The sequence below is a fragment of the Psychrobacter sp. YP14 genome, from assembly GCF_003209315.1.
GTDB lineage: Bacteria > Pseudomonadota > Gammaproteobacteria > Pseudomonadales > Moraxellaceae > Psychrobacter > Psychrobacter raelei.
On the sequence record NZ_CP029789.1, the window covers coordinates 461,373 to 519,043 of the forward strand.

At 45.8% G+C, this 57,671-nt stretch carries 40 protein-coding genes, 1 tRNA gene and 2 pseudogenes (2 of these 43 cut by a window edge); 27 read left to right on the plus strand and 16 right to left on the minus strand.

All coding sequences use genetic code 11. The features are described 5' to 3' along the window. The 3 genes from rlmD to cysM form a co-directional block, all read right to left on the minus strand. Nucleotides 1-118, minus strand: partial view of a 23S rRNA (uracil(1939)-C(5))-methyltransferase RlmD gene (gene rlmD / locus DLE54_RS01960; protein ID WP_197708898.1) — the beginning only. 1,433 nt of this gene lie to the left of the window's left edge; the window shows 118 of its 1,551 coding nt (coding positions 1-118); it begins with the start codon at nucleotides 116-118; its stop codon lies beyond the left edge, outside the window. Between the two features lie 251 nt (nucleotides 119-369). Then, nucleotides 370-1,179 carry a 3'-5' exonuclease gene (locus tag DLE54_RS01965; protein ID WP_110816075.1) on the minus strand — a complete coding sequence of 270 codons (810 nt, stop codon included), beginning with the start codon at nucleotides 1,177-1,179 and terminating at the stop codon, nucleotides 370-372. Between the two features lie 136 nt (nucleotides 1,180-1,315). Continuing rightward, the gene (gene cysM, locus DLE54_RS01970) at nucleotides 1,316-2,263 is read right to left on the minus strand and encodes a cysteine synthase CysM (RefSeq protein ID WP_110816076.1); all 948 of its coding nucleotides are present in this window, start codon (nucleotides 2,261-2,263) and stop codon (nucleotides 1,316-1,318) included. A gap of 179 nt (nucleotides 2,264-2,442) precedes the next feature. Here cysM and DLE54_RS01975 point away from each other — a divergent pair, with 179 nt between their 5' ends. The 3 genes from DLE54_RS01975 to DLE54_RS01985 all read left to right on the plus strand — a co-directional run bounded on the left by DLE54_RS01975 (nucleotide 2,443) and on the right by DLE54_RS01985 (nucleotide 8,328). Beyond that, nucleotides 2,443-5,916 (plus strand): histidine kinase dimerization/phospho-acceptor domain-containing protein, encoded by a 3,474-nt coding sequence (locus tag DLE54_RS01975; RefSeq protein WP_110816077.1) that lies wholly within the window; start codon nucleotides 2,443-2,445, stop codon nucleotides 5,914-5,916. 52 nt (nucleotides 5,917-5,968) lie between these two features. After that, complete coding sequence (locus DLE54_RS01980; RefSeq protein WP_110816078.1) at nucleotides 5,969-6,796, plus strand: crotonase/enoyl-CoA hydratase family protein; 828 nt, start codon at nucleotides 5,969-5,971, stop codon at nucleotides 6,794-6,796. 317 nt (nucleotides 6,797-7,113) lie between these two features. Then, nucleotides 7,114-8,328, plus strand: a complete 1,215-nt coding sequence (locus tag DLE54_RS01985) for a multidrug effflux MFS transporter (protein ID WP_110816079.1) — start codon at nucleotides 7,114-7,116, stop codon at nucleotides 8,326-8,328. Between the two features lie 178 nt (nucleotides 8,329-8,506). On the opposite strand, the gene DLE54_RS01990 is transcribed toward DLE54_RS01985, so the two are convergent. After that, nucleotides 8,507-8,998 (minus strand): DUF2799 domain-containing protein, encoded by a 492-nt coding sequence (locus tag DLE54_RS01990; protein WP_110816080.1) that lies wholly within the window; start codon nucleotides 8,996-8,998, stop codon nucleotides 8,507-8,509. Nucleotides 8,999-9,102: 104 nt separating this feature from the next. After that, nucleotides 9,103-10,210 (minus strand): annotated as a pseudogene (locus DLE54_RS02000) (RNA-guided endonuclease InsQ/TnpB family protein). 491 nt (nucleotides 10,211-10,701) lie between these two features. Between DLE54_RS02000 and DLE54_RS02005 the strand changes: the two are divergent. The 3 genes and pseudogenes from DLE54_RS02005 to topA all read left to right on the plus strand — a co-directional run. Beyond that, nucleotides 10,702-11,343: pseudogene (locus tag DLE54_RS02005) on the plus strand (ParA family protein); the annotation flags it as partial. Between the two features lie 213 nt (nucleotides 11,344-11,556). Next, complete coding sequence (locus DLE54_RS02010; RefSeq protein ID WP_011959680.1) at nucleotides 11,557-12,120, plus strand: hypothetical protein; 564 nt, start codon at nucleotides 11,557-11,559, stop codon at nucleotides 12,118-12,120. Between the two features lie 200 nt (nucleotides 12,121-12,320). After that, nucleotides 12,321-14,975: a type I DNA topoisomerase gene (gene topA, locus DLE54_RS02015; protein WP_110816081.1), complete on the plus strand. Its 2,655-nt coding sequence runs from the start codon at nucleotides 12,321-12,323 to the stop codon at nucleotides 14,973-14,975. A gap of 94 nt (nucleotides 14,976-15,069) precedes the next feature. On the opposite strand, the gene DLE54_RS02020 is transcribed toward topA, so the two are convergent. Together DLE54_RS02020 and DLE54_RS02025 are read right to left on the minus strand one after the other, a co-directional pair. Then, nucleotides 15,070-16,083 carry a rhodanese-related sulfurtransferase gene (locus DLE54_RS02020; RefSeq protein ID WP_110816082.1) on the minus strand — a complete coding sequence of 338 codons (1,014 nt, stop codon included), beginning with the start codon at nucleotides 16,081-16,083 and terminating at the stop codon, nucleotides 15,070-15,072. 299 nt (nucleotides 16,084-16,382) lie between these two features. Continuing rightward, a complete protein-coding gene (locus DLE54_RS02025) occupies nucleotides 16,383-19,220 on the minus strand; it encodes a penicillin-binding protein 1A (protein WP_110816083.1) in 2,838 nt (945 codons plus the stop codon). A gap of 561 nt (nucleotides 19,221-19,781) precedes the next feature. Between DLE54_RS02025 and pilM the strand changes: the two genes are divergently transcribed. The 12 genes from pilM (at nucleotide 19,782) to DLE54_RS02085 (ending at nucleotide 37,965) form a co-directional block, all read left to right on the plus strand. After that, complete coding sequence (gene pilM, locus DLE54_RS02030; protein ID WP_110816084.1) at nucleotides 19,782-20,969, plus strand: type IV pilus assembly protein PilM; 1,188 nt, start codon at nucleotides 19,782-19,784, stop codon at nucleotides 20,967-20,969. After that, on the plus strand, nucleotides 20,966-21,547 hold the full coding sequence (locus tag DLE54_RS02035) for a PilN domain-containing protein (RefSeq protein ID WP_110816085.1): 582 nt from the start codon (nucleotides 20,966-20,968) through the stop codon (nucleotides 21,545-21,547). Before pilM ends, DLE54_RS02035 begins: the two co-directional genes overlap by 4 nt. A gap of 9 nt (nucleotides 21,548-21,556) precedes the next feature. Further along, on the plus strand, nucleotides 21,557-22,966 hold the full coding sequence (locus tag DLE54_RS02040) for a pilus assembly protein PilP (protein WP_110816086.1): 1,410 nt from the start codon (nucleotides 21,557-21,559) through the stop codon (nucleotides 22,964-22,966). Nucleotides 22,967-23,033: 67 nt separating this feature from the next. After that, a complete protein-coding gene (locus DLE54_RS02045) occupies nucleotides 23,034-24,962 on the plus strand; it encodes a type IV pilus secretin PilQ (RefSeq protein ID WP_110816087.1) in 1,929 nt (642 codons plus the stop codon). Between the two features lie 271 nt (nucleotides 24,963-25,233). Further along, nucleotides 25,234-25,776, plus strand: a complete 543-nt coding sequence (locus tag DLE54_RS02050; protein WP_011959688.1) for a shikimate kinase — start codon at nucleotides 25,234-25,236, stop codon at nucleotides 25,774-25,776. A gap of 110 nt (nucleotides 25,777-25,886) precedes the next feature. Then, the gene (gene aroB / locus DLE54_RS02055; RefSeq protein WP_197708899.1) at nucleotides 25,887-26,969 is read left to right on the plus strand and encodes a 3-dehydroquinate synthase; all 1,083 of its coding nucleotides are present in this window, start codon (nucleotides 25,887-25,889) and stop codon (nucleotides 26,967-26,969) included. A 113-nt stretch (nucleotides 26,970-27,082) separates the two neighbouring features. Beyond that, nucleotides 27,083-28,132 carry a hypothetical protein gene (locus DLE54_RS02060; protein WP_110816088.1) on the plus strand — a complete coding sequence of 350 codons (1,050 nt, stop codon included), beginning with the start codon at nucleotides 27,083-27,085 and terminating at the stop codon, nucleotides 28,130-28,132. A gap of 818 nt (nucleotides 28,133-28,950) precedes the next feature. Then, on the plus strand, nucleotides 28,951-33,474 hold the full coding sequence (gene gltB, locus DLE54_RS02065; protein WP_227535421.1) for a glutamate synthase large subunit: 4,524 nt from the start codon (nucleotides 28,951-28,953) through the stop codon (nucleotides 33,472-33,474). 216 nt (nucleotides 33,475-33,690) lie between these two features. Next, nucleotides 33,691-35,109: a glutamate synthase subunit beta gene (locus tag DLE54_RS02070; protein WP_110816089.1), complete on the plus strand. Its 1,419-nt coding sequence runs from the start codon at nucleotides 33,691-33,693 to the stop codon at nucleotides 35,107-35,109. A 382-nt stretch (nucleotides 35,110-35,491) separates the two neighbouring features. Further along, nucleotides 35,492-36,139: a carbonic anhydrase gene (locus DLE54_RS02075; protein ID WP_011959693.1), complete on the plus strand. Its 648-nt coding sequence runs from the start codon at nucleotides 35,492-35,494 to the stop codon at nucleotides 36,137-36,139. Nucleotides 36,140-36,259: 120 nt separating this feature from the next. Then, a complete protein-coding gene (gloA, locus tag DLE54_RS02080; RefSeq protein ID WP_110816090.1) occupies nucleotides 36,260-36,805 on the plus strand; it encodes a lactoylglutathione lyase in 546 nt (181 codons plus the stop codon). 212 nt (nucleotides 36,806-37,017) lie between these two features. After that, entirely contained in the window at nucleotides 37,018-37,965 is a 948-nt protein-coding gene (locus DLE54_RS02085) for a mechanosensitive ion channel family protein (RefSeq protein WP_011959695.1), read from the plus strand. 103 nt (nucleotides 37,966-38,068) lie between these two features. Here the strand turns inward: DLE54_RS02085 and DLE54_RS02090 are convergent, their stop codons facing one another. The 3 genes from DLE54_RS02090 to ribA form a co-directional block, all read right to left on the minus strand. After that, complete coding sequence (locus DLE54_RS02090) at nucleotides 38,069-38,515, minus strand: c-type cytochrome (protein ID WP_110816091.1); 447 nt, start codon at nucleotides 38,513-38,515, stop codon at nucleotides 38,069-38,071. A gap of 250 nt (nucleotides 38,516-38,765) precedes the next feature. Next, nucleotides 38,766-39,764, minus strand: a complete 999-nt coding sequence (gene hemF, locus DLE54_RS02095; RefSeq protein WP_110816092.1) for an oxygen-dependent coproporphyrinogen oxidase — start codon at nucleotides 39,762-39,764, stop codon at nucleotides 38,766-38,768. Between the two features lie 60 nt (nucleotides 39,765-39,824). Next, complete coding sequence (ribA, locus tag DLE54_RS02100) at nucleotides 39,825-40,511, minus strand: GTP cyclohydrolase II (RefSeq protein ID WP_011959698.1); 687 nt, start codon at nucleotides 40,509-40,511, stop codon at nucleotides 39,825-39,827. A 636-nt stretch (nucleotides 40,512-41,147) separates the two neighbouring features. Here ribA and dxs point away from each other — a divergent pair. The 3 genes from dxs (at nucleotide 41,148) to DLE54_RS02115 (ending at nucleotide 45,040) form a co-directional block, all read left to right on the plus strand. Next, a complete protein-coding gene (gene dxs / locus DLE54_RS02105; RefSeq protein WP_197708900.1) occupies nucleotides 41,148-43,280 on the plus strand; it encodes a 1-deoxy-D-xylulose-5-phosphate synthase in 2,133 nt (710 codons plus the stop codon). A 154-nt stretch (nucleotides 43,281-43,434) separates the two neighbouring features. Beyond that, nucleotides 43,435-44,265 (plus strand): inositol monophosphatase family protein, encoded by an 831-nt coding sequence (locus tag DLE54_RS02110; protein ID WP_011959700.1) that lies wholly within the window; start codon nucleotides 43,435-43,437, stop codon nucleotides 44,263-44,265. Nucleotides 44,266-44,392: 127 nt separating this feature from the next. Continuing rightward, the gene (locus DLE54_RS02115; protein ID WP_110816093.1) at nucleotides 44,393-45,040 is read left to right on the plus strand and encodes a hypothetical protein; all 648 of its coding nucleotides are present in this window, start codon (nucleotides 44,393-44,395) and stop codon (nucleotides 45,038-45,040) included. 113 nt (nucleotides 45,041-45,153) lie between these two features. Here the strand turns inward: DLE54_RS02115 and purU are convergent, their stop codons facing one another. The 6 genes from purU to gatC form a co-directional block, all read right to left on the minus strand. Next, on the minus strand, nucleotides 45,154-46,050 hold the full coding sequence (purU, locus tag DLE54_RS02120) for a formyltetrahydrofolate deformylase (RefSeq protein WP_110816094.1): 897 nt from the start codon (nucleotides 46,048-46,050) through the stop codon (nucleotides 45,154-45,156). Nucleotides 46,051-46,314: 264 nt separating this feature from the next. Continuing rightward, nucleotides 46,315-47,031: a tetratricopeptide repeat protein gene (locus tag DLE54_RS02125; RefSeq protein WP_110816095.1), complete on the minus strand. Its 717-nt coding sequence runs from the start codon at nucleotides 47,029-47,031 to the stop codon at nucleotides 46,315-46,317. A gap of 157 nt (nucleotides 47,032-47,188) precedes the next feature. Continuing rightward, nucleotides 47,189-47,265, minus strand: a tRNA-Pro gene (locus tag DLE54_RS02130). Between the two features lie 160 nt (nucleotides 47,266-47,425). Continuing rightward, on the minus strand, nucleotides 47,426-48,946 hold the full coding sequence (gene gatB / locus DLE54_RS02135) for an Asp-tRNA(Asn)/Glu-tRNA(Gln) amidotransferase subunit GatB (RefSeq protein ID WP_011959705.1): 1,521 nt from the start codon (nucleotides 48,944-48,946) through the stop codon (nucleotides 47,426-47,428). Beyond that, entirely contained in the window at nucleotides 48,946-50,445 is a 1,500-nt protein-coding gene (gene gatA, locus DLE54_RS02140; RefSeq protein ID WP_110816096.1) for an Asp-tRNA(Asn)/Glu-tRNA(Gln) amidotransferase subunit GatA, read from the minus strand. Before gatA ends, gatB begins: the two co-directional genes overlap by 1 nt. Before the next feature lie 209 nt (nucleotides 50,446-50,654). After that, nucleotides 50,655-50,993 (minus strand): Asp-tRNA(Asn)/Glu-tRNA(Gln) amidotransferase subunit GatC, encoded by a 339-nt coding sequence (gene gatC, locus DLE54_RS02145; RefSeq protein ID WP_197708901.1) that lies wholly within the window; start codon nucleotides 50,991-50,993, stop codon nucleotides 50,655-50,657. A 663-nt stretch (nucleotides 50,994-51,656) separates the two neighbouring features. Here gatC and DLE54_RS02150 point away from each other — a divergent pair. From DLE54_RS02150 to rpsJ, 6 genes are all read left to right on the plus strand, one after another. Continuing rightward, nucleotides 51,657-52,685 carry a rod shape-determining protein gene (locus DLE54_RS02150; RefSeq protein WP_011959708.1) on the plus strand — a complete coding sequence of 343 codons (1,029 nt, stop codon included), beginning with the start codon at nucleotides 51,657-51,659 and terminating at the stop codon, nucleotides 52,683-52,685. A gap of 22 nt (nucleotides 52,686-52,707) precedes the next feature. Continuing rightward, entirely contained in the window at nucleotides 52,708-53,628 is a 921-nt protein-coding gene (gene mreC, locus DLE54_RS02155) for a rod shape-determining protein MreC (protein WP_011959709.1), read from the plus strand. A gap of 213 nt (nucleotides 53,629-53,841) precedes the next feature. Then, nucleotides 53,842-54,330 carry a rod shape-determining protein MreD gene (gene mreD, locus DLE54_RS02160; RefSeq protein WP_110816097.1) on the plus strand — a complete coding sequence of 163 codons (489 nt, stop codon included), beginning with the start codon at nucleotides 53,842-53,844 and terminating at the stop codon, nucleotides 54,328-54,330. 102 nt (nucleotides 54,331-54,432) lie between these two features. Continuing rightward, nucleotides 54,433-55,071 (plus strand): Maf family protein, encoded by a 639-nt coding sequence (locus tag DLE54_RS02165; RefSeq protein WP_110816098.1) that lies wholly within the window; start codon nucleotides 54,433-54,435, stop codon nucleotides 55,069-55,071. Nucleotides 55,072-55,240: 169 nt separating this feature from the next. Beyond that, nucleotides 55,241-57,082 carry an Rne/Rng family ribonuclease gene (locus DLE54_RS02170; RefSeq protein ID WP_110816099.1) on the plus strand — a complete coding sequence of 614 codons (1,842 nt, stop codon included), beginning with the start codon at nucleotides 55,241-55,243 and terminating at the stop codon, nucleotides 57,080-57,082. Between the two features lie 575 nt (nucleotides 57,083-57,657). Next, a protein-coding gene (rpsJ, locus tag DLE54_RS02175) for a 30S ribosomal protein S10 (protein ID WP_007394248.1) crosses the window boundary here: on the plus strand, nucleotides 57,658-57,671 show its beginning. It continues 298 nt past the right edge of the window; 14 of the gene's 312 nt are visible here — the first part of the coding sequence; its start codon is at nucleotides 57,658-57,660; the stop codon falls past the right edge of the window.

Below are 57,671 nucleotides of genomic sequence, written 5' to 3' on the forward strand. Positions count from 1 at the left end.
GACGACGCACACGCGAGCTGGGCTTAGAGAGCTTCTTGCTGGGTGCTGCGGCCAATGACGCATGGTCAGCGCTACTGTTGGCTTTAGAAGAAATGTTGTTGGTATCGGTGGGCTGCATAAACCTGCCTATCTGTTAAATGTGCTGAAAAATAAGGGGGTGAACTGTGGGGGTGATTTTAACACATAAACGCATAACCCGAGGCCGCAGTGTTATCAATAATGACAATTGTGTTTACCTCGCATAGAACGAAAAAGCGCTTAACAATGATTAAAAAGCCAGCACTCAGGGCATAAAACGTCATTTAGCCATGCGCTGTCAGTGTAGAAATGAGATTAGTTTTACGATAGATAATTAACAACTAAGAAGAGTTACCGTTGCCAGTGATCCAAAAAAAGCTGATGCTGAACCTGATTGTTATCATCGAGCTTTTTGGTCAGATAATCCCGAGTCTGTGCCTGCCACATATCAAAGTCGCTAGAGGATAAGACACCAGTTAAGCGCAGCCAGCGTAGATAAATAAGCCAAGTATTTAGCACATCAGACTCACAGTACAGATTCAGCTCACGCCACTGACTATCAGCGACCATTTGCGCCACTTGGCTGGCTTTTACGGCCATTTTTCCTGGTAGACCATATAGGCTAGCAACAATAGTCATGGACTCTCGGCGACTGCCACCATATTGACTAAAGCGGTCCATTAAATCCAAATGCCGAGTGTGAAAGCGATTGACGTAATTATCATAACGCATATTAGTGATGCGATGACCTTCTTCGAACAACAGCGGTACGCTTAAGTCATATTGCATGGCCCGATAAATGAGTACAGGAATATCAAAAGCTGAACCATTCCAGCTCACCAGTTGTGGCAAGCTATTTAGGTCTTTAAAAGCACGAAAGAAGGTAGATATAATCTCTTTTTCGCTTAAAGTATCTGCGGTCAATGAAAACAAAGAGAACTGGCCATCTTTGATATACAACACAGAGATACAGACAATTTTTTGAAGCGGCAGGCGCATAAAGTCATGTCCTGCTTCTTGGAGTCGTAGGCTGGTGAGCGCTGTTAAGGTATCGTCATCATTGAGTTTGGCCAGCTGCGGATACACCCGGCGTGCCCCTTCAATATCTGCCACAGTTTCAATATCAAACACCAAAGCGGGGGTTTTAGAAAAGTCGGGCATGGCAGTTCACCTATTTTTTTAAGAGAGCCGTTCAAGCTGTCTTTGATATACAAGGGCACATCGAGCAAAGATGATATAAAAGTGGCTAAAGCACAATAAGCTAAAGCAATATAAACCACAGCGATATAAACCAAAGCTATTGGGCGGTAAATAACCCAGTAGATAAGTATCGATCACCACGGTCACAGACGATGAAGGCAATCACAGCGTCTGGCTGAGTGTCTTTAATCTCTTTGGCCACTTGTAGCGCTGCCCAAGCGGCTGCACCTGAAGAAACCCCAGCTAGAATGCCTTCGGTGCGTGCTAATTTGCGCATGTACTCTTCTGCAGTATGTTGGCTGATGTCTATGGTGCGATCAATCACTGTGGGGTCATAGATGGCTGGTCTGTATTCCTCAGGCCAGCGGCGAATACCGGCAATGGCAGAGTCTGCATCGGGCTGTAAACCAATAACTTGGATATCTGGGTTTTGCTCTTTGAGATATTTACCGGTGCCTGATATGGTTCCTGTGGTACCCATTGAGCTGATAAAGTGGGTAATACGTCCGCCAGTTTGACGCCACAGCTCAGGTCCTGTGGTTTGGTAGTGAGCAGCGCTGTTATCTGGGTTGGCGAATTGGTTTAAGACGATGCCTTTGCCCTCAGCCTGTAGCTGCAAAGCTTGGTCACGAGCGGCTTCAATACCTTCGTCCACTTCAATTAAAGTGGCGCCATAAGCGGCCATGGCATCTTTGCGCTCTTGGGTGGAGTTGGTGGGCATCAACAAAATCATTTTATAGCCACGCATGGCAGCTACCATCGCCAAAGCAATACCAGTATTGCCACTGGTGGCCTCAATTAACGTATCACCTGGCTTAATTTCACCACGTTTTTCGGCCTGTAAAATCATATTAAAGGCAGGGCGGTCTTTTACTGAGCTGGCAGGGTTGTTGCCTTCAAGCTTGGCCAAAACTTGTACTGAAGTATCTATCCCTTCAAGCTTGGGTAGACGCTGTAGTGCAACTAAAGGCGTGTTGCCTAAGCAGTCTGATAAAGTGGTGACTTGTTGGATAAAGTTCACAGAATTTTGCGACGTATTTGACATAAAGGCCCTCAGTAGAAATTGGCGGTAGGTATTGTATGATGATAAGTGCAAAAGATTATAACATTTTGCGCCCTCTCAGGTTATCTGCAATACGTTGAAAACCTGTTACACTTAATCTAGCGGCGCTCTTGGCGCTTATTCTTTCTTGGTTTATTGCCCTCAAAATAGCCTTATTCTTTATGCGAAAAAAAATAATCGATTTTAGCAGTGCTTATGCTCAGCTTATTTTGCTGGTGTTTTTGCCGATAGTTATTCTTGCTGCGGTGGGGGCGTATTTAGTCCAAAAAGAGTCCAGCAAAGCCATTAAATCTGAGCAGCACACACTGGCGACTGCCGCTTTAATTCGCTATGAACCCATGGTAAAACAACTGCTGCCAGTTATTCTTAGCAATCAAAGCCTAACTGAGCAGCAAGTAGCCCCTCAACATTCAAGCCGTCAAGCCAATGAGGGGCCATCTACTTGGCAAGTGGATACGGAAGCTGCTTCTGACAAAGTGCTGCCAAAGCCGGCGGCGCAAATACAAAGCACAGGGGATAGGGCCGCGGATGCTGTCGTTAAGATGACTTTGCCCGATGAGCTGATTGATGCGAAAGCCATGGCCGATGAGCCTGAGGTTGAGCAAAGCCTAAAATCACTAGATGATGTAAAAAAGCGGATTGGCTTTATTTTATCTTCTATGAATAACAATCAGCACGTGCAGCGTGTGGCAATCATTGATTCTAATGGCAAGGTGTTGGCAGCGTCGGGCGATATCAGCACCACCTCTTGGGAGCAGATGAGTCAGCAATACAAGGCCGATCAGCAAGGCTTTATTTCAGGTATCCCGACTGAGATTGGTACAGCGTACGGCCGCTCACTGGGCAATTATGAAGGCATGCAGTATTGGCTATTTGTTGATATGGACAATGAGCCCTTGACCATTGCTCGGCTGAAGGTGTGGCTAGGGCTGGGTATTACCGGATTATTCACTTTATTAATGCTGCTGCTGAGCTTAAATATCTATGCCAAGCGCTGGATTGCCCCTATTTATGATTTAAGACTGCATTTGCAGCAAATCACTCCTGAGAACATGTATCTGCCAGTCAATACCCAGTCAAGTGGCGAGCTCAACCAGTTGCAACAAGATCTGCTCAAGACATTGCGCCGCTTATATGGCGACTTTCAAGAGCTCAAGGATCACTCAGATCAGACTGAAGATGACTTACGAGATGCCTTTGATGAGATGGAAATGCAAAACATCTTTATTCGTGAAGCACGCGATCAGGCCATCTCCAGTAGCCAAGCCAAATCGGCGTTTTTGGCCAATATTAGCCATGAGCTGCGCACGCCGCTCAACAGTATTGATGGCTTTATTAACCTATTGGCTCGACATGGCGATCTGACGGCTGAGCAGGATTTGTATGTGCAGACCATTCGTAAATCCTCTGCACACCTATTGGCACTCGTGAATGATGTCTTAGATTTCTCAAAGATTGAGGCCGGCAAGCTGGTGCTAGATAAACATGAGTTTAGCTTATATTCTGCCATTTATGATGTGATGGATATGCTCTCGCCGCTGGCTGCTGAAAAAGGCCTGCGCATGGCAGTGCTCTACTACAATGATGTACCCAATACCATCATTGGGGATGCACTACGGGTCAAGCAGGTACTAACCAACTTAGTGGGTAACGCTATTAAATTCACTGATGTGGGTGAAGTGGTGGTGCGAGTCGGCATCGATGAGATTGAAGATGCCAGCGTGATTGAAGCCAGTGGACAGGCAGAAGACGAGGCCAAGAGTCATCATGCCAAAGTGGCCACTGACAAAGACAACAGCGGTAGCATGATACATATTGCGATACAAGACACTGGACATGGATTATCTGAAAAAGCCAAAAGCCAGTTGTTCAAAAGCTTTAGCCAAGGCGACCCATCCATTACCCGTCAATATGGCGGCACGGGTCTAGGGCTGGTGATTTCCAAACAATTAACCAAGCTTATGGGCGGTAAAATTGGTTTTTATGACAATGATAACAATGCCGCCCAGTCGCAATTGGTGCTACCTGAGCCAGGTTTATCGGCAGGATCGGTGAATAAGAACCCGATGAGAACCGGCGCAACCTTCTGGTTTAGTATTCCCTCTTATGTCGATATAGATGAGTTATCTGACCAAGAGTTTGGCGTCGGCTATGAGCAAGAATTGACCGATGAGCAGCTCCAGCTCCCCATGTTACGCCCGTTCGCACAAACTCAAGGTGATGATGACAAACCCTTTGATATGCTGGTATGGATTAACCATCCTTCTAGTATTCAAGTGTTTATGGCGGCAGTGCGGCCGCTCAATATCAATGTGACCATGGCACGCTCTTTGGCCGGTGCTCTTGAGAAGTTAAAGGAGGAGGGCAACCGCTGGGATTGGGTGGTGATTGATGGCGGCGAGAGTGAAACTCGTGAAGATCGGGCCGCATTATTAAAGCAAATCCGTCTGCATTATCAAGGTAAGCTGGCCATTTATGGCTATCAAGTGGCGCTAGATGCCACGTTGCTTGAGCGTTACAAGGCGATGGGGCTGTATCAGCCGCTAGATAAGCGCCAGTTATATAGCATGTTAGACACCCGCACTACCAATGTCTCAACCTTGGTGGCCCCTCCAACTTGGCAAGGAGTGACCATCTTGGCTGTCGACGATCATCTGCCCAATTTACTGGTATTAGATGCCTTGTTAAGCGAGCTGGGTATTAAGGTGATTACCGCCAACAGTGGTTATGATGCCGTAGAGATTATTGGCAAGCAGCTCATGTATGACACTTACGACAGTGAGCAGGCAGCCGCCTTAGAGGATAAGGCGACAGGCGCAACCCCAAAAGACGCTCAAAGCTCAAGCTTGCCCGTACAGCCTACTACCATTGATTTGGTATTTATGGATGTACAAATGCCGCGCATGTCAGGCGATGAGGCAGCAAAAAAAATTCGTCAGTTGGAGGCCGATGCGCAAAAAGAGCATAAAAATTACCACAAACGCTTGCCTATTATTGCGCTAACGGCGCATGGCTTGGCCGATGGTAAAGACAAGTTTATTGCCGCTGGTATTGATGATTATGTGGGCAAGCCCATTAGTCGCCCGCAGCTATTACAAATTCTGCAGCGCTGGCTGGGGCGGGGTGCTGAGGCCGCAAATCCGGCCTTAAAGCCTGAGCCTAACTTGGCACAAAAACAAAAGCAAGATGAGCATGAGCAGGTGCAAGATGAGCTACTTATTGTGGACTGGAAGGATGCGCTCATGCGCTCGGCCAATAAGCCGGACTTGGCCAAGCAGCTGCTACATATGATGCAAGATTCCGTCGCCGATGAGCTACAAGCCTTGCAGCAAGCGTGGGAAGATAGAGACCGTGAGCAATTGGCACAGATTGCCCATCGTATCTTAGGCGCCAGTCGTTACTCTGGGGTACCGCAAATCCGTCAAGCTAGCCAAGATTTAGAAGACAAATGCCTGCTTAATGTGCAGCATACCATACCGTCGCAATTTGCAATGCTTGAGGAGTACTATACAGTCCTTATTTCTAGCCTAAAAATGTTGCAAGCTTTGGATTTAGATGCTTATATTACTCAGCAGATGCAAGAAAGTGATGAGAAAGCATTAAGTGAAAATGATATGACTTGGAAAATGATCTAACCCTATAAAGTTAACGGAACTGACCTTAACTAATCCTAAGCAGAGAGCTAATATGTCATCTTTATTCAGTCAAAAATTAAATGAAAAATACACCACATTGGCGTTAAGTGAGGCCGATGAGGTGTTGACCGTCTCGCTCAATCGCCCGGACAAAAAAAACGCCATGAGCCTGCGTATGATGCGTGAGCTTATCGATGTGGCTGAGCGCCTAAAAAAAGACCGTAGCATCCGTTCAGTGATTATAAACGGGGCAGGTGATAGCTTTTGTGCTGGTATTGATCTTAGTGACTTAAACAATCCCAAAAATGCCATGATGGGCTTGTATGAGCTGCTAAAGCCTACCCAAAGTATCTTTCAAAGAGTATGTTTAATATGGCGTGAAGTGCCAGTGCCGGTGATTGTGGTTACCCAAGGTTATTGTATTGGGGCAGGCATGCAACTGGCTTTAGCCTGTGATTTTCGTATCTCCACCCCCGATTGTCAGTTTGCAATTATGGAGGCCAAATGGGGCTTAGTGCCCGACATGGGATTGACTCAGTCAGCCCTTCATGTGTTGCCAGTAGATGTCCTAAAAGAGCTGACCATGACCGCGCGCTTAATTGATGCCAAGCAAGCTGAGCAGCTGCACTTAGTCACTCACATTGACGATACTCCTTATGAGCGTGCGCACGCTTTGGCCACAGAGATTGCCACCCGTTCACCTGATGCCGTATTGGCCAGTAAACGGGTCATTAATCAGATGACCAAACAAAGCTTTTGTGCTTTGTATCAAGAAAAAATGTGGCAACTTAAGCTGATGGGCGGGGGCAAAAATCGTAAATTAGCGATAAAAAAAGCCAAAGACAATAGTGTGCAGTTTTTAAAGCGTCAATTTAGTTAGGGGCGACATAGCCGGTAGTGAGCACTGCGTTATTTTTAAACTAAAAGCCCAGTCATGAGCCCAGTAAGCGATAAAACCTACTGGGCTTTTTGGTTTTTAAAGGTTAATTTTACAGCGGGGGTGAACATCACTTTGTAGTTCGGTAAGCATGCGTAAATTTCGTTGACTATATAAAGGATAAGAGTAGGCTACCTGTGTTAAATTGGGTATCATCATAAGGTTGCTTTTTGATATTGGTGATATCAAGTGTATTAATAACATCACAATAAAATAAATAGGTAATACCTATATTAAACCTTTAGCTCTGTGTGAGATTTATGTCAAATACTCAAAATTCTACGCCAAAACTGCCTGTAGCATGGATTATGATGCTGGGGCTTATCGTGGCCATCGGCCCATTATCTATCGACATGTACCTACCTGCGCTGCCAACAATGGCTGAGGATTTTGGGGTCAGTACCGCTCAGATTTCAAACTCAGTACCGGCATATTTTGCCGGCTTGGTCTTCGGCCAGCTGATATATGGGCCGTTAAGTGACCGCGTTGGCCGAGTCAAGCCGCTGTATTTTGGTATGACTTTGTATGTCATTGCTTCGCTGATTTGTGCCACCACCGACAGTCAATATGTGCTGTTTGCAGCGCGCACCTTGCAAGCTTTAGGGGCGTGTGTTGGGGCGGTGGTTACCCGAGCCGCCATTCGTGATACCTTGCCCCCCAAACAAATGGCCAAAGCCTTCTCTATTATGGTATTGGTGATGGGACTGGCGCCAATTTTAGCGCCTTCACTGGGTGCCGCATTTTTACGCTTTTTTGATTGGCATGTGATTTTTTGGTTCTTGGCAGGTTTTGGGGTACTAAACTTGCTGCTAACCAAGTTCTTTTTTAAAGAAACCTTGACTGAAGAAAACCGAAATTACAAACCTTTGAATACCATTTTAAGTCAATATCTAGACTTACTAAAAGATCCCTCTTTTGGGTTTCCGGCTATTGGTGCCGGTCTATTAATGGGCTCAATGTTTGTTTATATCAGTGCAGCGCCCGAGCTGTTAATGGATGGCTATGGGCTAACGGAGAGCCAGTTTAGTTTAATATTTGGTATGAATGCCGCAGGCTTTGTGGCACTCACTCAGGTGAACCAGTTTTTAACCAATAGGTTTCGTCTGATTAGCTTACTGCGTTTTGGGGCAGTTATGCAGGCAGTTGCTGCGATAGGGCTGTTGTTGTTAGGTGTGATTTATGGTGCAGAGGCTTGGTTACCATTGGTACTTATCTGTATTTTCTTCTGTATTGCCGGTTTGGGGTTAACTCAGCCGAATGCCTCAGCAATTGCCTTGGCGTTTCAAAAACACCGCGCCGGTATGGCCAGTGCCTTACAAGGCTCATTAATGTTTTGTGTGGGTATTTTTGGCGGCTTATTGCTCAACTTATTTCCGGTAAACCCTGTGTTTAAGCTTGGGGCCACCATGTCAATTTTAATGTGTTTGGGCACCTTTTTGATTTATCGCATGGATAAGAATTTAAACCTAGAGTAGAGGTAAGACACGGGGTCACGCCAGCAACATGCAGCCATAAGCAGCTGCTTTGACGCAAAAAATACGTTTTGTAGATAGCGCCTAAATTGGCGGTACTATGGGCCACAAAGACTACCCACCATCACCGTTTGGCTTGGTGGGAGTTGCCCAGAGTACGCATCAACAGTGCGTTGACGTATCACCAGCCTGGACGCCAAAAAGGACTGCGCCAGCTATAAGGTGAAGCGTAGCCATAACGCCCGTAGCCCCAAGGGTAAGGCGCACTCAAGTACTCCATATCTCGTTGACGCAGATAATAGTAGCGACCCTGATTATAAGCCTCTTCTAGTTTTTCTATGTTCTCAAGCGGACAAACAGGCTGCCAAGCATAACCCTCACGGCCAAGCTTATAAGCATTAAGCTCGGTACAAAACTGCTTTAAGCCTTGCTGACGACCTTGCTCCCACAACTCGCGGTTTGGTGCACTATTGGCCACCGGACTACAGTTTTCAATATGCCTACCGAAATAGGCGCCCGAGCGACCAGCCAGCCCGTCAGCATAGCCAATATCTTGCCAGTTGCCTGCCTGACACTGCTGCGGCGATAGTGCTTGAGTAGTTGCGCAACCAGACAGCACAATCATAGCCGTACCGAATACGGTGGTCAGTAATGTGGTTTGCAAAAAAGTCATCTTATTGCTCCTTAAAAAAAGCCATTACTTATAGTGCCACGTTATTCACTTATCGGCTATTGTGCTTCTGTTATTATGAAGATGATGTTGACTTCCTCCCCTCGCTAAACCGAGGGGATTCCTACAGCTAGACGGTCAAGCCCGACCGCAAGGATGTTCTTGGCGGCATTGATATCTCTATCATGCCATGTGCCACACTCAGTACACCTCCATCCTCTTATTCCAAGACCTGCTCTACCTTTTGGACTACTATCACTTATTTTAAGGCAGTGTGAACAGGTCTGGGTAGTGTAACTCTCATTTACCATCTCAAGCTGACAACCTGCATGCTTGCATTTATATTCCAGTTGTCTTTTGAGTTCAAACCATCCTGCATCGTATGTCAATTTAGCTAGGTTGGTCATCGAATTGGTGAATGAGCGTGATTTAACATCACCAACCACAATTAAGGCATTATCCTTAACTAATTGGGTGGTGAATTTGTGTATGGCATCTAATCTTGAGTTTTTGATCTTGGCATGGATTGCTTTGACACGTTTTTTATTATTAGCACGCTGGGCGACTGCTAATTTATTCGCCCACTTTTGCGTTTGTTTAGTTGTCAGCTTATCACCGTTTGATGTGGTAGCAGACTGCTTTAAGCCTAAGTCAATACCAACGCTGCCTTTGCCACTTGCTTGTCTAGGATAGTCTTTGACGGTAATACAGGCATACCAACGATGACGGCTGTCTTGCACTATCTCAAGCGTATTGATTTGATACAAAGACAAATTGTAGCTATCAAATACATCAATGATAAGCTTTTGACCTTTACAGAGCGATAGCTGTATGGTTGATTTCAGTGCTTTTTTACCTGTTTGTCTTGTATGTAGATACTTTATGGCAGACTTTTTAAAAGGTATCCAACCTAAGCTTTTTCGTTTGGCATCGGGTCGGTTGGTTCGCCAATTTAGTTTGGCTTTTTTTAAATTGTTTTCGGGCCTTCGCGTGAGTTTCATTGATAGCTTGCAAGGTTTGCGAGTGTAAGCCTAAATACTCACCACTGCCTTTGGTGTATTGGCTTAAATCATAGGCCGAAAAGTACTTACCTGTGCGTCTTAAATGCTCAAAGCTTAACGCATTAACATAGTTCCACGCATAGTTAACACTCCCAGCTAGTTTGTTTAGCTGGTTTGCATGTTTGTCTTTGATGCGTAGCTTGAGTGTTTTCATAGGGTTAGTATGGCGAGGTTAATTTTAACTTGCAATACTTTAAGTACTAATCACGACAGTGTGTGTCGCCTTATATCCACCCCCTGAAGTGGGTGGTTTTACGGCAACCGGTGATAAACCAAGCTGTCAACACAGCTCATGTATTGCGGCTGATGCCATAAAAGCGTTGTTGATATTTACTTGAGCTTTGAGCGAATACCGGTAGAATTGTGTAAGTGGCAAAAAATCTTAACACGCTATCAAGTTATACTCTAAAGTTGTGCTAGCAAGATGAGCGATAGAAATAAGGTACTATCAATGACTTAAGCGGCTATTAGGTCATGACATAATAAGGCGACAGGGCACGGGCGCGAAATTAAGAGATAACAAGTCGACACCCTTATAAAAAACAGATATAAATAGGGATAGGACAGTAGAGCAGTATGACTTTAACAAAAGCGCTGAGAACAGCAGATTAAAACGACAGATAAAAAATAAAATGAGCAACGATTATGAAAACTGTATTAATAGCAAATCAAAAAGGTGGCTGTGGTAAAACCTCTGTCGCCATTACGCTAGCCGCGGCATTGGCCAATCAAGGTCAGACCGTCGCCTTAGCTGATGCCGACCCCCAAAGATCAAGCCTACGTTGGCTAAAGCAGCGACCCGATACCGCCGCAAAAATTTATGCAGTAGATTGGTGCGATGAAGAAGATATTGGTGACTTGCCCAAAAAAGTGGCCAAAACCTTAGGTAAAAAAGACTGGCTGATTATCGATGCGCCAGGCTCTTTAAGTGGCGATCGCGCAGAGTCGCTAATCAGTGAAGCCCGTGCTATTTTGATTCCAGTGTTACCGTCTATCTTCGATGCTGACAGTACCAAGCAGTTTTTAAAATCCATTCAAGATATCAAGCGTATCCGTAAAGGTAAGGTCGATATTCATCTGCTAGCCAACCGAGTGCGGTCACAAAGTAGCACCAATTTAACGTTGCAGAGATTTTTTGAAAATATAGGCCAGCCGCCCTTAGCCTGGATTAGTGAAAGAAGCTTATATCCACAGTTGGCTGAGCAAGGATTGGCTATTTTTGATCATACTCAAAAACGCTACCGAGACATTCAAGCACAGTGGCAGCCGGTGATGGATGCGCTGATGCCCAAAGTGGCTACTAAGTACGAAGAGGTATTGGCAGGCAGTGAGATTCCCGCTAGTCTGGAAAAACTGCCCCAAGCAAAAAGCGCCACAGGTATGCACAAGGCCGGAAAATCGTCAAAAAAAACCAAGGATAACTCAACGTGGTATGAATAAAAGCAAAAACCTAATAAACTAGCGCGCTATTTGTTACTTCTTACAACTTACGGAAAAAATATGGGAACTTGGGTAGCGATTGCTATTGGATTATTTGTATTAGGCAGTATTATGGCCTTAAAACCTAGTGGCGTCGATGTGCGCTTGGATAAGCTGCGGATGACGGCGCGCCGCTTGGAATTAAACCCCAAACTCGTTGCCTGCCCTGATTGGATTCGGGGCCGCAATAATGAGTATGGCAAGGGGATGATGGGGCAGTATGCCTTAATTCTAGATGACATGAAATTCCCTGAAACCCGTTATCAAGTCATAGATGGTGAGCTGCGTCCGGACAGTACCAGTGGTACACAAATAGAGGTTAATGATGGCGCGCAGGGTAACGCTGGTACGCAGGATGTGACTTATCGCTTAGACCATGAACCGCTCAATTTGCCAGCCAGCATCACACCGCTTGTAAAAGCTGTTTATACCAAGGCCAATAGCTTGGTGGTATTTTGGGAGGACAGCGGTTATGTGAAGCCCAATACCAATCCCAATTATGATCCGCAGCACATTGAGCCAGATTTATTAGCGCTCAAAGCCGCCATGTATCAATGGGCGCAAAAGCTGGCTAATAAAGGCTGATATAAGCTCATAAATCCAGTCAATTGACACTTTAGTTACTGCTTGCTCTTGAAAAACCTTGTTGACAGCGCAACTGTTAGCAGTGTAACGTCAATGCAGATTTAGGCCAAAGCCAGACATTTAAAGCAGATCTTTGGCTGAGCTCACCAGACTATAAAAAATATAATTTATAAGAAAGTTTAATTAGGACTTTGATATCAATGGCTAAAACCACAGCTAAAAAAACAACCTCGACCCCCGCGGCCAGTGCAAAAGGCAAATCACTGGTCATTGTGGAGTCTCCTGCCAAAGCAAAAACCATCAACAAATATTTGGGTGATGACTTTATTGTACGCTCAAGTATTGGTCATGTGCGTGACTTGCCCACCAGCAGTGGCGTTAAGAAAAAAGCGACCAAGACGGATGAAAAGCTAAGCAAAGAAGACAAAGCGCAGCAGGCTTTGGTACGTAGAATGGGTATTGACCCTGAGCACGGCTGGAAAGCTGTGTATGAAGTGCTGCCTAATAAAACCAAAGTGATTAAAGAGCTTAAAGCCTTGGCCAAAGATGCCGATAAGATTTATCTGGCAACGGATTTGGATAGAGAAGGGGAAGCGATTGCTTGGCATTTGCGTGAGGTTATCGGCGGAGATGACAGCAAGTATCAGCGTGTGGTGTTTAACGAGATTACCAAATCGGCCATTCAAAATGCATTTAAAGAGCCCGGTAAGCTTGATATTGACCGGGTGAATGCGCAGCAAGCACGCCGCTTCTTAGACAGAGTGGTTGGGTTTATGGTCTCACCGCTACTGTGGCAAAAAATTGCCCGTGGCTTATCGGCTGGGCGAGTACAGTCAGTAGCCACTCGGCTTGTGGTCGAGCGTGAACGTGAAATCCGTGCCTTTATTCCAGAAGAGTATTGGCAAATTCACGCCGATACCACCATGAAAGGTAGCGATAATGCCAATGTGGCTGCAGATACTCCCATTCGCTTAGAGGCCGTCAAACAGGCAGGCAAAGTACTCAAGCTTGGCAACAAAGCGCAGACTGATGCCGTACTGGCCGTATTAAAACCGGCCACCTTCGTGGTCAAAGAGCGTGAAGAGAAGCCCACTCAATCTAAGCCGAGTGCGCCTTTTATTACCTCTACTTTACAGCAAGCGGCCAGCACACGTTTGGGCTTTCCTGTCAAAAAGACCATGATGCTAGCTCAGCGCTTGTACGAAGCTGGTCACATTACTTATATGCGTACCGATTCAACCTTTTTATCCAATGATGCCTTGGCCAGTGTGCGCGGCTTTATTGAAGAGAATTACGGCTCTAAATACTTGCCAGAAAAGCCTAATTTTTATGGCAGCAAACAAAACGCACAAGAGGCTCACGAAGCCATTCGTCCGACCAATGCCAATTTAAAATCCACCCAGCTCAAAGGGGTGGATCGTGATGCCATTCGCTTATATGAGCTGATTTGGCGTCAGTTTGTGGCCTGTCAGATGCTACCGGCAAAATATAAGTCGGTTAATCTATTGGTAGAGGCGGGCGATGTTGAGCTAAAAGCCCGCGGTCGCACCATGACCTTTGACGGCTTTACCAAGGTTATGCCACCTGCCAAAACCGATGACACCTTATTGCCTGATGTCAAACAAGGCGATGAGCTTAATTTAATAAAACTAGATCCCAGTCAGCACTTCACTAAGCCGCCAGCGCGTTATACGGAAGCAAGCTTAGTTAAAGAGCTTGAGAAAAAAGGCATCGGCCGTCCATCAACTTATGCCTCTATCATCTCAACCATTCAAGACAGAGGGTATGTTCGCTTAGAAAACAAGCGTCTGTATGCTGAGAAGATGGGTGATATTGTCACCGACCGTCTAACCGAAAGCTTCCCTGAGCTGATGGATTATACCTTTACTGCGGGGCTTGAAGATGAGCTTGATCATGTGGCACAAGGCGATCAAGATTGGAAAGCGGTGTTAGATGACTTTTATGGGGACTTTAAGACTAAGCTTGAGCATGCCAAAGATAAAGACGGTATGCGCCCGAATGACCCCACCGATGTACCCGACGTGCATTGCGATTTATGTGGCCGACCAATGCAGCTGCGTAATGGCTCAACCGGTGTATTCTTAGGCTGTACTGGCTACAACTTGCCACCCAAAGAGCGCTGTAAGGGTACCAAAAACTTAATGCCGGTAGAAGCCTTTGCCAACTTAGATGACAGCGAAATCGATGAAAGCGCTGAAGTCAAAGAGTTGATGGAGAAAAAACGTTGTCCTAAGTGTAGCACAGCGATGGATGGCTATATTGTGGATGGTGGCCTCAAGCTGCATATCTGTGGTAACAACCCAGACTGTGATGGCTATTTATTAGAAGAAGGTATGTTCGAGGTGCCAGGCTCTGATGCGCCGACCATTGACTGTAATAAATGTGATGGTCAGATGGAGCTTAAGACCGGCCGCTTTGGTCCTTATTTTGCTTGTAATAAGTGTGATAATACCCGCAAAGTGCTCAAAAATGGTGAGCCTGCACCGCCGCGCATGGATCCTATTGATATGCCAGAGCTTAAGTCGACCAAGCATGAGGATCACTTTATCTTACGAGAGGGGGCTGCCGGTCTATTCTTAGCGGCCTCTAAGTTCCCTAAAGTGCGCGAGACGCGTCCCCCTAAGCTGTCTGAGCTGCGCACCATTAAGGACAAGATGGATGATAAGTTCCAGTATTTGTTTGATGGTCCTGATCAAGATCCGGAGGGCAACCCTACCATTTTGCGCTGGTCACGTAAGCAAAAAGAGCAGTACATTGGCTCTGAGAGCTTAAAAACAGGCAAGGCCACGCGTTGGGGCGTTTACTGGCGTAAAGGCGAGTGGGTAGAGGAGTAGCCTTTAGCCACAGCCATAAAAAATCCCAGTCAATGACTGGGATTTTTTATGTCAAATGATAGCGCTGTTAGATAACAACAAGGGGTAGCACCGCTTATTTAAGCTCGTCTTCTTGCTGCTCAAGTCGGGCTTGCAGCTTTTGTTGTTTGCGTGCTTCAATCACGTCATTAACGTCTGTACCAATATGGACTTCGCCGCGCTGCTTGGCCAATTGGATCTGACGTTGACGCTCACGAAAGCGGGCACGCTGTTCTTCAGTCGCTTTATCGATGCAGTGCGGGCAAGACTCCCCTTTGACATAGGCAGGATGCTGCTTGTCTGCTTCGGTGATGGGCATGCGGCAGGCATAGCACTGATCGTATTCGCTTTTTTGTAGGCTGTGATTGACTGCCACGCGATTATCAAATACGAAGCAATCGCCTTCCCACATCGACTCCTCAGCCGGTACTTCTTCTAAATACTTTAAGATACCACCTTCTAAATGGTATACCTCATCAAAGCCTTGCTCACGCAAATAAGCAGTAGACTTTTCGCAGCGAATACCACCGGTACAAAACATCGCTACTTTTTTATGTTTGCTTGGGTCAAGCTCATTTTTTACGTATTCTGGGAACTCACGGAAGGTTTCAGTTTTTGGATTTACTGCATTTTTGAACGTACCGATTTGGACTTCATAATCATTACGAGTGTCGATTAATAATACATCTGGGTCGCTGATTAAGTCATTCCATTCGCTAGGTTTTACGTAGCGCCCAACCGATTGTAGCGGGTCAATGCCTTCTACACCCATGGTAACGATTTCTTTTTTGAGTTTTACTTTGGTGCGAAAAAATGGCTGTGTATCAGTGAATGACTCTTTATACTCTAAAGCGCCGATAGCAGGAATGTCTTGAATATAAGCAAGCACGGCATCAATACCAGCGCGGTCGCCAGAGATAGTGCCGTTAATGCCTTCAGAGGCCAATAATAAGGTGCCACGCACGCCTTTATCTAGCATGAGTTGGCGCAGAGGCTCACGGTAGTTTTCATAGTCATTAAAGCGGGTAAATTTATATAAAGCAGTGACAACGATGTTGTTGGTTTCTGTCAATGTGGCTGATGTGGTCATAATTTTCTCCTGCCGTCTAAGTCGTAAACCTAGTGCGTGATTAAGTCAATGCGCTGTGCAATGACGTGATAAGCTTAATTTATATACCATTAAGCAGTGTCATGGCCACATGCTTTAAAACATGTGACCTGATAAAAAAGGGTGAGTCATACCCAGTACTCTATAATTGAGGACAGTTTATAACAATAAAAGCGCTATTTTCATAGCGCTCTTGATGCTGACGAACTGATTTTTTTAGTCAGTGGTTTTAGGTCAATATTGGTAACATCTGTGGCCATTTAAGTGGCCAAGCTACAGAATTAGTCATTGGCCGGTGCGGCTTTGTTCTCTGTAGGCTTAGGTTCAGCTTTGGGCTTCTCAGCGGGTTTGGGAGCAGGTTTTGGCGCTGCTCTGGTACTGCTGGTATCGGCATTGGTACTGCTATTACTGTTGCTGTTATTGTTGCTATTGACCGGCTTAGGGGGTTCAACCGGTTTAGGCGGCTGCCTTTCAATCAAAGAGGCTCTTGGTGGTCTGACAACACCGTCTGTGACCTTTTGATTGGTGATGCGAGCATCGCTGCCGCTGCCAGTAGCACCGGCCGTGGTGTTGTCATTATCATCGGATAAATTAATCACCTCTTGTTTTGCGGTTTCTGATTTGGCTTTATTATTGACACTAACCCACTGATAAGGCACAGATTTTAACGCAGTGCGCATATAATCTACCCAAATAGGTAGGGCAGCCACACCACCATATTCGCCTCGACCTAGCGTTGAGGGTTGATCGAAGCCCACCCATACAATAGAGACTTGAGTGGGGTGGAAGCCGGCAAACCAAGCATCCTTCATCTCATTGGTCGTTCCTGTTTTACCACCGACATCTGTACGGCCTAAGGCTTTGGCTCGAGTGCCCGTTCCTCTTTGAATAACGTCACGCAGCATGCCCGCCATCTCATAAGCCACATTTGGCTTTAAGATACGTGGGGCTTGGTCGGCCACTTGATAGGTAATCGGCACAGGCTTCAAGCGATCAGATTGTGGGCCAGCATCGTAGCGGATGGCCTCAATGGCTGCTTGTAATGACGCTTTGCTATTTTTTGGTTTGGCCTTGGCGTTATCTGCCTCATCCTCTGCGCCGTCATCCTCTGCGCCGTCATCCGCTGAGTCTACAGTTTCGGACTGAGTACTATCCGCGACTTGTAATAGCTTAGGATCTTCTGCTAGAGCTTTTAAGGCCAATTGGTGTAATTTGGCATCGGCTTCGGCCTGCTTCTCATAGTCTTGTTTTAGCTTAGCATTGAGTTTTTGTAGATCATTGTTAAAGCATAATGCACAAGCACGTTGTGGGTTGGCCAAGTACAACAGCTTATTGTCATAATCATAAATTTGATCAATAAAGTACGGCTGAATGCGGTGACCGCCGTTGGCAAAGGCGGAATACGCAGTGGCCATCTGTAGAGGCGTTGCTTGACCTGCCCCTAAAGCAAGCGATAAGGTGGTGGGTAGCTTGTCTTTATCCAAACCAAATTGATCTAATAATTGACGTGCATCTGAGGTGCCAACGGCTTGTAATAGGCGAATAGACACTAGGTTACGTGACAAAATAAGGCCACGGCGAATGGTCATATCCCCATAAAAGCGGTTATCGGAGTTTTTGGGCTGCCAATCACCAATACGCAGTGGACCATCTGAAATCATACTGTCGGGACGATAGCCTTTTTCTAAGGCCGCCGCATAGTTTAAAGGCTTGATGGTTGAGCCGGGCTGACGCCAACCTTGAGTGGCTCGGTTAAATTTACTATAACGGAAATCAAAGCCACCAACCAAGGCTTCAACCGCACCAGTCTCAGGGTCGAGCGCAACCAAGCTACCTTGAACTTTGGGTATTTGAGTTAAGCGCCAAGCGGTTTTATTTTCGTTGGCAATTAAACGTACAATGTCGTCTTTTTTGACAAGATCTGAGGCACTGTTAGGGTAGCGTCTGATGCGGTTGGCATCTAAGTATTCTTTGGCCCAGCTCATGCCTGACCAAGGTACGGTGACCACTTCGCCATCTGCTAACTCAGCCTTAAAGCTGCGGCCGCTGACCTCTACTACCTTGGCCGGTACCATATTAGAATACGTGGTGAATTTGGATAAAGGTTCACCATGTGCTTCCACACCGCGCCAGCCGTGACGACGATCATAGCCAATCAGACCTTTTTTAATGGCGGTATCTGCCGCTTTTTGGTCTTCACTATCGACAGTAAGCTTAACACGCCAGCCGGCATTGACCACCTCCTCGCCATAGCGATCTACCAAGGTGCGGCGGGTCATCTCTGCCAAATAGGGCATATTCACATCCAGCTGCTCTTTGTACAAATGCACGCCGATGGGTTCTTTGACGGCTGTGTCATGCTGAGCTTGGGTGATATAACCAAGCTCTAACATGCGTCCCAAAATCCAGTTACGTCGCTCAAGTGCTTCTTCAGGATTTGACACAGGGTTGTTTTGTGACGGTGCTTTAGGTAGACCGGCTAAAGTTGCCATCTCAGCGATGGTTAGCTTATCGAGCGATTTACTGTAATATTTTTTGGCTGCCGCACGAATACCGTAGGCGCCTTCACCCATATAAATCTTATTAACGTATAAGGTTAAAATCTCTTCTTTGCTCAGCTCATCTTCGATACTACGCGCCAGATACAACTCAGTTAGCTTACGGCTAAAAGTACGCTCGGGGCTTAAAAAGTAGTTCTTAGCTACCTGCATGGTAATGGTAGAGCCACCTGTCTGACCGCCGTCTTCTGTAATAATTTCAGTAATGGCACGGCCTAAACCCTTAATACTAATCCCGCTGTGCTCATAGAATGAAGAGTCTTCTGCTGCCAAAAAGGCATTAATAAAATTCTTTGGAATGTCATCATAGGTCACCGGTAATGACATACGATTGCCGTATTGGCCGATTAACTTGTCATCTTTACTATAAATCTGCAAAGGCATCTCAAGATTGGTGCTTTTCATCTCAGAGATGCTGGGCAAGTTAGGCGTGATGTACATGGCCATCCCATAAAATCCAATAGGGAATGCCAGAACCAAAATGAGGGCCAGCGCTACGATGGCCAACAAAATGGACACAATATAATGGATAAGACGAGAGTTAGCAGACGATTGAGGCATAGTGACTCTATTAATTAAAAACTGAAATATTAGACATAGAAGACCCCGCAAAATTAAGCTTACCTATTGATATCACTGATTATTTATCAGTTTATCAAATGGGCAGTAGGCGCAAATTGCAAGCTTATGACTACGCTTATGGCTACAATTATAAAGCAAATTATAAAGTAAATGAGCGATATCTTATAGACCTAACATTAAAACACAGAGTCCGGCTCGCTTCTACCAGCGGCTGTAGACGTATTTTGGCTATAAATACCACGCCCTTTAAATGGCAGTGCTGAGATTAAGGGGTCAAAGCTGAGGCGTATTTTTGCCCAATAGTGTAGCCTAAATTGAAAGTAGCCATTGTCGGCACGTTGTTAACATACAGCGCAATAAGCATAGGAGGGGGTGTGCCTTTTTGATAGCTGGTTTTGCGCCCTAATTTTGATAAAAATCTAAAATATTTAGTTAATTTAAATTAAAAATAAATTGACAAAGTACTTTTAAATAATTAGGGTTAATAGCCCAAGAAGGCTATGCGCGATAAGGAGAGGCAGTTTGCGATTAGGGTTTTTTATGGCAAAGCCTCAGGCTTGGCTGGGTGTGGCAATCAGCAATACGGCGGTAACTTTGGTCGAAATTTGCCATCATAAAGGTCACACTCAGCTGTTAGGCTATGCCATTAAGACGTTACCACCAGGTGAGGTCATAGACAATCAAATCGTAGACTGTGAACAGATGGGTGACCATATTGCGCATCTGGTGCAGCGCATAGGCAGTCAATCCAAACAAGCTGCCATAGCTTTGCCTACTAGCTTGGCACTGACCAAAATAATTGAAATGCCTGCGGAGCTGACAGAAGATGAGATAGAAGCGCAAATTCATATCGATGCCGATCAGCACATTCCCTATCCTTTATCACAAGTCTGCCTAGATTTTCAGATTCAAGGTCCGGCTGATACTGATGACAGTATGCAGCAGGTACTTTTGGTTGCTGCGCGCTTAGAGCACGTTGAGCAGCAAACGGATAGCGTTACCTTTGCACAGTTACAGCCCAAGGTCGTTGATTTGGAGTCACACGCCCAGATATGCGCTTTTCAATTGGCTTGGGATAATTTATCTGTTCATAAGCCAAAAAACTTCACGCCTAACAACTTGACACATAACAACTTGACACATAACAACTTGGCGCCAGCTAATACGCCACAGACCGTGGCGCTTATTGATATTGGCGAGAGCCGCACCACTTTTTATAGTCACCAATCAGGACAATTGGTCTATCAGTCCCAGCAGCTGTTTGGCGGCGCTCAATTGACTCAGGCCATTGCCAATCAGCAGGGTATAGACTTGTCGCAGGCTGTGATAATAAAGCACGATTTAGCGGCATACATCACTTGCCATCAGCAGCAGGGCAGTGGTCGGCACAAGCATTCTCACAAGCATGCAGATTTGACCAAGGTTTATACGCAGTTTGTCGCTGATTTAGCGGAGCATATCACCCAAGCTTTTGACGCTTATGCTGCTTTAGCACCGGCAGTCGTCACTGAGCATATTATGCTGTGCGGCGGTAGTGCACTTTTGCCTGATATCGAGGCGATGCTAAAAGACCAGCTAAGCTGTGAGGTCAGTGTGGCCAATCCATTTGGACAAATGAAAGTGTCTGATCAAGTCGATAGGGATGAGTTATATGCCGAGGCGCCTAGGCTAATGAGTGCTTGTGGTCTGGCACTGCGTTGTCAGATGCAAAATCAGGCATATCTGTGAGCCATATTAATTTATTGTCATGGCGTGCCAAGCGGCGTGCTCACCATAACAAGCGCTTTAGACAGATGGTGGTCATAAGCATTTTAGCAGCGGTGGTCTGCTGTATTTTGGTGTGGGGACATTTTTATCAAGCACATGCCAAGCAGCAGCATCTTAATAGTCAACTGGTGCTCAGCAATGCTCAGTTAGAGGCGCAGATTGCCAGCAGTGAGGTGTTACAGCAACACCAACACACCATACGCGCTCAGATAGAGCTGCTCAATCAACGACAAAGTCAGCGCTTGGCATTATCTATGCTCTGGCGTGACATAGCAAAAGCAGTACCTGAAGGCTTATATCTGACTGGTATCAAAAGACAAGGCAATTTATTGAGCGTTACTGGAAAAGCCAGCACAGCCCAGCAAGTTACTGATCTGATGGCGGCTTTAGAGCGCAGCACTTGGCTGCATCAGGTACAAGTGCAGCATATTCAGGTGGCCGGCGCGGATGCCATTAAAGAAGATGAGACCATCAAGATATTGCCCGCTGCGAACATGGATTTTGTGATTAGCAGCCAGCACCGTCCGTCTACTAAGTAAGGAAGCATTATGAGCCTAGCTGCTCGCGTCAAAAAAACAGGGCAGGTTAAAGGGCGCATTTGGCCACTTATTTATCAAATGCAAAGCCTAGATACCCAAAACTATGGTAGCTGGCCGAGGTTCGTTAAAGTTTTTATTATTCTGCTTATCACACTGAGTATGGCTGTGATCAGCTATATGCTACCGATTCGTCAGCAGTTGGCTCGTATTGAGGCGGCGCAAAATCAACACCAGGTTTTATTGGCCGCCGCCAATGAAAAGCAGCTTAAACTTAAACAGTTACCTGACAATGATGCCCAGATCCAAGCCTTACAGCAAGGCTTTATTGAGCAGATACAGCGCCTTGGTCTGCTTGATAGCTCCGATAATTCACAACCACAGAGTTTAACAGGTGAGGCTGTAGAGCCATCATTTGCTGAGCGTCAGATGGCAAGTGGCGCAGCGCCCTCAACGCTACTACAACAAATCACTGAAGCGGGTCGCAGCAATCATATCGTGTTCAAAAACTTAGCCTTGCCTACGCAGTCGGTGGCTCACAAAGACTCTGATAACCGCTCGGATCAGCTGATGCCAGCAGACACAGTAAATGCTGCCAATTCCAGCTCTAATAAGGATATCTCCCCACAGGTTAGGACAGCAGCCACTGCCGAAAAGCTGTTTATTGAGCAGCCTATGACCCTCTTAGCCGTGGCCGAATATCAGCAGTTAGGAGGTTTTTTGGCGGATTTAGCGTTGCTACCTAAGCTGATAGTGGTACATGATTTTGAATTAACACGATTAAAGACCGGTAGCACCTTACAGCCGCAGTTGTCTTTGAGGCTACAAGCTAACGCTTATGTTTTGAGCGCTGAGACTCAAGCTAAGCTTGGCAATTTAGCTTTAAATAGCCTGTCAGACTCAGATAATCCTAAGACAACTCGTACAAATAGGTCGCATACCGATAAAACCCAGACAAATTCTTTGCCCTCCACTGCCTATCAGACAGCATCTAACCGTGATCCTTTTGGATTTAAGTCCATATTAGTTAAACACAGCGCTGTGCCAGATGTGACGGTAGTACAGGCTGGCAAGCCGGCAGCTAACCTTGACGTAAATAAGGCAGATAACCTGACCAATGCAGTTATCCCGCCAGCTGTGTGGTCAGGAGAAGGCAGCGGCCGCATACGCCAAGCGATGGAATATTATGGGCTATCTCAGCTGACCTATCGCGGGATGATGGGGTGGGGAGCTGCCACCACACAAGGTCTGGTGCAGCGGCCAGATGGGGTGATTACTGCTGTAAAAATAGGTGATTATCTGGGACTGCATCAGGGCCGAGTGGTAGAGATTACGCCCACTCATCTTAACTTGGTAGAAACGGTGCTCATCCCAGAGACCGGTAAAACTAAGCGCAGAGTCAGTCTAATCGCCCCCTTTTAGCTAGATACAAAAGCACAATCTTGCTTTGAGCGTCACTTTTTATTATGCCCTTTATTAGGAACAGCACATGATGTTTTTTAGGCCTGAGGTTTATCAGCTACGACTCAAATTTAGGGCAATGCAAGCGCTCACACTGGCGGTGACTACCAGTCTTAGCAGCCAAGTACCAGCGGCAACTTCTGCACTCATCAATATGCAAGAGCAGCCAGATACTGTCACTGCTAAAGCGTTCAACTCTTTTGCCGCGCCTTATCAGATTGACTATCAGCGCCTGTCTGAAAATCAAGAGATGCTGCAGATTGCATTAGATAATGCGGACACCCAGATTGAGATTAAGCGCCAAGGCAATACATTACTAGTGCGCTTAAAAGGGGTGACAGCCTCATCAGCACACGGGTCAATGCCTGTACTTGGGCAGAAGCTCACTGGGTTATTGCAACGTATTGAGGCCGAGCAGCGCGGTAAAGACACTTGGCTTATCTTCACGGTATCCAAAGATTTTGAGTATCAAAGCTATCAATTAGATAATCTCATTAAAATCCAGATTCAGCCGGTCAGAGCAATTCAACAAAATACTGTCACCCCAAAAATATATAGCGGCAAACCCATTTCGGTGGACTTTCAACAGGTTGAGGTGCGCAGCGTGCTGCATCTGTTATCTCAATTTACCGATACCAATATTGTCGCCACTGATCAAGTAACAGGCAGCTTAATGCTCAATTTGGTCAATGTGCCTTGGGATCAGGCGTTAGATATTATCCTTACCAGTCAGCAGCTGGGCAAACAAACCCAAGGTAATGTAATTTTGGTTGCGCCACTGGCACAGATGGCCAAACAGCGGGCCCAGCAGTTAGCCATTGAGCAGCAGTCTCAAGCACTGATGCCACTGCGCAGTGAGTATATTCGGCTTAATTATGCCAAGGCAGCAGACCTACAAGTCTTGATTATTAAAGCCAGTGGCAGCCCTACCCCTACCCCTGTGGCCATGCAACATCTACCGGCTTCAACGGCTGTCGCCAATGCACCCTCAGCTTTACCTGCTGTAGTAACACGCTTGAACTTGCCTGTCAGTAGCCGCTTGCTATCGAGCCGAGGGGTGATTGCAGTAGATGCGCGTACCAATACTTTAATTATCAAAGATACCGCTGATAGCCTGTCCAATATTCACGCTTTGATTAAGCAGATAGATATCCCAGTGCGTCAGGTAATGATTGAGGTCAGAATGGTTAGTGCCACCGACAACTTTAGCAAAGAGATGGGGGTTAAATGGGGGTTGTTATCAAAAGGAGTGGCGCACAATGATGATCTGTTAGTGGGCGCAAGTGATCAAACTTTGGCTGATTTAAAAAGCTTTAGTGCTCCAAATACTGCTTATAAAGGCCGTAATAAAAGTCGAGCGGGATACGCTATTACTCGCCCAGACAATCTTAATGTCGACTTAGGGATTAGCAATCCGGCCGGACGTATTGCATTTGGTCTACTTAGCATGTCAGATTTGATGATTGATTTGGAATTATCGGCGATGCAGGCTGAAGGCCGTGGCGAACTTATCTCTACCCCTAAGATACTGACTTTGGACAAACAAACGGCCACTGTATCTTCTGGAACCAAAATCCCTTATCAAAGTGAGTCAGAAGGCGGTGGTACCACCACTCAGTTTGAGGAGGCCTTATTGAGCCTACAGGTCACGCCTAGTATCACGCCAGAAGACAAAATATCATTACAATTAAATATCGAAAATGGTCGGCCCAATCCCGTCGGCAATGGGGTGATATTGATAGATACAGACCGATTAAGCACCAGAGTAACTGTCGGTGATGGCCAAACTCTGGTACTGGGCGGTATTTATCGCAATCAGATTTTTAATAATACCCAAAAGGTGCCTTTTTTTGGTGACTTGCCTTATATAGGCCGCTTATTTAAACAAGACTTGCGCCGTAATGACCAACAAGAGCTGCTTATCTTTGTCACCCCTAAGCTGATGCAGCTGCCCTAATATCAATGTAGTATCGATTTAGTATCGACCGGCCGCCATAAACATAAAGGAGCATAAAGGAACATAAAAGAGCTTAATAAAACTGGCTGTGTTAAAGCAGTAAGGCTTTTGGCTGTGTGGGCAAAGCGTAGCGGTGCAGCTTTAAAGTGTGGTCAAGGCTTGGGCGAGTTGCTATTATTAACAGCAATAATACTTTTTAAAACGGATACAGCTAACTGGGACTAAACCCATAAATGCCTGTATAATCCGTGAATTTATGTGAGAGATAATAATGCAATCGACACTGCCGTCATTATTTATTGTAGGCCCTATGGGAGCGGGGAAAACTACGGTTGGTAAGCTGTTGGCAAAACATTTGGGCCGAGATTTTATAGACAGTGATCACTATATTTGTGAGCAGACAGGCGCCGATATTCCGTGGATCTTCGAAAAAGAGGGTGAGACGGGGTTTCGAGAGCGTGAAGCACGTGCTATTGCTGAGCTGACAGCTTTGCCCAATGTGGTATTGGCGACAGGTGGCGGGGTAGTGATGCAGCCACAAAATAGAGACAATCTAACCAAGCAAGGCATTACCATTTATTTGCGCGCCAATGTGGATGTACAGCTTAAAAGAACCGCCAAAGATAAGTCGCGTCCTTTATTAAATACCCCCAATCCTCGAGCGGTGCTGCAGTCTTTGTTCGATGTGCGTGACCCGTTATACCGCGAAGTGGCAGATATCGTGGTGGAGACCGGCGATGGCTACCCACGCTATATGCTCAAAAAAATCATAGAAGCGTTAAAGCAGCATTATCCTGAGCACATGAAATCCTAAGTCTATAAACCCTTAGCGGAAAAGCGATAAGCGAGTCTGTCTTTTAGTTAGTAAGCGTATTGATTGCCCAGCGTATTGATATTAAGCCTAAAATGGATGTTGAGAGTCTTATGAAAGCAAATTTAGTCGTCCACACCCAAAGCCATGATTATCCCATCATTATCACCAGTCAGTGTGATATGGCCAAAGAAATTGCGCCTTATATCAAGGGCAAACAAGTGATGATAGTCACCAACACCACAGTTGAAAAGCTGTATCTAGCAGACTTGGTTGCGGGGCTAGAAGAGGACTTTGAGGTAATGAGTGTGGTGCTACCAGACGGTGAGCAATACAAGACTCAGCAGTATATTGATACCATTTATGACGCCTTGATGGACAACCACTGCAGCCGTGACGTGACCTTGGTGGCCTTAGGCGGTGGGGTGATTGGCGATATGACCGGCTTTGCTGCGGCAAGCTTTATGCGCGGGGTGAATTTTATCCAAATCCCAACCACCTTATTGTCTCAAGTGGATTCTAGTGTGGGCGGTAAAACAGGCATTAATCATCCAAAGGGTAAAAACATGATTGGCGCCTTTTGGCAGCCACAAATGGTGCTGGCTGATATGCATACCTTGACCACCTTGCCCCAGCGTGAGTTGTCAGCGGGTATGGCTGAGGTGATCAAATATGCGCTGATTATGGACGAGACGTTTTTAGATTGGTTAGAGGACAATATGGCCGCTTTAATGGGGCTTGATAAAGTGGCATTGGCAGAAGCGGTGGCGCGCTGTTGTCAGTACAAGGCCGATATCGTGGCACAAGATGAGCGCGAAGCGGGTAAGCGGGCGCTGCTAAACTTTGGTCATACCTTCGGTCATGTGATTGAGACCCATGAGGGCTATGGTCAGTGGCTGCACGGCGAGGCAGTGGCTGCCGGAATGGTGCAGGCCGCTCAGCTGTCGCATAAGATGGGCTGGATAAGTGAGGCGCAGCTGCAGCGTATCTGTACGGTGTTGATATCGGCCAAGCTGCCCACACAGCCGCCTAGCATAGATACCCAAATTGCCCTTGACTTAATGCAGCACGATAAAAAAGTTAAGTCAGGACAAGTTAGGCTGATTTTGTTAAAATCAGTGGGTGATGCCGTCGTTACTGCTGACTTTGAGCCTAAGCTGCTTGAAGAGGTGCTTGCAAGCTGCGTACCTAATTAAACAGCAGTTAATGACAGCACAAGGACTCACACAGTATAATAGTGTGCGTTTGATTCATATGATTTAAGTTTAATTAACTATTTCAATATCTCTTTATTGACTGGATTTGCTCTATGGCAATCACAAAAAGCTCACCTTCTAATATGCCTCAAAAAACCAAAAAGCGGCTTGTGGCTAGCGTGTGGTTGATTACGGCTTTATTAGTCAGTGCAGCCGCCCTAGCTTTATGGATGTTCAGTGCCGCGCCTGTTTTTGATGATGAAAAAAAGGCCGAAACCGAGGTGCCTCCTGAAGCAATCGCCTCAAAAATTGATCAAGTAACTCATATCGATAAGCTTAATGAATTGAATGTCGATGTCAAACCTATCTCATTTGATGCTTTAGTGCGAGATTTACGTGATTATCCGCCTGAGTTTAAAGATGCCAAGTATTTAAAGAAATTTAAGGGTAAATGGACCGTTCAGGTGATGGATGTGTCTGAGCACGAGATTATCACCGACTACCTTAATTCACGCAAAGACCGTCAAAAATTCGCCTATTTCCGCTATCGTGATTCAAACAATCAGCCGCGTTATCTGCTTACCTATGATGTGATGCCAAGTGAACAACTGGCTGTTAATGCGGCCAGTAGCGTTGATTTTGATTTACCGGCTAACGTCCAAGTAATCCCCGAAGAGATCTCTGGGTACTTAACGGTCATTGAAAACTATGAGCTGTCGGCGCCTATTAAAGACCTATCTCGCAACCGTGCCCGTCAGGTTAAGCTACAAGCTACTCGCAGCGAAATTGCGCCACGTCGCCGCATCGTTAGTGAGCCACAATCGAGCAATAATAGCAGCCAAGCACAAAGTCAAAGCAGCGACAGCAGCGGCACTAATAACAGCAGTGCTCGCCCAAGCAGTGACATTAAAACCTCGAATAATACCAACGACACGCTATCGGTACAAGAAGAGCGCAAAGTCGTCAGCCCATCAGAGGGTAATATTCAGCCAAGCGTTGAGCCGACTCCACCAAAAAACAATGCCAAACCCAAAGAAGAGGCTGAAAAACCAAAAGCAGAAAAACCAAAGCCAGAACCTACTAAGCCTGCCGAGGCCAGTAAAAACACTCAAAAATCTGGTAATGACAGTATTAAGCAGCTCATCGATGAAAAAACTGAATAGTTTTTTGGCGATGACATAGCCATTATCTAAGGTACTCTTGAAATCATAGAGTACCTTTTTTTTGTCTGGTTTTTATCTGGTTTTTATCTGGTTTTTATCAATAAAGCTTAGGCAGTTAACAAAGAAGTTATTAAATCACCCCATAATCTTGGCGCATAACAAGGCAGCTAAAAACAGCGTTATAGTGCGTGGCTAAGCTTTATTGATAAGGCGATAAGGTTGTGACTTGTCTAATTGATTAGACAGTACAGGCACATAATAAGACAGCTAACCAAAGTTTTTCTAATGGTGCTTATAATAAAAAGTTATTGCTTAATAAAGGTTTGGCTACAAATAAGATGTGAAGAAAAATATAATTCAATCCATAAATTTCACTGGATTTTATAGTTATGTTTCTCTAATATGGGTTATACGACGTTTAGCTAGGTTATCGTAGGTATTTATTTTAATGATAGTGAGTATTACTATTTTTATCTATATAAAGCGATTGCTAGGCTCGGTATAGACCATTATTTTTAACGTTTTTGCGATGGTCGATAACTGCCTTGTGGGTGTGATGAAGTGTTGCCTATTATCCTAATTTCATCGTATTCATCTAGGTTTGGAGTGACTGTTTTGCCAATATATTATTGGTTAAATAAGAATCCACAAAGCGTTATAGTCATTAAGATATAGATAAACAGTGAGTTAATTATTGCTACTCTCTATTTTTTGGCCCATTTCCTAACACAGCTGTGCTATCCATCCTGACAGTTGTGTCTATCTCGAATATTCATTTAGTGGTGCGTAACTGGCATCACATAAATAAAGGACACGCCATGACCCAGAATTTTATAGCCAATCCTGTAACCTTAGACCACACTCAGAACCACACACAACCCCCCGCTATAGACACCCCCACCTATCTTGCTTCTCCTGACGATTTCACCGATAACTGCGGCTTTGGCCTAGTTGCTCACATCGAAGGCAAACCCAGCCACCATTTAGTAAAAACTGCCATTCATAGCTTAAGCTGTATGACCCACCGTGGTGGTGTAGCCGCTGATGGTAAAACAGGCGATGGGTGTGGCTTATTATTGGCCAAACCAGTTGACTTCTTCCATACCGTGGCCTCAGAGCTTGGCCTTGAGCTCGATGAAAACTTCGCTGTCGGTATGGTGTTTTTAAATCTAGATGAAAAGCTTGCTGCACACAGTCAACAAGTATTGGACAAAGAAGTGGCAGCGCAAGGCTTAACGGTTGCCGGCTGGCGTGATGTGCCTGTGGATTTATCCATTGTGGGTGAGATCGGCCGTGAATCTTTGCCGCAGTTTAAACAGATTTTTGTGAATGCTCCTAGTGATTTAAGCGTTGAGGATTTTAACCGCAAGCTGTATGTCGCCCGCAAAAAAGCTGAGCTTGCACTGACCGATGATGAGCTGTTTTATGTGACCTCATTAAATTGCCAGACAGTCATTTATAAGGGCCTTGTTATGCCCTCTGACTTGCCTGCCTTTTATAGTGACTTGCAAGACAGCCGCCTGCACTCGCATATTGTGGTGTTCCATCAGCGCTTCTCAACCAATACCTTACCGCGTTGGCCATTGGCTCAGCCGTTTCGTTATTTGGCACACAACGGTGAGCTAAATACCATTACTGCTAACCGTAACTGGTCTGTGGCACGTACGCCAAAACTTGAAACGCCAAAGCTGCCAGAGATTACTCAGCTACACCCGTTAGTGAACCGTACCGGCTCTGACTCCTCAAGCCTTGATAACATGCTTGAGGTGCTTATTTCAGGGGGTATGACCTTGTTCCATGCGATGTCTATTTTGGTGCCACCCGCTTGGCAGAACGTGGACAGCATGGACATGGACTTGCGTGCCTTTTATGAGTTCTACTCGCAGCATATGGAGCCTTGGGATGGACCGGCAGGTCTGGTGATCCAAGATGGTCGCTATGCGGTGTGTATGCTTGACCGCAATGGTTTGCGCCCGTCACGCTGGGTCACCACCAAAAATGGCTACATTACGGTTGCCTCAGAGATTGGGGTTTGGGATTATGATCCTAATGACGTGATTGCCAAAGGCCGTGTTGGGCCTGGCCAAATGCTGGTTATCGATACCTTAAATGGTGAAGTATTAGACGATCAAGTTATCAGCAATCGCCTAAAAAAAGCGCACCCTTATCGCAAATGGCTGCGTGAAGAAGCCACCCGCATCCGTGATAATGAGCAGATAGAAGAGAAGCTGCTTGAACAGGGTGTACTCGGTGAGCCGCTAAAAGCGCTACAAAAAATGTTCAACATTACTAATGAAGAGCGCACTGAGATTATCCGTCCCAATGCCGAAAATGGCCAAGAGCCGGTGGGTTCAATGGGAGACGATACCCCTGTTGCGGTGCTGTCTAAGCAGGTACGTAACGTAGCCGACTTCTTCCGCCAGCAGTTCGCTCAGGTCACCAATCCCCCGATTGACCCCTTGCGTGAGTCTATCGTGATGTCATTGCAAACCTGTTTGGGTGCAGAGACCAACATCTTTAACCCAACCCCTCGTGATGCGCACCGTATTATTCTGGCCTCACCCGTGCTGTCACCGAGCAAAATGCAGCAAATTGAAGCCTTGGAGGACCCTGCCTTTTTAAGTCAGCGTATCGACATCAACTATGATGAGTCGTTAAGCTTAGAGGTGGCAATTAAGCAAATTTGTGAACAAGTTGAGCAGGCGGTTTTAGCCAAAAAGACCTTAATTATCTTATCAGACAAAGGCATTGAGAAAGGTAAATTGCCCGCCAACGCTATTTTGGTCACTGGTGCTGTGCATCATTACCTAATCGAAAAAGGTCTGCGTACCGATGCCAACTTAATTGTAGAAACGGGCGTGGCACGTGACTCACATCAAGTGGCAGTCTTGATCGGCTTTGGTGCCACGTGTGTGTATCCGTACTTGGCCTACGATGTCATCTCAGATTTAGTGGCGTCAGGTGAATTGTTGGGCGATCCGCTGCAAGCACGTGCCAATTTCCGCAAAGGCTTGGATAAAGGGCTGCTTAAAATCTTATCTAAAATGGGTATCTCAACCATTGTCTCTTATCGCGGCGCGCAACTATTTGAAGCCGTTGGCTTATCAGAAGAGATCGTTGAGATGTGCTTTAAAGGGGTACAAAGCCGTATTAAAGGCGCCACTTTTGAAGACTTGACCAAAGACCAAGCATTATTGGCCAAAAATGCCTTTAGTCGCCGCACCCCGCTAGACCAAGGTGGTATGCTCAAGTTTGTGTTTAATAAAGAGTATCACGCATTTAACCCAGATGTGATTAACACCTTACACAAAGCGGTACGCACTGGCGATTATGAGAATTACCGTGAATACGCCAACTTGGTGAATATGCGCCCTGTGGCCACCTTGCGCGATTTGTTAGCCCTTAAATCAGACAATCCCATTAGCGTGGATGAAGTTGAGGGTATCGAGGCAATCTTGCCACGCTTTGATTCAGCGGGTATGTCATTAGGGGCATTATCCCCTGAAGCGCACGAAGCAATTGCGATGGCGATGAATACCATCGGCGGCCGTTCCAACTCCGGTGAGGGCGGTGAAGACCCTGTGCGTTATGGCACCATGCGTAACTCAAAAATCAAACAGATTGCATCAGGTCGCTTTGGGGTAACCCCAGCTTATCTGCGCTCAGCACAAGTGATGCAGATTAAAGTGGCTCAGGGTGCAAAACCTGGCGAAGGCGGGCAGTTGCCAGGGGGTAAGGTCAACTCGTTAATCGCTCGTCTACGCTATTCAGTGCCGGGTGTGACTTTGATTTCACCCCCACCACATCATGATATTTACTCTATTGAAGATTTGGCACAGCTTATTTTTGACTTAAAGCAAGTCAACCCAGAAGCCTTAGTGTCGGTCAAATTGGTATCGCGCCCAGGCGTAGGCACCATCGCCACTGGTGTGGCAAAAGCGTATGCAGACTTGATTACCGTCTCAGGGTATGACGGCGGTACAGCAGCATCACCTTTGTCCTCTATTCACCATGCCGGCTCACCGTGGGAGCTTGGCTTGGCCGAAGCGCATCAGTCTTTGCGTGTTAATGGTCTGCGTGACAAAGTACGGATGCAAACCGATGGGGGCTTAAAGACAGGTCTTGATGTGGTCAAAGCGGCTATTCTGGGGGCAGAAAGCTTCGGCTTTGGTACCACGCCTATGATTGCGGTGGGCTGTAAATACCTACGTATCTGCCATCTAAACAACTGTCCGACAGGGGTTGCCACTCAGCAAGCACGTCTGCGTGATGAGCACTTCATCGGTGAAGCTGAAATGCTGATTAACTTCTTTAAGTTTGTCGCCACCGAGACCCGTGAATGGCTGGCCTTCTTAGGCGTACGTACTATGGAAGAGTTGGTAGGCCGTACAGATTTATTAGAGCTGTTAGAGGGCACTACCGATCAGCAGCGTAACCTAGATTTATCGCCACTACTGCGCACTCATCCTGCCGCAGAGGGCAAACCACATACTTGCCAAGTTGAGCGCAATGAGCCCTTTGATAAAGGCTTATTGGCTGAAAAAATGGTCGATGATATGATTTTGGCCATTCGCCAAGGTCATGGCGGTACTTACAGCTATCAAGTGGGCAACTGTGACCGCTCAATTGGGGCACGTATCTCAGGTGAAATTGCTCAGGTGTGGGGTAATTTAGGCATGTCAGATAGCCCCATCAAGCTGCACTTGGCGGGTACCGCGGGTCAAAGCTTGGGCGTGTGGAACGCAGGTGGGCTTAATATTGAGCTTGAAGGCGATGCCAATGACTATGTGGGCAAAGGCATGGCAGGCGGTGAGATTGTTATTTATCCGCCCAAAGGCTCAACGTTTGCCTCACAAGAAACCGCCATTATCGGTAACACCTGTTTGTATGGTGCCACCGGTGGTAAGCTATATGCTTCAGGGACAGCGGGTGAGCGCTTTGCGGTACGTAACTCAGGCGCACACGCCGTTATCGAGGGCGTGGGTGATCACTGCTGTGAATATATGACAGGTGGTGTTGTCACGGTACTGGGTAAAACCGGGCTTAACTTCGGGGCAGGTATGACCGGTGGTTTTGCCTTTGTACTCGATTTAGATAACAGCTTCTTTGATCGTTGTAATCATGAGCTTATTGACTTGCATCGTATCTCAAGCGAGCAGACTGAAGAGCACCGCATTTATCTAAAACAGATTATTGAAACCCATGTGGAGAAGACAGGCAGTGCTTGGGGCCGTCAGATTTTGGCTGACTTTGAGCATTATGTGCGCAAAGTATTCTTGGTGAAACCAAAAGCCGCTAATATGGCATCATTGCTGCATAGCACCACCGCAGATCCACAATAAGGCAGCGCTAAGCGAAGCCATAAGCTGTGGCCTTGATAGATTAAGGCCACAGCGTTTAACCGATAATTGCTTGACTTTTACCCTGTATATTTTGTCCAACTGAGGGTAGCCACCCCCTCGTGCGGCAGGTTTTGCGTTTAGTAGATGATTAACAGCAGCCTTTATTTGGCCATAATTGTCCTAAATGTAATACCAACTTAAGGAGACAAAACCCTAATGAAGCGTATTAATAACAATTTTCAGTTTTTGGACGTGCCCCGTCGTGAGCCTGAGAAAAAAGACATCGTCACCCGCTCTACCGAATTTGTGGAGATTTATAGTCCCTTTGAGGCGACTGAGGCGGCGCAGCAAGCCCACCGCTGCTTAGAGTGCGGTAACCCTTATTGTGAGTGGAAGTGTCCGGTACATAACTACATTCCTAACTGGTTAAAGCTTGCCACTGAAGGTCAGATTTTCCAAGCGGCTGAGCTTTGTCACCGCACCAACACTTTACCTGAAGTGTGTGGCCGTGTGTGCCCCCAAGATAGATTATGTGAAGGCGCTTGTACTTTAAATGATGGCTTTGGCGCTGTGACCATTGGTAATGTCGAAAAATACATCAACGATACGGCCTTCGCCCTAGGTTGGCGCCCAGATATGAGTGATGTGCAGTGGACGGATAAAAAGGTGGCCATTATTGGTGCCGGTCCTGCTGGTCTAGGCTGTGCCGATATTTTGGTGCGCGCGGGTGTGAAGCCTGTTGTGTTTGATAAACGCCCTGAAATTGGCGGTTTATTAACCTTTGGTATTCCTGAATTTAAGATGGAAAAACAGGTGATGCGCAATCGCCGCACAGTATTTGAAGGCATGGGTATTGAGTTTCGCTTAAATACCGAAATTGGTACAGATGTGACCATTGATGAGCTGTTAGAAGACTACGATGCCGTGTTCATGGGCATGGGCACGTATACTTATATGCGTGGCGGTTATCCAGGCGAAGAGCTATTTGGGGTGTATGATGCCCTAGATTACTTAATTGCCAACGTCAATCGCTGCAATGAGTGGGAACAAGATCCAAGCCAGTACATCAACCTAAAAGACAAAAAGGTTGTGGTGTTAGGCGGCGGCGATACCGCCATGGATTGTAACCGTACTGCCATCCGTCAAGGTGCTGAGCGTGTGGTCTGTGCCTATCGCCGAGATGAAGCCAACATGCCAGGCTCGCTACGTGAAGTAAAAAATGCCAAAGAGGAGGGGGTTGAGTTTTTATTTAACCGTCAGCCGACTCAGATTGTGGGGCTAAATGGTCAAGTGACCGGTGTGAAAGTGGTGACCACTCAGCTGGGCAAACCAGATAACCGAGGTCGTCAGCGTCCTGAGCCCATTCCCAATTCAGAAGAGATTATTGAATGTGATGCGGTTATTATGGCCTTTGGCTTCCGCCCAAGTCCTGCTGACTGGTTTGAGCAAAGCGCAGTTAAGATTGATAACTCAGGGCGCGTTTTGGCGCCTGAAGAGCAAGCCTTTAAGTTTCAGACCAGCAACCCTAAGATTTTTGCTGGCGGTGATATGGTGCGAGGCTCGGACCTAGTGGTCACTGCCATTTGGGAAGGTCGTGAAGCGGCCAAAGGCATCTTGGATTATCTAGAAGTGTAATCCAGCAAAGGCGCTAAGCTCACTCTTAAGCTGTTTATCAATAAAGCCCTACTTGTTAGGGCTTTATGCTGTCTGGCGATTATGAGCTAACTTTAACGCTAACTCTAGCTATGACGTTATGGATTAACTGCGAGTAGGGCTTACCTATAACGCACCGGCCAAATAAACTCAATAATAGGATAAAAAACAGCAGATAAGTCAGCAAACAGACAGCATAAAGAGTAGCTTAATAAAGCCGTTTCGCTTAAAAAGAAATTGTGCAGTGTCTGTAAAGCTGAGCAGATTAAGGGCTAAGAATGCCCAGTGCCTATGCTAAAATTAGCGCAGATGTCGTCAGCTACGGCACCTTTTTAATACCTTAAACTATAATGAGATTATAATTATGCCATCAAGAAACTCAGGAGAGAGACCAAAAACTGGCGAGGAAGCCCTGCAGTGGTTAAAAGTTGGTAATGACCGCTATGTCAAAAGCTTAAATAACCCTGGAAATGCGGTCGCCACGCGTCATGAGCTGATCTCAGAGCAAGATCCTTTTGCCATTATTCTTGGCTGCTCAGATGCCCGTGTGCCGGTTGAAATTGTATTTGACCAAGGCCTTGGTGACTTGTTTGTTATTCGTGTTGCTGGTAATGTGGTCGCACCTTCCCAAATTGGCTCTATCGAATTTGCTGTTGAGAAGTTTGATACCCGTTTGGTTGTGGTACTTGGCCATTCAAATTGCGGCGCGGTGACCGCTTGCGTGGATGCTTTGATGAACCCAGAGCAAAACTATACCACCAACTTGCAATCTATCGTTGATCGTATTCGCCCCAGTGTCTATAACCTACATGAGTTGGCTACGGCCAAAGGTGGTGAGGTAGATAAACAAAAACTTATTGATAGCTCAATCAGTGCCAATGTGCGTATGTCTGTGAGTCAATTAAAGCATGCCTCACGCCTACTTGAAGACATGAACCGTACCGGTGAGCTGCTCATTGTGGGTGCCGAATACAACTTAGATACCGGTGAAGTTGAATTTTTGCCCATGTAAGTTTTTGCCCCGATAAACAGTATAGGGTAACCGGCTTGATTCAGATGCCTTTTAGGCTAGGTGGTCGTGGTACTAGATACTGTTTTTATCAGTGATGTATTTGATATAAAGGATGTAATAATGTCTGTTAATTATGTTGACCAACCCAAAGGCTCCGTTGTGGTAGATGGCGTACAGCCGATTGCTGCGGCAACCACAGGTTATACTTTTAACCACACCATGCTACGGGTTAAAGACCCCAAAGCGTCGCTTGAATTTTATACCGGTGTGCTGGGTATGACGCTTTTGACGGTAAAAAAATTCCCAGAAATGGCATTTGATTTGTACTTTTTGGCCAAATTAACCGATGACGAGCGCGCCAATTTGCCAGAAAACGAAGAATTAGCGATTTATACTTTCCGTCAACGTGGTATTTTAGAGTTGACCCATAACTATGGCACCGAGACCCAGCCAGGACGTATTTATCATGACGGCAATACTGAGCCACAAGGTTTTGGTCACATTTGCTTTAGCGTCCCTGACTTAACTGCCGCCGTAGAGTGGTTTGATAAAAACAACGTAGAGTTCAAAAAACGCCCAGAAGAGGGGAAAATGAAGAACGTGGTGTTTATCAAAGATGTTGATGGTTACTGGATTGAAGTGGTACAGGCTGATCTTATGGGTTAATAGATTGTACAAGTGAATACTGTGCCTCTAAAGCGTTATAAACTTAACACGTTTTATAAAAGTCACTAAGAGGTATTAACGCCGGTTTTGCTAACAGTAGAACCGGTTTTTTTAACTCAAAATTAACCGACTAATAAAAAACAGCCCTAAAAACTGCCTCAAAAAAGCGTTAGAATTGAAGAAAGCCGCTTAAATTGCCCAATAGGAGTACTATGCCACAGCTTGATAGTGTCAGCGATAAGATTAACGAATACCAGACCATAGCATCTGCTGCCAATCAAATGGTGAATGACTTTATCGTACGGCTGCCTTATTTTATTGTGGCCTTATCGGTGCTGCTGCTGTTTTGGCTGCTGTCGATACTGTTCAAAAAGCTTGTCACTAAGCTATTATTAAAGACGCACACCCACCGTAACTTGATCAGGGTTTTTCAGCGTATTGGTGGCGCACTCATTATCTTCGTGGGAGTGATGGTGGCCATGGTCATTGCCATCCCTGGGTTCACACCTGCCAAATTGGTCGGTGCGCTGGGCATTGGTTCGGTGGCCATCGGTTTTGCCTTCAAGGACATCTTCCAAAATCTGTTGTCCGGTATTTTATTGCTGCTGTCTGAGCCGTTTCGTATCGGAGATCAGATTGTCTCAGGAGACTATGAAGGGACGGTTGAAGACATTAAGGTACGTGCGACCACCATTCGCACCTATGATGGGCGACAAGTGGTCATCCCCAATTCTCAGCTGTATACCAGTGCATTAACAGTGAATACGGCGTATAAGCGTCGCCGGTTAGAGCTGACGGTCGGCATTAGTTATCAAGATGATATTAATGAGGCGAAAGCGGCGATACTAGAGGCATTAAAGCAGTCTGAGACCGTCTCTAAGTTGGCTGAGCCTTCGGTGGTGGCGACTGAATTTAGTGGCTCAAGCATTGACTTGAAGGTGCGCTGGTATATCGATGATGGGACACAGGCCAATAAGGTGGCCTCTATTCATGAAGTGATTGTACAGACAAAATCACATTTGGATGCGGCTGGGGTCAGTATACCTTTTCCGATTCGCACCTTGGATTTTAGTGATGCCTCAGCCCAAGCTTTAATAGACAACATGGTAAGCGCCCAGCAGGTGTCACAAAGCTGCGCTCATAAAAGCAGCCGTAAGTGAATTTGAGCGCCGCCCCATACGTTAGACCTAACTTATGGGGCGGCGCTCATTATTTGGTTACAGGCGCTTTTTAGGCACAATCTTGCTGCAATAAAAGGGCAGCTTACTTGGCTTTGAACTCTTGGTGACAAGACTTGCAGCTTTCGCCTAATTCATTAAAGGCGGGCTGAACTTGATCTGCTGTGGTCGCACTTTGCGCCACAGTGTTTAGGTTGGTTGCGGCTTGTTTGAATTTTTCTGCTGCGGCTGTAAAGCCTTCTGGGTTCGACCAAACAGTCGTGTTGGCGCCACCCACTGCCGCTTTGTCTTGGAAATGTTGCCAAGGGGTCAAGGCATCATCCGCCAAAAACTGGGTATCTTCTTTAAACTTAGCAGCATCAAAGCTTTGCGGAGATTTGATCATGCTCTCCATTGAGTCTTTGGTATCTTTCCAGTTTTTCATGGTGTCTTGACGTGCGCTCACATCTGAGCTTACGCCGCCTGAGTTACAAGCGGATAGGGCTAAGCTTAAGGGCAATAAAGTGGCTAGCATTAAAGATTTAATCGGCATGGCTGTCTCCTTGCTGTTGTTGTTTTAACGTAAAGCTCCCTACTTATATTTCTTTTTAAAATGCTTGTAAGCAATACCTAAAAATGCGCGGTTCAAAAGTCATGGGGTATCAAGTAGATTGCATAGGACTAATACTAGCAAAGAATTTTTAAATTGCTCAAGTCAAATGTGGATATATTGTTAACAAGGCACGGTAGGCTTATTTATCAGGCGCAGATATCTTTGTTAGCTATTTACGCCAGCGCACAGTCTATAGGGCCAGCCAATCACGCGGTTTTAGATAAAAATCTGTAAGCTCATATTCAGGGGTGCCAGCCTCTGGCTCATAACGATACTGCCAGCCAGTCAGCGGTGGTAAGCTGACCAAAATTGACTCAATGCGTCCATTACTTTGCAAGCCGAATAAAGTACCCCGATCATAAACCAAGTTGTACTCTACGTAGCGGCCACGGCGATACAGCTGAAACTCTCGTTGCTGCTCGGTGTATGGCAATTGTTTGCGCTTTTCAAAAATAGGAATTATGCCATCTAGATAACCTTGGCCGACCGCTTGCATAAATTTAAAGCAAGTCTCAAAATCCCAGCCGCGGCTTTGGGTATTGACGTCATCATAGAACAGACCACCCACGCCGCGCTGCTCATTGCGGTGGCGCAGATAAAAATAATCGTCACACCATTTTTTAAATTCAGGATAAATCTCTTCACCAAAAGGCGCACACAGCTCATGGCATACGTGATGCCAATACACACAGTCCTCTAGGACAGGATAAAAAGGGGTTAAATCAAAGCCGCCACCAAACCACCAAATCGGATCTTCGCCTTCTTTTTCAGCCACAAACAAGCGCACATTAGCATGGCTGGTAGGCACATTTGGGTTGCGCGGATGCACCACAAGTGACACGCCCATGGCCTGAGCTTTACGGCCAGCAATGTCAGGATGGCGAGCAGTGGCGGTGGCAGGCAGATTGCTGATATGAATGTGGCTAAACATAACCCCCGCTTTTTCGATAACCGCCCCATCGGCCATAACGCAAGAGCGACCACCACCGCCCTCAGGGCGTTGCCAATCATCGGGCACAAAAGTCGCTGAACCACCGCCGTCGATTTCTTGTTGTTCTAGAGCTTGGCAGATATTGGCTTGTAACTGAATCAAAAAATCACGTACACGCTGAATGTCCTTGGCAGTGGGGCTATCAGGATTATCAACAATTGGGGCGGCATTATTGATGCCAGTGTTGGTTAAGCTCATACCATGCTCCATTAAGTCAGGGGTAGATTTATATCGCTCGCAAAAATAGTAACTGAAGTATTATTGCTCCGAGATGGGCTTAAATACTAAAGAGGAGATGTCATTGTTCAAATGATGACCCATGCGCTCACGCTTGGTGGCCAAATAATCCACATTAAAAGGATTAAGTCCCACTACCAGCGGAATACGCTCCACCACCTCAAAGCCTAAGTCTTCTAGATAGCTGAGTTTATCTGGATTGTTGGTCATAAGACGCAGCTTGCTGATGCCCACATGATCGAGCATGGGCTTACACATTTCATACGTTCTGGCATCAGCGGGTAGGCCAAGCAACAGGTTGGCATCGAGTGTATCGTGACCTTGATCTTGTAGTGCATAAGCTCGGATTTTATTGGTTAGTCCAATACCGCGCCCCTCTTGACGCAAATACAAAATAGCGCCACATCCTTCTTGTTGTATGGCCTGCATCGTTGCATTTAGCTGGGGACCGCAGTCGCATTTTAAAGAGGAAAAAGCATCACCAGTTAGGCACTCAGAATGGATACGTACCAAAGGTGGCAGTTTCTCTTTATTGGCTACATCATCAGTGTTATCAGTCGGCAAGCCGCAAGTGAGCATAACATGCTCTTGGCCTTCTGCATTCTCAAACACGTGGATATCAAATTGACCATGCGCCGTTGGGAGACGGGCTTTACTGATGAATTTATAAGGAGAGTGAGTTTCGTTTGTTGAAGGTAGTTGAGACATTACAGACCTAAAGAGTCATATTCGTGAAGGAGGAGTGAGTTAGGTTGATATATCAAGGCAAACCAAGCGCTTTAGGGCTTAATCACCCTGCATTGTCAAACAAACTGCGATTAAAAACATAGAAAATTCACACAGCCAGTCCGATGAATAAAGCGCTAAATGAAAAAAAATGCTATTATGCCATACTCTTAATCCCGATACAGTGTTGGCGTCAGTGAAGCTTGGCTGGCTTACAAGAGACCTACCAAGCGGTTAGTCGCTGGTCCACTATAATTATTCTTTTGATTAAGACGGTATGGTGTCGCTATACCATTATAACTTATCATAGGGAAGTAAATGACGGCAGATGCCTAAATATCAAGTCTTAAAATACAGACTGCCGCAATAATGACTACTGGAACGGGTTTTAATCTGTGCAGAAGATGCATAGGTCTGATATCTTATCAATGTACGCCAAAATGGTGCACATGTGTCAAAAGACAGATAATTATTTTATACCCATATTCACTCACACTGATGCTCCGCTTAAGGTTGTGGTACTTTTATATCCCAGCATAAGCAATTTTAATATTGAGTTGAGTTATCTCAATTCGATAGACAGCGTCTATACTAAGATTAGTAGGTTTTGTAAGGTCTATGCAGCAATATTCTAACTCCACTACGCCCAAGCCTGCGCCCTCGCAACAAATGGACTCAACCTCTGAAGATAACAGTGTTGATATGGCCATTTCGGATGCTGTGGCAAAAAAGCCGGCAGCCATGCGCCTATTTAGTGCAATTCCTACAACACGTCCTACGACCCCTTTATTAGATAGTATAGAGTCTCCTGCTGATTTAAAACCCTTATCTCAGGCTCAGTTGCTTGTTTTAGCAGATGAGTTACGTGAATACTTGCTATATTCTGCCGGTCAAAGCGGCGGACATTTTGGTGCAAACTTGGGGGTGATTGAATTAACCATCGCTTTGCATTACCTATTAGATACCCCAAAAGATAAGCTGGTCTGGGACGTCGGTCATCAGGCCTATGCCCATAAAGTGTTGACTGGTCGTAGAGATCGTTTGGCCACTATTCGTGCCAAGCAAGGTCTGACTGCTTTTCCTGAGCGTCAAGAGTCTGAATATGATACCTTTGGGGTAGGCCATTCTTCTACCTCGATTTCAGCAGGCTTAGGCATGAGCTTAGCGCTGCGTCACCTCAAGTCAGATGCCAAAGTCGCTTGTGTGATTGGTGATGGCGCCATGACCGGTGGTATGGCTTTTGAAGCTTTAAATGATGCAGTACAACAAGACGCTGATTTATTGGTGGTTCTCAACGACAATGACATGTCGATCTCTTGCTCAATTGGGGGCTTTTCGCGCCACTTGGCCATGCTTTGGGAATCAGGCTATCAGGTAGATATTACCGCAGGTGGCAAGCCTAAGCTGACGCATCGTCCTGAGATGCCTTTGGCTGATCGCCGAGCACGTCACAGCGCCATACGCGATATTCCTCAAGTGGCTGATAACTTATTTAAAGCCATTGGCTTTACCTATTTTGGCCCCTTTGATGGTCATGACTTACCTGAATTACTAAGGGTGCTTGAGCGTGCCAAAAATGTCTCAGGGCCGGTACTGGTCCATGTCTATACCACTAAAGGTAAAGGCTTTATCCCCGCTGAAGGCGATCCGGTAAAATACCATGCTATTAGCAAATTGCCCGAAAAACTAGAGCCCAAAGCTGCCGACGCTCAAGCCAACTTCGAAAAACAAGCATCTGTCCAAAGCGCCCCAACTCAGCTGGCTAAGAAAAAATACTCTGATGTTTTCGGCGACTTTTTATGCGATAAAGCGGCAGTAGACCCAAAGCTGATTGCCATTACACCGGCTATGGAGTCCGGCTCTGGTATGACGGAGTTTGCACAGCGTTATCCTAAGCAGTTTTTTGATGTGGCGATTGCTGAGCAGCATGCCGTGACTTTGGCAGCGGGTATGGCCACTTTAGACGTTAAGCCTGTGGTCGCGATTTATTCCACTTTTTTGCAGCGTGGTTATGATCAGCTGATTCATGATGTGGCCTTACAAAATCTAGATGTCACTTTTGGGATTGACCGGGCAGGCTTGGTCGGGGAAGATGGGGCGACCCATGCAGGCGTGTTTGATTTAGCTTATATGCGCTGCGTGCCAAACTTAATCGTTGCCACCCCAAAAGATGAACATGAGTGCTACCAATTACTCAACACATGCTATGAGTATCAAGGCCCAAGTGCGGTACGTTACCCTCGTGGTACCGGCCCTGGTGCCACTATTGTTAAACCTGCTCAGTGCTATGAGGTCGGTAAAGGGGTGATTGAGTCGACTTATCATTCAGACTCAAGCGCTCAGTCTGAAGTAAAGATTGCGCTACTGGCCTTTGGACCCATGGTCACTACCGCTGAAGCGGCGGCGCAAAACTTAATTGCTGCCACCGAGCTTGGCGCCATTACTGTGAGCGTGGTAAATATGCGCTGGGTTAAGCCACTGGACACCCAGCTGTTAGATGAGCTGTTGGCGCAAGGCTATACTCATATGGTAACTTTAGAAGAGCATGCAGTCATGGGCGGCGCCGGCAGTGCGGTTAATGAGTATTTACTCAATCACACCACATGCATTCAGCAAGGCGTGCGTATAAAAAATATTGGTATTGCTGATGAGTTTATCCCGCATGGTAGCCATGAACAACAATTGGCCGAATGTGGCTTAGATGTGGCTGGCGTTACTGCTCACCTGCAGGCGCTACTTGCGGTAAAATAAGCGGTATGACCTGCTTAAAAATAGGTTTTAACCTCAATCACAAAATATGGGCCACGCTTGGCCCCGCTGTTTTTTCTCCTTCTTAAATCAACACCACTCAACTGAGTATTTCAGCTGAGTTTTTAACCGCTTTAGTCGAGCAAATAGGAAAATTATGGAACCAATGGTCGTAATAGCAGCCCGCGCTGCTGAAAAAGTCGGTGCTGAGCTATTAAAAGCGCATCAAAACCGCCACAAAATTGAATTCGATACCGAGTCTAAAGGCCTTGAAGGTCTTGTCACTAAGATTGACCGATTTAGTGAAGAATTGACTATCGAAACTTTAAAATACAACTATCCCAATCATTCGTTTTTGGGAGAAGAGTTTGGCTTACAAGAGGGCCAAGGTAGCGACTCTGAATGGTGCTGGATTATCGACCCACTAGATGGTACGCACAATTTCGTACATGGCGTTCCTCATTTTTGTATTTCTATCGCAGTGCAGCATAACGGCGTTACTGAACATGGCGTTATCTATGATCCTATCCGTGATGAGATGTTCTCAGCCAGCCGTGGTAAAGGTGCTCGTCTAAATCAGCGCCGTCTGCAAGTCAGCCAGCGCAAAACCATCGAAGGCGGCTTATTCACGACAGGCCACCCGCTTGAGCGTCAACGCGGTGATCAAGTGGTCTCTTATGCCAAAGAGCATTTTGCTACGTTACAAAAAATCGCTGAAGAAGGGGGGCAAGTTCGCCGTCTGGGCTCAGCAGCGCTAGATTTGGCTTATGTAGCCGCTGGCCGCTTTGATGGTTACTTTGAAATGAAGTTAAAGCCTTGGGATATCGCTGCCGGCGAACTGTTGGTCAACGAAGCGCGCGGCGTGGTAGTGGATCATAATGGCGCTCACAAAGCGATGGAAACGGGCTCTATTTTTGCCTGTAACGTTAAACTGTTAAAGCCATTAATGAAGATGGTTGTGCCGACTTGGGGCGATGCGGTTCGTTAAGACAAGATTTAGTCTGATTAAAGCCCATAGATCATTATGATTTATGGGCTTTTTTAAACCAATAAATTTGGTTTATAACGTTAAGATAGCTATTTAAATAGATGAAATATGATAATTAGGATAAGCCATGAAAAAGCCAATGCTGAGTGCCCTAACTGCCTGCCTAATTTTAATCGCAGGCTGTAATGCAGAGTCGGAAAAGGCGGAACCTAAAGCGGCTGTAACTAATACAGAAGATGTGGCCCCTATTGGTCATACTCAGACCCCGAATCATGGCCAAGCTGCCAAGTTGATTAAAAAGCCAAACTTTGATATTAAAGCTGAAGATTATGGCAATAAGCTAAATGAGTTACTTGCCAATACTGAATTTGCGGCTATGACCGTGACCAAGGTTGCAGAAGGAGACTCAGGTGATGCCTTTATAATAGATTATCCGCATCACATAAGCCTTACCGGCGAGGTGAATGAGTCTGGAGTGCTAGAAGCGTTAATTTACACCATGCCCTCCAATGAGCAGTTAGAAAAATCGGGGGCTAAATTATCGCAGTTAGTGACGGCTTCCGTGTTGGCGTTAAATCCCGAGCTCTCACCATCAGAAGCTAAGGCCAAAGTGGCAGAGTTATTAGATCACGCTTTCTCTAATTATATTTTGCAAAAGACCCACCAACGGGCCATAGGAGTCGTTGGAGAAGGAGTATATGTTTGTGAAATCTCTGAGATGGGCGTAAGGTTGTTAATTGAGCCAGCTGAAGGCAGTCGTTTTATAAGTAAGTAATAAAGATAAGCAATTAAGATAAGCAATTAAGATAAGCAAAAAAATTAGACAATAAAAAAGTGGGTGGTGTTGTAAAAACGCCACCCACTTTTTTAGCTATTCTTTTATTACTATCAGTTAAACACAATGGTCTTATTACCACTGACAATCACTCGGTTTTGTACATGCCAGTTTACCGCACGTGCCAGCACATTACGCTCCACGTCACGGCCAATAGCACGCAGCTCGGCAACCCCTTGACGGTGAGTAACTCGGTGCACATCCTGCTCGATAATCGGGCCTTGATCCAGATCGGCGGTCACGTAGTGCGCTGTGGCGCCAATTAGTTTTACCCCTTTGTCAAAGGCTTGGCGATAGGGGTCGGCACCGACGAAAGCTGGCAAGAAGGAGTGGTGGATATTGATAATCTGCATGGGCCAACGACTGACGAAGTCTTCAGACAAAATTTGCATGTAACGCGCCAATACCAGTAAATCATTACCAGCCATAATCTGATGAATTTGTTCTTCAGCCTCGGCTTTATTATCTTTGGTGACTTGTACGTGATGAAAAGGAGTACCAAAGTTTTCTACCGCTTGGCGTAGATCATTATGGTTGCTGACTACGCAGGTAATATCACAATCTAATAAGCCACGCTGATGACGCCATAATAAGTCGAGTAGGGCATGGTCAAATTTTGAGACCAGTATGCCCACTTTGGTCTTAATCGCATTGTCATGCAAGCGCCACTGCATCTCATAACGTTTGGCCACTGTGTGCGAAAAACTGGCCTCGAAGTTTTCAATAATCTCACTTAATCCAGCTAAGGCGAACTCTAGGCGCATAAAATACTGGCCGCCTTCATGTGCGGTTGAGTATTGGTCTAAAGTAATGATATTAGCGCCATAACGATGGATAAATTCAGAGACGGCTTGGACGATGCCAGCTTGGTCACGGCATTTGATTAATAGGGTGGCGGTGTCTGTCACTGTATTGGTTTTAGAATGAGTTGATTGAGTGTTGTCTGACATATTGGTCCTATAAAATATATCAACGGAAATAAAAGCACGTAATAGTCTCAATTAGGCGTTAGTTTAATTACATTGGATTCTTTTGTCTAAACAGTGAACATAGTACTGTTTTTTAAATAAGTTATATGAATATAAAATACAAAAGGTTAATTCGTAATATATAAATATATTAAAAATACTTTAAAATAAAGTTTACAACTGTTCTAAGTAAATTAATATTAAAGAGTTTTACATGTATAAATTATTGATCATTAACCTGTTAGTTTAATTTTCTCCTGAGTGACTAATAGTATAAGTGCAAATAAAGTATGGAGGTAAATAATTTTGTTCAGCTGCTTGCTGGTACCATTTAGAGGCCTTAGCAAAATCAGGCTCTAATGTGTAGCAAAAGTCATACATTAAAGCAAGCTGATACTGTGCGGCAGCATAACCTTGATTAGCAGATTTCTCAAACCATTCAATAGCTTTTTCACGATTTTTAGAAACGCCTTCACCGTCTCTATACATGGCGCCTATATTAGATTGAGCTTTGAAATCACCTTGTTCGGCAGCTTTTAAGTACCATTCAAAAGCTTTGTTGTAATTCTTTTTCACACCTTGACCGTTATAATATATGAAACCTAAATTATATTGCGCTTCTATTAAACCTTGATCAGCAGCTTTTTGATACCATCTTATAGCTTCAATACGATTTAGCTCCCTTAATGGCAGAATATAGTGGTACATCTCGGCAAGTTTCAGTTGGGCTAATGAATCTCCTTGGTTTGCTGCCTTTAGATACCATTTAATAGCTTTGCTATAATCTTTATTTCCTTCCTTGTCACTTCTGTAGTAATTTCCAAGCTCATATTGAGCTTTAATATCCCCATTATTCGCTAATTGAGCAGTTTTATCGAAACTTGACGCAGATGCATGAATAGACAATATAGTTGTAGTGCAAAAAACCGTTAATAAACATGCAGTTTTTTTTAAAAGGTTCATAAGCTTTGCTCTAGTGAGTGTTTTGGTAAATATTTTTAATACCAACAATGAAGGCAGGTTATTATGGCTTTATTAGGATAATGTATATTCCACAGTTCCTTTCATTCCTTTATAAAAAAAGACCTACCATATAAATATGACAGGTCTTTTTAATATATGGTCGGAACGGCAGGATTTGAACCTGCGACCACTACACCCCCAGTGTAGTGCGCTACCAGACTGCGCTACGCCCCGATGGACTGCTATTTTACTTAATATTAGAAATTTTGCAAGGGGTTGTATGCATTATCCGGCCATATATGTTGCAGAAAAACAAAAAGGTAGGCCATAAATCATGACCTACCCGGTATAAAATGCTTTTAGATCACCTGTTGTGTCATAAGTGATTTAAGTCTTATCCTAAAATCTCTTTTAGAATCTGATTCACTTGCTGCGGGTTGGCTTTACCACGGCTGGCTTTCATTACTTGACCGACTAGACCGTTAAAGGCTTTCTCTTTACCGCCTTTATATTCATCAACCATGGCTTGGTTGTTAGCAATGACCTCTTCCACGATGGCTTTAATAGCGCCAGTATCCGTCTCTTGCTTTAAGCCTTTGGCCTCGATGATCTTGTCTGCTGCATCAGCCTCATTGCCGCCTTCACCGTCATATAGCGCAGTAAATACTTGCTTGGCCAGCTTACCTGATAGGGTGTTGTCATTAAGACGTTTTAGCAGACCAGCCAATTGTACTTCGCTAATGGGCGAGTCGGTAATGGTCTTGTCATCTTTGTTTAAGGCGCCAAGTAGGTCACCCATAATCCAGTTGGCGGCCAGCTTAGCGTGCTCAGTACCCACTGTGGCTAATACGCTCTCAAAATAGTCTGCCAATTCACGGCTATCGGTCAAGATGCGGGCATCATACTCTGATAAGCCAAGCTCAGTGCTAAAGCGCTCACGGCGCACCACAGGCAGCTCTGGCATGCTGGCACGAATGGCATCTACGGTCTCTTGCTCGATACGTACTGGCAATAAGTCAGGATCTGGGAAGTAGCGGTAATCGTCCGCGTCTTCTTTGGTACGCATGATGCGTGTTTCATCGGCCTCTGGATCATACAGCATGGTAGCCTGGACGACTTTTCCGCCATCTTCAATGATGTCGATTTGACGCTCTATTTCACGTTTGATCGCATTTTCGATGTTACGAAATGAGTTTAGGTTTTTAAGCTCAGTACGGGTACCAAACTCTTCGCCCGGCTGACGCACAGACACGTTACAGTCGCAGCGGAATGAGCCTTCTGCCATGATGGCATCTGAGATATCAAGCCAAGTAACCAGCTGATGAATGGCTTTAATGTACGCCACCGCTTCGCTGGCTGAGCGCATGTCAGGCTCAGAGACAATTTCAATAAGCGGCGTGCCAGCACGGTTTAAGTCCACACCAGTCATGCCGGGTACCGCATCATGCACTGATTTACCGGCATCTTCTTCTAAATGGCCACGGGTGATGCCGATGCGTTTGGCATATTCATTCTTCTGGCCTTCATTAACGATAACATCAATGTAGCCTTTACCGACGATGGGGTTTTCCATCTGGGTAATCTGATAGCCTTTTGGCAGATCAGGGTAGAAGTAGTTTTTACGATCAAAAGTATTGAGCATACCCAGCTCAGCGTTGACGCCGATGCCAAATTTCAAGGCACGCTCGATAAGCCCCTCGTTTAATACTGGTAATACGCCAGGCAAGCCTAAGTCAACGATGTTGGCCTGAGTGTTGGGCTCATTACCAAACTTAGTGGGCGAGCTTGAGAAGATTTTACTGTCGGTATTGAGCTGACAGTGAATCTCGATACCAATGACCACTTCATAGCCATCGATTAATAACTCTTTGCGAACGGGCTGATGGGTGGTGTTGCTTTCAGTGATAGCAGTCATTAGATGCTCTCCTGTGCAGTAGCAGATAGCTTAGTGTGATGGTCAGTGTGTTGTTGGAAGATATGTGCCGTTGATAACAGCTTGCTGTCATCCCAGTGGTTGCCAATCAGCTGTAGACCAATAGGTAAGCCTGATTCGGTGAAGCCCGCTGGCATGCTAATGGCAGGTAGACCGGCAAGGTTTACGCCGATGGTGTAGACGTCACCTAGGTACATGGTCACCGGATCTAGGGCGGCATCTAGCTTATAGGCTGCCGTAGGCGCAGTAGGACTGGCAATCACATCACACTTCTCAAAGGCATTTTTGAAGTCTTGTAAAATCAGGCGGCGAACTTTTTGTGCCTTGGTGTAATAGGCATCAAAATAACCGGCTGATAGTGCATAAGTACCCATCAAGATACGGCGCTGTACTTCCACCCCAAAGCCCTCAGAGCGTGAGCGGGTATATAAGTCAGCCAAGTCTTTAGGGTCCTCACAGCGGTAACCAAAACGTACGCCATCAAAGCGTGATAGGTTCGATGAGGCCTCAGCAGGGGCCAACATATAGTAAGTGGCTAGAGTAATCTCAGGGTCAGTGATGTTCACCTCGACAATGGTGGCACCCAGCTCTTCATATTGCTTTAAGGCGGCGCGAACGTTGGCATCCACTTCCGCGTCTAGTCCTTTACCGAAGTATTCTTTGGCCACACCGATACGTAGACCGGCAAAAGGCTTGTCAGCGTCTGCTTGTGCGGCAGCCGATTGTAAGTCTGCCACATAATCAGGTACATCACGCTTGATGGAGGTCGCATCACGGGCATCATGACCGGCCATGGGCTGTAATAAATACGCGCAGTCTTGTGCTGAGCGGCCGAACGTACCGGCCTGATCTAAGCTTGAAGCGTAGGCAATCATACCAAAGCGTGACACACGGCCGTAGGTAGGCTTAATACCGGTTAAACCACAGAATGAGGCTGGCTGGCGAATAGAACCACCTGTATCACTACCTGTTGCAAAAGGCACGAAGCCGGCAGCCACGGCAGCAGCAGAGCCACCAGATGAGCCACCAGGCACACGGCTTAAGTCCCAAGGGTTATGCACGGCACCATAGTATGAGCTTTCGTTATCTGAGCCCATCGCAAACTCGTCCATATTGAGTTTACCTAAGCACACAGCGCCCGCTTCACGGATGTTTGATACGATAGTGGCGTCATAAGGGGAGACGAAGTTGTGTAGTATCTTTGAGCCTGAAGTGGTCAATAGTCCCTTGGTACAGAACAGATCTTTGTGCGCCATAGGCAGACCCAGTAAAACTGAGTTATCGCCTGCGCTGCGTCTGTCATCGGCTTGTTGTGCCGCTTGACGGGCGCCTTCTTCATCGATGGTAATAAAGCTGTTAACTTTTTTATCTAACGTATTGATACGCTTTAAAAAATGATCGGTTAATTCGACACTGCTAAAGTGCTGGTTCTGTAAGCCATCTACCAGTTTTGCAATGGATAAGTGATGTAAATCAGACATATTGGGTGTCCATATTGAGTAATTAACTAAGTAATCGGTTAAGTGAGTAATAGGGCATAAGCCATAAAGTCAGTTAAGCGTCTGGCTGTTGTTGTTTTATGTCACGTGTGCCAGCGCTTGATAGGCGGCTATGGCGAGTTTTTATGCTAAGCGGGCTATTTTATTTTTTACCCCTAGCAGACAGACAAAGCTAGCAGCCAAGCTAAATGCTATTCAATGACCTGAGGTACTAGATACAAGCCTTGCTCAACGGCTGGGGCGATAGATTGATTCAATTCACGGTCGATATTTGGATTGGGGATATCAGCACGCAGCTCTTGAGCCGCTTCATGAACGTTGGCTAATGGTGTTAAGCCTTCGGTATCGACACTCGATAGGGTATGCATCATGGCTAGGATTTTGTCGATGTCTTCTGCGAAGTTTTGCGCAGTTTCTTCATCGACGGCCAGACGTGACAGCTTGGCTACCTCTAAAATATCGGCTGTGCAGATTTTGTCATCACGAAGATCGCCGATGGGCGCTTGTGGATTTTGGATTGGGGTAGTCATGAAACAAAGCATCCTTTTTTAGATTAGTTAATAAAAATAATTAAGACAATCAATGGGGCAATACATTAAGGCATTAAAGATACCGCAGACAGATACGCTGCTGATAAATATAAGGCTCAAACTCAGTTAAAAAAGCGTGCTTGCCCGTGTATTTATTCCTAAGCAGGCTTGCGGGTCACTACAATCATGAAATTGGCGGATATTATAAAGCAACTGGCAGTTATTTTCAGTGGTTACCTTGTGATAATGGCCAGTGGCTAAAGCGCTAAAGTGAGATAAGGCGGATACTGATGACATGAGCCATCTATCAATAAGCAGGGTCATAAACGATGGTCATACCCCAAGCTTAGGCGGTTGGCAACAGGTTTGACATGAGATGTTGCAAATTAGTGTACTGTATAAAGATGAAAAGTTAGAGATTGACATGATTTATCGACAATTAAGCGCTATAATTTGCACCACTTGAATATTTGACGAACCTTTTTAGGTTTTTCCTTGTCGTCATACTTAACTTTAGTTAAAGTGTGTGCTTATATCTGCTCGGCAATATCTTAGAATATTTTTTAGTAAATCAAACTCACTTATTTGAGAGCCAATCTTAGCGAATTAACGGCTGATGATGACGGCTTCTCTTTAACTCGCAATACGCTGGAAACACGATACATGAACCCGTTTGGATTTCTATCTAACAATATCGCCATTGACCTTGGTACTGCCAACACATTGATTTATGCGCCTGGAAAGGGTGTGGTTCTCGACGAGCCCACGGTAGTGGCTCTGCGTAGTAATCGCACTCAAAATCCAACGGTAGCCGCTGTCGGCATCGATGCAAAGCAAATGCTGGGTCGTACACCGGACAATATCACCGCCATTCGCCCGTTAAAAGATGGGGTTATTGCAGATTTTGAGGTCACTCAAAAAATGCTAAAACACTTCATCAATAAAGTAAAAGCGCGTCGCTTTTTGGCTCAGCCAAACGTTGTGGTTTGTGTGCCTTGCAAATCGACCTTAGTTGAGCGCCGTGCCATTCGTGAAGCGGTATCTTCTGCTGGCGCCAACAAAGTCTTTTTATTAGAAGAGCCGATGGCAGCTGCCATTGGTGCCGACCTGCCAGTGCATGAAGCCAGTGGCTCTATGGTTGTGGATATCGGTGGTGGTACCACTGAGATTGCCGTCATCTCATTATCAGGCTGCGTCTATGCCGACTCTATCCGTATCGGCGGCGACATCTTTGATGAAGCGATTATCACGCACGTTCGCCGCAATCATGGCTGCGTAATTGGTGAAACCACAGCTGAGCGTATCAAGCAAAGCGTAGGCTCGGCCATTGATGAAGATGCCAAGCTTGAAGTTGAAGTGCGCGGCCGTAGTATGGCTGAAGGGGTGCCTAAGACCTTAACGGTGACCTCTGAAGAAGTTCAAAAGGCATTAAGCGACTCATTAACTGGTATTGTTAGTGCGGTAAAAACGGCCCTAGAACAGACGCCACCTGAATTGTCATCAGACATCGCTGAGCGTGGTATCGTGTTAACCGGTGGCGGCGCTTTGTTGCGTAACTTTGATAAATTATTGTCAAAAGAAACCGGTCTACCGGTTACCGTTGCAGAAGACCCCTTAACGTGTGTGAGCCGTGGCGGCGGTGCTGCATTAGCATTTATCAATAATAAAAGTCTTAATATGATTTTTGTGTAGCCGATGAGTTTATAAATTTAATATGCCAACAAGCATCTTTGCTCAGTACAGTCTATCGTTACGAAAAACAGCGGCCGTGTTATTGGTCGCTATGATTTTGATGTTACTGGATAGCAAAAACCCTGACTGGTTCACACCAATCCGTGATACCAGTCATTCGGCCATGCAGCCTATTTATCAGATGTCTGTGCTGCCAAGTTTTGTGAGTCACTGGGCAGATGGCACTTTGATGAGTAAAGAGGCGCTGCGTCGCGAAAACGTACAGCTGCATGCCCAATTGTTGCATGCTCAGGCCAAACTACAGCAGCAGGATTATGTGTTGGCCCAAAACGCCCGCTTGCAAGGCATCTTGTCGACGACCAAGCCGGATCAATATGATTTGAATTTGGCACAGGTTATCGGCACAGATACCAACCCCCTAAAGCAGATTGTGGTGCTGAATAAAGGCAGCAATGATGGGGTGGAAGTCGGTCAGACCGCGATCGATGAAAATGGCATCTTGGGACAAATTATTAATGTGTATCCCAATACCAGCCGTTTGTTATTAATCACTGATGAATTGCAGTCAGTGTCAGTGACAGTGCGACGTACCGGTCAGCGTGCTATTGTTTCAGGGGAGGGCACGCCAAGCTCCTTGAAGCTGGATTATATATTTAAGACCTCAGATATCCGAGTCGGCGATGAGCTCATATCATCAGGGCTCGGTGGCCGGTTTCCAGCTGGATATCGTGTGGGCCGTATTGAATATATTAATCCTGAGCAAAATGATAATTTTATGAATATCGAAGTAACGCCCGCAGCTGATTTTGTGAACAGCTCGTATGTGCTCATTATGCAAGACAGCAAGCACTCTCCGCGTTATTCCGATGACAGCTTTACCGGGTCATTAGAGCTTACTCAGGCCCCGTATGTGCCCCCAAGCCGTCCTATTGATGAGCCTTAGCCTGTCTAAGCTGGTCTATGGCAGGCAGCAAGCTCGTCGTTAAACACTAAGCCAGATGACTTGGTGTTTATCTTAAACTAAGCCCATGGCACAGTGTGTTTGTGGGCTTAGTGTTTAGCAACCCTGTGTCTTTGGTTCAAAAACTAGGTGATTTTGCTACATTTTTGAATTAAGATTTTGAACTTAGGTTTCTTAACAGGCGCTACCGCAATTATGATCAAGTCTCCCTTAAGCCCGTTACAATCTTTGCTGTTGGTTATTGCAAGTTTTGTGGCGGCTTCTGTCGTTAATATCTACCCGCTTAGTTTGGATGCCTCGAAGCTACGGCCCATGGCACTTATTATGGTGCTTATTTTTTGGCTTATCTATAAACCGCGCTATGTGGGGGTGGTGACCGCTTTTGCCATTGGTATTATCTCAGACTTGTTGTTAGATACCCGCTTAGGGCAGCAGGGATTTGCGGCAGTGATTATGGCGTTTTCGCTGCGTTTTGTTGGGCAGTATATCAAGCAAGTTAATCTGCCCGTTGCTTGGACGGTGGCGACAGGGGCACTTATCGTGTTTCAGCTGACATTATGGATTGTGCAGTACCTGACCCAGAACATATTTTATGCCAGTGCAATTTTTAGCTTATTGATCAGTGTCATTAGCTGGCCGTTGGTATTTTTTGGATTGCACCGTTTTATCAACAAGTATTCATAGCCCTAAGTGCATAACCAGTCATACCTTTAACATACCAAGTGCTGTCTGTTTTGTGCGCTCACTTTTAATCATTCATTTAATGTGGATAACCCAGCCGATATTATGATAACTGTTGTTCTTGCCTCGACTTCACCGCGCCGTCAGCAGCTGTTGGCTATGGCTGATCTTGACTTTGTGATACATAGCGCTGAGGTAGATGAAACGGTGCAAGCCGGGGAGAGCCCGCAAGATTATATCGTGCGTATGGTGGGGGCGAAGGCTGTAGCAGCGTGTCACAGTTTGGTATCACAGATGCCGGTAAAGACAGCAAGCACTGAGCGTCAGCTTTTTTTGGTAATTACTTCAGATACCATTGGTGTCTTGCCTGATGGCCGCTCTATTTTGGTGAAGCCCATTGATAAAGAGGATGCCTTTAGGATGTGGCAGCAGATGTCTGATACCGAGCATGCCGTATGGACTGCGGTACAGTTAACCTTGATTGATGAGTGCGGGCAGGTTGTATTAACCGATAACTTACTTGAAAAAACAGCGGTAAAATTCATTGCGCTCAATAAGGCGGCGATGGAGGACTACTGGCGAAGCGGTGAGCCTGCAGACAAAGCCGGTGGGTATGCCATTCAAGGTAAAGGCGCCGCATGGGTGGAGCGCATTAATGGCAGCTACTCTAATGTGGTGGGTCTGCCGCTGGCGCAAACCTTAGCTGCTATTAAACGTATGCAGCAACAAGCGGCTGACTTATAATATCTAGGCACTCATAAGGTAGGCTGCCTAACAATAACTTGGTGCAAGATAACAATTTATCAAAGTCAGTGGTACACTGAGAGTCCTAACGTTTTGAGTGTCCTGAACTTATCAGCGTATCATTCATTTATAGATTGTCATTAACTTATAATAAGATAAAAGGTCTGCTATGTCAGAAGAGCTACTCATTAATGTCAGCCCAATGGAATCTCGAGTCGCTGTTTTAGATAACGGTGTGGTTAGTGAGGTTTATATTGAGCGGCATAATAAGCTGGGTCTGGTTGGCAATATCTATTTGGGCACTGTGGTGCGTGTTTTGCCTGGAATGCAGGCCGCTTTTGTTGAAATTGGCCAGTCTCGTACCGCCTTTTTGCATGTTAATGATATGCGCCGTATTGCCCGTCCTGCCCCTACGGCAGACAAGGCCCCTGAGATACGTCACAACACTAAGCAAGAACCGACCGTATTAACCAGTATGCCAGTAGATCGCTGTGAGCACATTGCTGAAAATGTGGTGACGGCAAGTGACACCATGGCATCTGTAATAGCAGATACTGAGCCCGCTATGGAAGCTGACCCGTTGTCTGCGAAGACAGAAATTGAGGCGGGCAGCTTACGCGAAAAAAAATCGGCTTTAGCAGATGAGTCCGACAATCTAAAAAATGATCTGCTCGATAACGCGCTACTTGAGATTGACTCTCCCGATATGGTGGGTAACGCCATTACCAAAGCCGATACCAAGCCCGCTGCGGTCAAAGAGCGTCAGATTATCGAGCCGCCACGTCATGAATTAATTCAATATCGGCTGCATGAAGGCCAAAAAATACTGGTACAGGTCACCAAAGACCAGCTCGGTACCAAAGGCGCCCGTCTTACCACCAATATATCCTTGCCATCGCGCTATCTGGTATATTTGCCCTCCAGTGAGCACATCGGTATCTCGCAGCGCATCGACAATGAAGAAGAGCGCCACCGTTTAAAGACTGAGCTTGGCGCACTGATGCAAACGGTCAATCTTACCGGCGGGCTTATTGCTCGTACCGCCGCAGAGCGGGTACCAGTGGCCAAGCTAGAAGAGGATATCTACTATCTAGTACAGCTATGGCGCACCATTCAAGCGCGTAAAGAAGCCTCAGCGGGTAGTGGTCAAAGTGCGGTGCTGATTTATCAAGAATTGTCGCTTCCACTGCGCTCTATCCGAGATTTGGTGCATCCAGATACCGAAAAAGTCATTGTCGATCACGAAGGTATGTACAATGAGGTGCGTCAGTTTGCCAAAGAGTTTGTGCCTTTTATTTATCCACGTATCCTGCCTTACAGTGGCGAGCAGCCTTTATTTGATGTGCACCGGGTTGAAGAGGATTTGCGTGATGCGTTAAAGCGCCGAGTAGACTTAAAATCGGGCGGCTACCTGATTATCGATCAAACCGAGGCAATGACCACCATTGATGTCAATACCGGCTCTTTTGTGGGTGGACGCTCGCTTGAGGACACGGTATATAAAACTAATTTGGAAGCCACTCATGCTATTGCCCGTCAGCTTAGACTGCGTAATTTAGGCGGCATCATCATCCTTGATTTTATTGATATGCTCGAGCAGCAGCACAAAGATGATGTGTTAGAGAACTTACAATATCAGCTGTCACAAGACTATGCCAAAACCAAAATTACTCAGGTCAGTGAGCTTGGACTGGTCGAGATGACCCGCAAGCGCACACGTGAGTCATTAGAGCAGCAGCTTTGCGAGCCATGTAAGACGTGTGAGGGTAAGGGCTTTATCAAGACAGCAGAAACCGTTTGTTTTGAGATTTTCCGTGAAATTATGCGCTGTGCTCGGACTTATAACTCACCTAAGAAGTTTACGGTGGTGGCGCACGCTTCGGTAATTGACTTGCTACTCTCATCTGAAGCAGACACAGTCGCTGACTTAGAGTATCTTTTGGGCCGAGTTATCACGTTTGAGGTGGAGAATTTATATACCCAAGAGCAGTATGATATCGTCTTAGATTAGTTGCATGCTAAGTGCAAATTATTTTAAGCGGTTGCTGGATTTTTTAACGACAAGCCTAAGCGTTATAAACTGGTTGTTTTTTAGGCACTTTAGCCCTGTTGTCGCCTGACTATCAGATAAGTTTTGATTAATTTATAGTCAAATTAGACACCTAAAATAGGGATGTTATTAAAATGTAAAAAGGGCGTAATAACCCCAAATATATGGCGATAAACACCAATAATATACTTGCAATTGGCTGTCAGCTATGTATAATACAACCCACTGAATTTATATGAGCGTTCCAAGTAAGTGTGATCAGATACGGCAGCGTATTGAATAGTAAACACTTGTAAAGCTTGACGTTAATACAGCCAAAGCATCGTTTTTGGCACTAATTTCAATCTTCTTTGCTACCTTCTTATATAGAAATGGTGGGCAAGGATTAAACTTATTTTGTTTTTTGAATTGTCTCATGTGATTAATCTCACGATTTGACCAAAAAATAAATCATTTATATAACGGCTATTTGTCATTTAACGTTCGCCATTTGGGTTGTCGTTGATGATAAAACCATTTATTAGGAGCTTGCTGGCATGGCTAACCAGAG

Bases quoted from the DNA above. Each gene is read 5' to 3' on its own strand.
- DLE54_RS01965 (WP_110816075.1), bottom strand. From the start codon at position 1,179: ATGCCCGACTTTTCTAAAACCCCCGCTTTGGTGTTTGATATTGAAACT.
- cysM (WP_110816076.1), bottom strand. From the start codon at position 2,263: ATGTCAAATACGTCGCAAAATTCTGTGAACTTTATCCAACAAGTCACC.
- DLE54_RS01975 (WP_110816077.1), top strand. From the start codon at position 2,443: ATGCGAAAAAAAATAATCGATTTTAGCAGTGCTTATGCTCAGCTTATT.
- DLE54_RS01980 (WP_110816078.1), top strand. From the start codon at position 5,969: ATGTCATCTTTATTCAGTCAAAAATTAAATGAAAAATACACCACATTG.
- DLE54_RS01985 (WP_110816079.1), top strand. From the start codon at position 7,114: ATGTCAAATACTCAAAATTCTACGCCAAAACTGCCTGTAGCATGGATT.
- DLE54_RS01990 (WP_110816080.1), bottom strand. From the start codon at position 8,998: ATGACTTTTTTGCAAACCACATTACTGACCACCGTATTCGGTACGGCT.
- DLE54_RS02010 (WP_011959680.1), top strand. From the start codon at position 11,557: ATGGGAACTTGGGTAGCGATTGCTATTGGATTATTTGTATTAGGCAGT.
- topA (WP_110816081.1), top strand. From the start codon at position 12,321: ATGGCTAAAACCACAGCTAAAAAAACAACCTCGACCCCCGCGGCCAGT.
- DLE54_RS02020 (WP_110816082.1), bottom strand. From the start codon at position 16,083: ATGACCACATCAGCCACATTGACAGAAACCAACAACATCGTTGTCACT.
- DLE54_RS02025 (WP_110816083.1), bottom strand. From the start codon at position 19,220: ATGCCTCAATCGTCTGCTAACTCTCGTCTTATCCATTATATTGTGTCC.
- pilM (WP_110816084.1), top strand. From the start codon at position 19,782: ATGGCAAAGCCTCAGGCTTGGCTGGGTGTGGCAATCAGCAATACGGCG.
- DLE54_RS02040 (WP_110816086.1), top strand. From the start codon at position 21,557: ATGAGCCTAGCTGCTCGCGTCAAAAAAACAGGGCAGGTTAAAGGGCGC.
- DLE54_RS02045 (WP_110816087.1), top strand. From the start codon at position 23,034: ATGATGTTTTTTAGGCCTGAGGTTTATCAGCTACGACTCAAATTTAGG.
- DLE54_RS02050 (WP_011959688.1), top strand. From the start codon at position 25,234: ATGCAATCGACACTGCCGTCATTATTTATTGTAGGCCCTATGGGAGCG.
- aroB (WP_197708899.1), top strand. From the start codon at position 25,887: ATGAAAGCAAATTTAGTCGTCCACACCCAAAGCCATGATTATCCCATC.
- DLE54_RS02060 (WP_110816088.1), top strand. From the start codon at position 27,083: ATGGCAATCACAAAAAGCTCACCTTCTAATATGCCTCAAAAAACCAAA.
- gltB (WP_227535421.1), top strand. From the start codon at position 28,951: ATGACCCAGAATTTTATAGCCAATCCTGTAACCTTAGACCACACTCAG.
- DLE54_RS02070 (WP_110816089.1), top strand. From the start codon at position 33,691: ATGAAGCGTATTAATAACAATTTTCAGTTTTTGGACGTGCCCCGTCGT.
- DLE54_RS02075 (WP_011959693.1), top strand. From the start codon at position 35,492: ATGCCATCAAGAAACTCAGGAGAGAGACCAAAAACTGGCGAGGAAGCC.
- gloA (WP_110816090.1), top strand. From the start codon at position 36,260: ATGTCTGTTAATTATGTTGACCAACCCAAAGGCTCCGTTGTGGTAGAT.
- DLE54_RS02085 (WP_011959695.1), top strand. From the start codon at position 37,018: ATGCCACAGCTTGATAGTGTCAGCGATAAGATTAACGAATACCAGACC.
- DLE54_RS02090 (WP_110816091.1), bottom strand. From the start codon at position 38,515: ATGCCGATTAAATCTTTAATGCTAGCCACTTTATTGCCCTTAAGCTTA.
- hemF (WP_110816092.1), bottom strand. From the start codon at position 39,764: ATGAGCTTAACCAACACTGGCATCAATAATGCCGCCCCAATTGTTGAT.
- ribA (WP_011959698.1), bottom strand. From the start codon at position 40,511: ATGTCTCAACTACCTTCAACAAACGAAACTCACTCTCCTTATAAATTC.
- dxs (WP_197708900.1), top strand. From the start codon at position 41,148: ATGCAGCAATATTCTAACTCCACTACGCCCAAGCCTGCGCCCTCGCAA.
- DLE54_RS02110 (WP_011959700.1), top strand. From the start codon at position 43,435: ATGGAACCAATGGTCGTAATAGCAGCCCGCGCTGCTGAAAAAGTCGGT.
- DLE54_RS02115 (WP_110816093.1), top strand. From the start codon at position 44,393: ATGAAAAAGCCAATGCTGAGTGCCCTAACTGCCTGCCTAATTTTAATC.
- purU (WP_110816094.1), bottom strand. From the start codon at position 46,050: ATGTCAGACAACACTCAATCAACTCATTCTAAAACCAATACAGTGACA.
- DLE54_RS02125 (WP_110816095.1), bottom strand. From the start codon at position 47,031: ATGAACCTTTTAAAAAAAACTGCATGTTTATTAACGGTTTTTTGCACT.
- gatB (WP_011959705.1), bottom strand. From the start codon at position 48,946: ATGACTGCTATCACTGAAAGCAACACCACCCATCAGCCCGTTCGCAAA.
- gatA (WP_110816096.1), bottom strand. From the start codon at position 50,445: ATGTCTGATTTACATCACTTATCCATTGCAAAACTGGTAGATGGCTTA.
- gatC (WP_197708901.1), bottom strand. From the start codon at position 50,993: ATGACTACCCCAATCCAAAATCCACAAGCGCCCATCGGCGATCTTCGT.
- DLE54_RS02150 (WP_011959708.1), top strand. From the start codon at position 51,657: ATGAACCCGTTTGGATTTCTATCTAACAATATCGCCATTGACCTTGGT.
- mreC (WP_011959709.1), top strand. From the start codon at position 52,708: ATGCCAACAAGCATCTTTGCTCAGTACAGTCTATCGTTACGAAAAACA.
- mreD (WP_110816097.1), top strand. From the start codon at position 53,842: ATGATCAAGTCTCCCTTAAGCCCGTTACAATCTTTGCTGTTGGTTATT.
- DLE54_RS02165 (WP_110816098.1), top strand. From the start codon at position 54,433: ATGATAACTGTTGTTCTTGCCTCGACTTCACCGCGCCGTCAGCAGCTG.
- DLE54_RS02170 (WP_110816099.1), top strand. From the start codon at position 55,241: ATGTCAGAAGAGCTACTCATTAATGTCAGCCCAATGGAATCTCGAGTC.